Below are 56,654 nucleotides of genomic sequence, written 5' to 3' on the forward strand. Positions count from 1 at the left end.
TCCGGAACCCGTCGCGCGAGCCCGGCAGCACGTGCGGCGCCGCGCTCATGTTCTCCTGGCCGCCCGCGACCACGATGTCCGCGTCGCCCGCGACGATCGCGTTCGCCGCCAGCATCACGGCCTTCAGCCCCGAGCCGCACACCTTGTTGATCGTCATCCCCGGCACGGCGCTCGGCAGCCCCGCCTTGATCAGCGACTGCCGCGCCGGGTTCTGCCCGGAGCCGGCCGTCAGCACCTGGCCCATGATCACTTCGCTGACCTGCTCGGGCTTCACGCCCGCACGCTCCAGCACTGCGCGGATCACCGTCGCGCCCAGTTCCGGCGCCGCAATCTTCGCCAGCGAGCCGCCGAATTTGCCGACCGCGGTCCGCGCGGCCGATACGATCACTACATCCGTCATTTCCCTTTCCTCCAGGCCCGCACGACACGGCGCATCGTTACCGGCCCCGTTAAAAAAACTGTGGTGCGCCGGACAGCGTGCGCCGCTGTCCGGTTTTCGTCAATCGCGCTGCAACACGTAGCGCCCGGGCGCCGGCTCGATCGCCGGGAATTGCGCGGAACCCGGCTGGGCCGGCGGCGCGACCTTGCGCCCGCCGTACGCGTCGAGCCACTCGACCCATGTCGTCCACCAGCTTCCGGGCTGCTCGGTCGCCGCGGCGAACCAGTCGTCCGCGGATTCGGGCAGGTCGTCGTTGACCCAGTAGCTGCGCTTCTTCTTCGCCGGCGGGTTGATCACGCCCGCGATGTGCCCCGACGCGCCGAGCACGAACTTCAGCGGGCCCGACAGGATCGACGTCGATGCGTAGGCCGTCTGCCACGGCACGATGTGATCCTCGCGCGAACCGTAGATGAAGGTCGGCACGTCGATCAGCGACAGGTCGACCGGTTCGCCGCATACGGTCAGCGCACCCGGCTCGCGCAGCTTGTTTTCGAGATAGGTATGGCGCAGGTACCACGCGTACATCGGCCCCGGCAGGCTCGTCGAATCGCTGTTCCAGTACAGCAGGTCGAACGGCGCGGGCGTGCGGCCCTTCAGATAGTTGTCGACGACGTAGTTCCACACGAGATCGTTCGGCCGCAGGAACGAGAACGTATTTGCGAACTCGACGCCGCGCATCAGCCCCGGTTGCGTACCGTTCTTGCCGCCGATGGTCTGCTCGCGCATCTGCACGTGCGCCTCGTCGACGAACACGTCGAGGATGCCCGTATCGGTGAAGTCGAGCATCGCGGTGAGCAGCGTCATCGACGCGGTCGGATGTTCGCCGCGCGCGGCAAGCACCGCGAGCGCGGTCGCGAGCATCGTGCCGCCGACGCAGAAGCCGAGCGTGTTGATCTGCTCGCGGCCGCTGATCTGCTGCACGGCGTCGATCGCCGCGAGCAGCCCTTCGTTCATGTAGTCGTCCCACGTCTTGTGCGCGACCGATGCATCCGCATTGCGCCACGACACGAGGAATACCTGATGACCGTTCGACAGCGCGTGCGCGACGAGCGAATTCTCGGGTTGCAGGTCGAGGATGTAGAACTTGTTGATGCACGGCGGGACGATCAGCAGCGGCCGCTCGAACACCTTGTCCGTCTTCGGCGTGTACTGGATCAGCTGGATCAGGTCGTTCTCGTACACGACCGCGCCCTCGGTACACCCGAGGTTCTTGCCGACCACGAACTGCGATTCGTCCGTCTGCGAAATCTTGCCGCGCTGCAGGTCGCCGAGCAGGTTCATCATCCCCTGCCGCAGGCTTTCGCCATGCGTTTCGAGGATCGATTTCTGAGCGTCGGGATTGAGTGCGAGGAAGTTGCTCGGCGCGGCGGCGGCCGTCCATTGCTGGACCGTGAAACGGATGCGCTCGCGCGTCTTCGGATCGGTCTGAAGCGCGTCGGCCAGCTCCTGCAGATAGCGCGCGTTGAGCAGATACCACGCGGCCGCGAACGCATGCGCGGGCGATGCCTTCCACGCGTCGCCGCTGAAGCGGCGGTCTTTCAACTCCGGCGACTCGAGCTTCGCGGCGGCCGCCTGCTGCATCAACGTCATGCAGTCGCGCGCGTAGTCGGCCTGCAAGGCCTGGAGCCGTTCGGGCGGAATCGCGGCAACCGGCAGTTTCAGGCCCGCGAACGGCGACGCCATCGCGCCGAGATCGGGCATCGACGGCATCTGGAACGGAAACGACGTCGGGAACTGGAATGTCGCGAACGGGTTGACGGAGGCCGATGCCGTCGCGGCGCGCGCCGGATCGGCAAAACTACGCCACGCGTTCAACCACGACTCGAACATCTGCTGCATCGGCTGAGCGGCCGGATCGAACCCGGTACTGCCCGCGGAAGTGCCCGCGTGAGCGGACGTCGACGAATTTTTCGATGCTGTCATTACCTGCCTTACCGGTGATTCGTGAGCGTCAATCGTGAAATCCTGCTCGCGCGCGGCGTGCCGGCTGCGAGCCGGGCCGTCATGCTCTGGAGAGGCGTCTCCAGATTCTGCCGCAGTGCGGTATTTTTATCATTATCGTTTTCCCCATGTGAAGCGTCCGGTCAAACCACTGAACATTTCGATACGGAGATAATCCGCGCACGACAGGCGGGACAAGGGTTCCGGCGAAACATAAAATATTTTGCTTGACTTGACGTCGGGATTTTTCATTCAGTCGCGCATGCCACGCAGCATTGCCGCCTCAATATCGAGATAACCCGATTTCGCGGCGCAACAAAAACCGGCGCACATGCGCATGCACTCAATCGGCCAGCCAGATTGCCGCGGCCATGCGGCCCGTCACGCGGTCGCGCCGATACGAATAGAAGCGCGCGCGCTCGGCGACCGTGCAAGCCGTCCCGCCGCTCACGTGCACCACGCCCGCACGCGCGAGCCGCAGGCGCGCGAGCGCGTAGAGATCGGCAAGAAACTTGCCGGGCGCGCCGTCCACCGCGACGAACGCACGACGGGTTTCATCATGCTCCGACTGCGGAGCCGTGTCGAGAAACGCGTCGCGCACGTCGGCGCCGACCTCGAACGCCTGCGGACCGATCGCCGGCCCGAGATAGGCATGCAGCGTGTCCGCCGCGCCGCCCGCGAGCGCCGCGACGCGCGCAGCCGTCTGCTCGACGATGCCGGCCGCGAGCCCGCGCCAGCCCGCATGCGCGGCGCCGACCGCGCGGCCCTGCGCGTCGCACAGCAGCACGGGCAGGCAATCGGCCACCATCACCACGCAGACGGCGCCGGCCCGATCCGTGACGCTCGCGTCGGCCTGCACCGGCGCCGTGGCGGCGGCCGCCGCGGCGATCACCTCGTCCGCCCGCACGATCTGCGCGCCGTGAACCTGCTCGAGCCATGCGGCGCCCGACTGGCCCGCGAGGGCGAGCACGCGCGCGCGATTGATGGCGACATGATCGGGATCGTCACCCGTATGCAGGCCGAGATTCATCCCGCCCGCCAATGCCGCCCCATCCTGCCAGCGCCCGTACGGGCCTTCGCTCACGCCGCCGTCGCGCGTCGTGATCAGCGCGCGCACGCGCGGCGACACGCGCCAGTCGGGCTGCACGCAGTCCTGCCACGTCAACGGCGCCAGATTCGTCATCGGCACTCACTCCTCCTCATCGTCCAGGTACGGCTCGTCGTCGTGATACTCGCCGCCGAAATCGTCATCGTCGTAGAGATTGTCGTCGTCGTCGAATTCCTCGTCGCCCTGCCCGAAGCCGAGCGCCGCGACCAGTGCGTTCATGTCGTCCGGCAGCGGGCAGCGCCACTGCATCGCCTTGCCCGTGACCGGATGCACGAGACCGAGCCGCCACGCATGCAGCGCCTGTCGTGCGAACCCGTCCGGCAGCGGCGCGACCGAACGCTTGCCGCGCGCCCGCCCGTAGACCGGATCGCCGAGCAGCGGATGCCCGGCGTGCGCGCAGTGCACACGGATCTGATGCGTGCGGCCGGTTTCGAGATCGCATTGAATCGCCGACACCGGCTGACGTTGCCACAGGCATGTGTCAACCGTGCGGAAATGCGTGCGCGCGGGCTTGCCCGACGCGCCGGTGACCACGGCCATGCGCGTGCGCTCGCGCGGGTCGCGGCCGATCGGCGCGTCGATCGTGCCTTCCTCCGGCATCGTGCCCCACACCAGCGCGAAATAGCGGCGCTTCACCGTGCGGGCCTGCAGCTGGCGCACGAGGTCCGTCTGCGCGGCCAGCGTGCGGGCGACCACCATCAGGCCGGACGTTTCCTTGTCCAGCCGGTGGACGATCCCCGCGCGCGGCAGGCCGGCCGCCGCGTCGCCGTAGCGATGCAGCAGACCGTTGAGGATCGTGCCGCTCCAGTTGCCGGCGGCCGGATGGACGACGAGACCGGCCGGCTTGTTGATGACGACGAGCGCGTCGTCCTCGTAGATCACGTCGAGCGGCACGGGCTCCGGCGTGAACGCGAGCTGCTCGGGCAGCAGATCGGGCACGAGCTCGATCTTCGCGCCCAGCGGCACCGGCTGGCGGATCTTCGCCGGCGCGCCGTCGACGAGCACGCGCTGCGCCTCGATCCAGCTCTGCAGGCGGCTGCGCGAGAATTCGGGGAACAGTTGGGCGAGCGCCTTGTCGAGACGTTCGCCCGCGAGCGACAGCGGCACTTCGACGATGCGCGGCGCGTCGTCGCGCGCCGCGGACGGCACCACGGGCGCCTGCATCGCGTCGCCGGCCAGATCGTCATCGAGGGAATCCCCCGACGCGGCGTCGGCGGGCCGATCGCTTGGGCTATAATCTTCGCGATTTGGTGTGCCCGGCTGGGCATTCTGCGAACTTGAACGGGTCATTTAGACTGGGTCACCGAGACTTGAAGCTAGGACATGCGAGCATGATGAATTCGACCAAACGCACGGCCAGAACCGTCGCCGCCCGGGCTGCGGCGGTAGCGGCCGCGGCCCTCATCGCCGGCTGCCACGGCTTGCCGCAGAAGCAGGACGAGACGGCTACCTGGTCGAACAACAAATTATACTCAGAGGCCCAGGACGCACTGTCCGGCGGCGACTGGGGCAAGTGCGCGAAATATTTCGAATCGCTGCAAGGCCGCGATCCGTTCGGCCATTTCGCGCAACAGGCGCAGATCAACGTTGCATACTGCAACTGGAAGGACAACGAAGCAGCGGCCGCCGACCAGGCCGTCGATCGCTTCATCCAGCTCCACCCCGATCATCCGGATATCCCGTACGCGTACTACCTGAAGGGGATGATCCACTTCAACGACGATCTCGGCCTGTTCGGGCGCTTCTCCGGCCAGGACATGAGCGAACGCGATCCGCAGGCGCTGCGCGAATCGTACGATGCGTTCAAGGTCGTCGTCGACCGCTTCCCGAAGAGCAAGTACGCACCCGATGCGGCCGCGCGGATGCGCTACATCGTCAACGCGCTCGCATCGCACGAAGTGCACGCGGCCGACTACTACTATCGCCGCGGCGCGTATGTCGCGGCGATCAACCGCGCCCAGCTCGCGATCAAGGACTACAAGGGCGCACCGGCGATCGAAGACGCGCTGCACATCATGATCCTGTCGTACGGCAAGCTGAACCAGCCGGAACTCGCCGAGGACACCAAGCGCGTGCTCGCGGGCACGTTCCCCGACAGCCCGTACGTGACGGGCCATGCGCGCCCCGGTGCGAAGAAGTCGTGGTGGCAGTTCTGACGCACGGCGCGCTGCAACACCCGTTGCGCATACGAAAAACCCGGCCATCGAGCCGGGTTTTTTATTGGCGCCGCATTCGGTCGACGCCAGGGCGTTCGCGCGGCAAGCGCCGCGCGTGCGCTCACGCGCGCTTGTCCGCGCGGTGCTCGTCGAAGAAATCCTGCACGACCGCGATCTCGCGCGTGCGCTTGAACGGCGGCAAGCTTTGCCAGATCCGGCGCCCGTAAGGCTTGTCGACGAGCCGCGTATCGCAGATCATCAGCACGCCGCGATCCGTCTCCGCGCGAATCAACCGGCCCGCGCCCTGCTTCAGCGTGATCACGGCCTGCGGCAGTTGATGCACGGCGAACGGGCTCAGCCCCTTCTTCGTCAACGCGTCGAGCCGCGCTGCCAGCACCGGATCGTCCGGCGGCGCGAACGGCAGCTTGTCGATCACGACCAGCGACAACGCATCGCCGCGCACGTCCACGCCTTCCCAGAAACTCTGGCTGCCGACCAGGATCGCATTGCCGTACGCGCGGAAACGGTCGAGCAGCTCGGTGCGGCTTGCGTCGCCCTGCACGAGCAGCGGCATGTTCCAGCCGCGCGATTCGATCGCGTCGCGCAGCTTCGACGCGATCCGGTCGACCGCGCGCAGCGTCGTGCACAGCATGAACACGCCGCCGCCGGACGCCTCGATCGCCGGCAGCGCGGCATCGAAGACGGCGTCGGTAAATGCCGGCGACGACGGCTGCGGCAGATTGCGCGGCACGTACAGCAGCCCCTGCGACTGGTAATCGAACGGGCTGGCGAGCGTCATCGAACGACGCGAGCTGAGGCCCATCTGCGCCGCGTAGTGCGTGAAATCGCCGCGCACCGACAACGTCGCCGACGTGAACACCCATGCACGCGGTACGCCCGCACGCTGTTTCGCGAAAATCGGCGCGACCGACAGCGGCGTTTCATGGAGCTGGACGGTATGCGCGAACACCTCGACCCAGCGCACCTTCTCGTTCGGATCGCCGTCGGCGGCCGCGTTGTCGCCGGCCGCCGCATCGGCCTTCGCTGCCGCTTGCGCCGCGCCGGGCGCGACCCAGCCCGCCAGCAGGTCCTGCAGCTCGCGGGCGCGCCGCAGGCATGCGCCGAGCGATTCCGCGCGCTCGGCCTGGCTCGCGAGCGCCGTTGCGAGCGCATCGAGCGCAACGTCGAGCGCGTCGAGCGCACCGAACATCGGGTGATCGTCGCCGAGCTGTGCGAGCGACATGCGCACGATCTGGTCGTTCGCGAACGCGAGACGCAAGTCGCGCGCCGCGCGCTCGAGATCGCCGCCGAGCTTCACCCACTCCACCGCATCGCGCGCATGGCTCAGGCCCTCGGCGACCGTGTCGCGCGCGAGCTCGAGGATCTGCGTCGTCGACAGCGTCTCGCCGAAGAACAGCGTCGCCGTTTCCGGCAACTGGTGCGCTTCGTCGAAGATGATCGTGTTCGCGTTCGGCAGCAGTTCGGCCATCCCCGTGTCGCGCAGCATGATGTCCGCGAAGAACAGGTGATGGTTGACGACGACGACGTCGGCCTGCTGGGCCTCGCGCCGCGCCTGCATCACGAAGCATTCCTTGTAGTGCGGGCACTCCTGGCCGAGGCAGTTGTCGCGCGTGGACGTGACCATCGACCACACGGGCGCCGTTTCCGGCACGCTCGCGAGTTCGGCCTTGTCGCCGCTCTTCGTGATCTTCGCGAAGCGGACGATTTCCTGCAGATACGCGGTGTCCTGCCGCGACGGCAGCCGGCCGTTGTCGGCCGTGCGTTGCAGGTAGTAATGGCAGAGGTAGTTCGAGCGTCCCTTGAGCATCGCGACCGTCACCGGCACCGCGAGCGCGTTGCGCACGGTCGGGATGTCGCGCTGGAACAACTGGTCCTGCAGGTGCTTCGTGCCGGTCGACACGATCACCTTGCCGCCCCACAACATGGCGGGCACGAGATACGCGTAGGTCTTGCCGGTACCCGTGCCGGCCTCGACGATCAGCGTGTTGTCGCCTGCGTCGTTGTCGGATTCGGCTGCCGCGGCGGCGTCCCCGGCCGGCTCGGCCGCCTGGCCGCCGTCGCCGAGGCGGCGCGCCGGCCGCTTGCGGGTTTCGAAGATCTCGGGCTCGGGCATCCGGCGTGCGGACGCTTCCATCGCGGACGCGACCGCGCGCGCCATCTCGATCTGCGACGTACGCGGTCGATAGCCGTCGAGCGCGCGCGCCAGCAACCCGCCTTCGCCGAAGATCGTGTCGAGTTCGTCGACGCGCTTGCGGCTCAGCTCGAAAGTGCCTTCGGGCGCACGAACGCGCCCGGCGGACGTCGTGTCACGCCGGGCATCGGGGGTGGCTTCAAGCGGTGAATTCAAGGCAAGCGTTCCTGTGTCCAGCGCCCGAGCGGCGCCGGCGCTTGCCAGGCCGCGCTCAGGCGCGCTTATCCGGTTCGAGCTGCGATTGCAGCAAAATGATTTTGTCCTTGGCGGCCAGCTTTTCCTTCTTCAGCCGGTGCAGCGTGATGTCGTCGATGTCGGAGTGTCCTTCCTTCAGCTCGATCTCCCGAGCGAGCTGCTGGTGCTGCTCCTGCAATGCAGCCAAACGGTTGTGCAATTCCTGCTGCTGTTCCGTGTGACGGTTTTGCATACCTGCCTCCTCATCGAAGCAGCGCGACGGCTGGCGTGCCGACGCGCCCGAGACTGAGCCCGATCAATTCAACACGTTACTGCCCCTGCTGTTGCTGCTTGGCCTTCTCGGCCGCTTCCTGCTGACGCCGCTCGACATCGGCCTTGTGCTGCGCGGCTGCCTTCTGCTTCTGCTCGTAGCGCGTGGCGTTGTCCGCCCGCTCCTGCGCCTTCTGCGCCGCCTGCTGGTGCGCCTGGTCGAGCTTGCGCTGGAAATCCGCCTGCTTCTGGTCGTATGCCTGCTTGTTCGCCGCGCGTTGCGGGGCTTCCGCGCCGCGCTGCGCCTGCTTCAGTGCATTCTGCTCCTGCTTGTCACGGAATGCAGCCGCGTTCGCCGCGTCGTTCGCCGCCCGCTGCGGCGCTTCCGCCGCGTCCCGGGCCTGCTTCAGCGCCTGCTGCTGGTCGCGCTGCTGCGCCCGCACCGCGCGCTGCTCGTCGTTGAGCGCGAGTTGCTCCTGGCGAATGCTCGCCCGCTCCTCGCGCATCCGATCGCGCGCCTTGCCGAGACAATGGTTGACGAAGAACTTGCTGTAACAATCGTGCTCCGCCACCGCATAACGATAATCGTTTTCCGCGGAACGTTGATTGAGCACTTTTTGACGGGCGTCGAAATCCGGCGCGGCGGAGGCTGCGACGGGCGCGGAAGCGGCGGCGTCCGGCGCGCTGGCGCCCGAGGCCTGCGCGAATGCGCCGGAAGGCCCGGCAGACAAAGCGGCGGCGAGCGCTGCGCCGAGCGCGACGAGAGAAATACGGGAAGTTGGCAACGTCGTAGGAAAGCTGCGGGACATGTGTCAAATTCTATCACCCCCGGCTGGACGCTCCGCCATTTATGGCAAAATGCCCCGCTTCATTCACCCGCGGCCTCTGGCCCGGCGGGCCGGCCGGGCAGCCCGCCGCTCCGGGCCTGCCGGCCCGCGCCGCGATTTCAGCAGGCAGACAGACCATCCACGACATGACGGAAACCGTAGCACTCAAGATCGTACAGCGCATCGCCACCGAACTGTCCGTCCAGCCGCGCCAGGTCGCGGCGGCCGTGCAACTCCTCGACGAAGGCTCGACCGTTCCGTTCATTGCCCGGTACCGCAAGGAAGTGACCGGCAACCTGGACGACACGCAGTTGCGCCAGCTCGAGGAACGCCTCCTGTACCTGCGCGAACTCGAGGATCGCCGCGCCGCGATCCTGTCGAGCATCGACGAACAGGGCAAGCTGACCGACGAACTGCGTGCCGCGATCGACGCGGCCGACAGCAAGCAGGTGCTCGAGGACCTTTATCTGCCGTACAAGCCGAAGCGCCGCACGCGTGCGCAGATCGCCCGCGAGGCCGGCCTCGAGCCGCTCGCACAGGCGCTGCTCGCGAATCCGCTGCTCGACCCGCAGACCGAGGCGGCCGCGTATGTCGACGCCGACAAGGGCGTCGCCGACGTGAAGGCCGCGCTCGACGGCGCGCGCGACATCCTGTCCGAACAGTTCGGCGAGACGGCGGAGCTGCTCGGCAAGCTGCGCGACTACCTGCACAACCAGGGCGTCGTGTCGTCGGCGGTCGTGGAGGGCAAGGAAAACGAGGAAGGCGAGAAATTCCGCGACTATTACGACTACGCGGAAACGATCAAGACGGTGCCGTCGCACCGTGCGCTCGCGCTGTTCCGCGGCCGCAACGCGGGCGTGCTGACGATCAAGCTCGGCCTCGGCGAAGAGCTCGACGCGCAGGTGCCGCATCCCGGCGAGGCGATGATCGCGCGCCATTTCGGCATCGCGAACCAGAATCGCCCGGCCGACAAATGGCTGTCCGACGTCTGCCGCTGGTGCTGGCGCGTGAAGGTGCAGCCGCATATCGAAAACGAACTGCTCACGCAACTGCGCGAAACGGCCGAAACCGAAGCGATCCGCGTGTTCGCGCGCAACCTGAACGACCTGCTGCTGGCCGCCCCGGCCGGCCCGAAGGCCGTAATCGGCCTCGACCCCGGCCTGCGCACCGGCGTGAAGGTCGCGGTCGTCGATCGCACCGGCAAGGTGCTCGCGACCGACACGATCTACCCGCACGAACCGCGCCGCGACTGGGACGGCTCGATCGCGAAACTCGCGCGCCTCGCCGCGCAGACGCAGGCCGAACTGATCAGCATCGGCAACGGCACCGCGTCGCGCGAAACCGACAAGCTCGCGAGCGAACTGATCGCGAAACACCCGGAGCTGCGGCTGCAGAAGATCGTCGTGTCGGAAGCCGGCGCGTCGGTCTACTCGGCGTCCGAGCTCGCCGCGAAGGAATTCCCGGAGCTCGACGTGTCGCTGCGCGGCGCCGTGTCGATCGCCCGCCGCCTGCAGGACCCGCTCGCCGAGCTCGTGAAGATCGAGCCGAAGGCGATCGGCGTCGGCCAGTACCAGCACGACGTGAACCAGCGCGAACTCGCCCGCTCGCTCGACGCGGTCGTCGAGGATTGCGTGAACGCGGTCGGCGTCGACGCGAACACGGCGTCGGCCCCGCTGCTCGCCCGCGTGTCGGGCCTGAACGCGACGCTCGCGCGCAACATCGTCGACTATCGCGACGCGAACGGCCCGTTCCCGTCGCGCGAGCACCTGCGCAAGGTGCCGCGCCTCGGCGACAAGACCTTCGAACAGGCCGCCGGCTTCCTGCGCATCAACGGCGGCGAGAATCCGCTCGATCGCTCGTCGGTGCACCCGGAAGCGTATCCGGTCGTCGAACGGATGCTCGCGAAGATCAACAAGCGCATCGACGACGTGCTCGGCAACCGCGAGGCGCTAGCGGGCCTGTCGCCGATGGAATTCGTCGACGAACGTTTCGGGCTGCCGACCGTGCGCGACATCCTGGCCGAACTGGAAAAGCCGGGCCGCGATCCACGCCCGGAATTCAAGACGGCCACGTTCCGCGAAGGCGTCGAGAAGGTCTCGGATCTCGTGCCGGGCATGACGCTCGAAGGCGTCGTGACGAACGTCGCCGCATTCGGCGCGTTCGTGGATATCGGCGTGCACCAGGACGGCCTCGTCCACGTGTCCGCGATGTCGACGAAGTTCATCAAGGATCCGCACGAAGTCGTGAAGGCCGGCCAGGTCGTCAAGGTGAAGGTGATCGACGTCGACGTGAAGCGCCAGCGCATTGCGCTGACGATGCGCCTCGACGACGACGCGGCAGCCCCCGGCACGTCGTCGCGCGGCGGCCAGGATCGCGGCAACGCGGGGCGCGGCGCCGCCCGCCCGCAGCGGACGCGCGAGCCGGAACCGGCCGGCGCGATGGCCGCGGCATTCGCGAAGCTGAAACGCTGAGTCGAAGGCGTCGACGCACAAAAAAACCCGCCGAAAGGCGGGTTTTTTATTGCTTCGGCGGCGCGCAGCCCGATTCGGCATGGGCCGCATACGCAGCCCGCTCGCGCCCGTCAGATCTCGATCTTCGTCCCGAGCTCGACGACGCGATTCGCCGGAATCGAGAAGAAATCGGTCGGCTTCGCCGCGTTCTGATGCATCCACGCGAACACGCGCTCGCGCCAGATCGACATGCCGGGCAGATGCGTCGGCACGACCGTTTCGCGCGCGAGGAAGAACGACGTGTCCATCAGCTCGAACGTCATGTCGTGCGTGCGGCCGAATTCCTCGAGCACAGCCTTCACGTCCGGCGTCTCGTTGAAGCCGTACTCGGCCTTGACGATGTACAGTCCGCCGCCCGCATCACGCGAGCTCAGGCGCCTGTCGTCGCGCACGTACGGAATGTCGCGCGTGACGAACGTCAGGAAAATGGTCCGCTCGTGCAGCACCTTGTTGTGCTTCAGGTTGTGCAGCAGGCTCACAGGCACGAGCTTGTCGTTGCCGGTCAGGTAGATCGCGGTGCCCGACACGCGATGCGGCGGATGCGCGAGCAGCCCCTGCAGGAACGGCTCGAGCGGAATACCGTCGGCCGCCGTGCGCTCCTTGACGATGTGACGCCCCTTGTACCAGGTCATCAGCAGGAAGAACAGCAGCGCGCCGATGCCGAGCGGCAACCAGCCGCCCTGCGCGACCTTCAGCAGGTTCGCGCCGAAAAAGCCGAGGTCGATCGCGAGGAACACCGCGATGATCGCGCCGACCAGCAGCCGGTTCCAGTTCCACACCTTCACCATCACGACGCACGCGAGCACGGTCGTGATCACCATCGTCGCCGTCACCGCGATACCGTACGCGGCCGCGAGGTTGTCCGAACTCTTGAAACCGACGACGATACAGAGGATCACGAACAGCAGCAGCCAGTTCACGACCGGCACGTAGATCTGGCCGATCGCGAGCTCGGACGTATGCAGCACCTTCATGCGCGGCACGTAGCCGAGCTGGATCGCCTGCGACGTCAGCGAATACGCACCGGAGATCACGGCCTGCGACGCGATCACGGTCGCGACCGTCGACAGCACGACGAGCGGCAGCAGCCCCCATTCGGGCGCGAGCAGGAAGAACGGGTTTTCGATCGCTTTCGGATTCTGGATCAGCAGCGCGCCCTGACCGAAGTAGTTCAGCACGAGCGACGGCATCACGAGCCCGTACGCGGCCAACCGGATCGGCTTTGCACCGAAATGGCCCATGTCCGCGTAGAGCGCTTCCGCACCGGTCAGCACCAGCACGACCGAGCCGAGCACGACGTACGCCTGCAGCAGGTGGTCGGCCATGAACGACGCCGCGTAATACGGATTGATTGCCGCGATGATGCCCGGCACGCGAACGATGTGGTATACGCCGAGCGCCGCGATCACGACGAACCACAGCACCATGATCGGGCCGAACAGCTTGCCGACCAGCGCGGTGCCGTGCCGCTGGATCCAGAACAGCGCGATCAGGATCACGATCGTGATCGGCAGCACGAGATGGGACAGGTGCGGCGTCGCGATCTCGAGGCCTTCGACGGCCGACATCACCGAGATCGCCGGCGTGATCACCGCGTCCCCGTAGAACATGCACGCGCCGAATATCCCGAGCGCCATCAGCGCGCCCGCGACCCGCGTTTTCGAGTCGAGCGGCCGCAGCGACAGCGCCATCAGCGCGAGCACGCCGCCTTCGCCGTTGTTGTCCGCCCGCATCACGAACAGCAGGTACTTGACGCCGACCACCAGCACGATGGCCCAGAACAGCAGCGAGATCACGCCGAGAATCGACCCTTCGGTCAGCGGAATGCCGTGCGCGGGGCTGAACGCCTCCTTGAGCGAATACAGCGGGCTGGTGCCGATGTCGCCGAACACGACGCCGATGGCTGCTATCGCTAGCGCCCGCATCGAGTGTTGTTGCGTCGAATGCGGCGCGTGTGCGGCGTCGGTCGCGTGAGTCGTGTCGTTCATATGAAACGTAATAATCGGGTCCGGGTCGGACAAAACGAGCGCTATTCTACTCGCGCCCCCGTGAAACACCGCCCTGCCGTGTTGCCGTGGAGCCACGTGATCCACGCTGCGCATGCAATCCGGCGCGACCTGTGGCAGGGCTGCCATCATAGCCGGCGCCGCGCCGCCTGCCTATCGGGTGCACAGCGCGGCCCGCGCTGCGCCCCGGCGCGCCAATGAAAAACGGCGCCGCAAGCGGCGCCGTACAAGGCTTTCCTTCGATCCGGCCGGCCGCTTACGCGCCCGAACCGTCGCGCTGTGCGCGACCGCGCTTGATCCATGCCTCGAGGTTGTGCGGCCGGACCGTATCCCACTCCTCGAACGGCTGATGAATCCACGGATTCGTCGGCAGGAACTGCGTGTGATAGTCGGGCTTGACCTTCGAGCAGCCCTTGTACCAGAGCACGGCCGAACGCACGGCCGTCACGGACGGATAGCGCTCCTTCAGGTGCTCCTGCACGCGCGCGAGCGTGACGCCCGAATCGACGAGATCGTCGACCAGCAGCACGTTGCCCGCCAGGTTGCCGCGCGTCATCGTGATGTACTGCGCGATGTCGAGCTCGCCCTGCTCGGTGCCGGCCGCTTCCCGGTACGAACTCGTCGCGAGAATCGCGAGCGGCACGTCGTAGATGCGCGACAGTTGGTCGCCGACGCGCAGGCCGCCGCGCGCGAGGCACAGGATCTGGTCGAACTTCCAGCCCGAGGCATGCACCTGGAGCGCGAGCAGCTCGATCAGCCGGTGATACTCGTCCCAGCCTACCCACAGGTTCTTGTCGTCGTTGCGCGGATCGGTCATCAAGTCTGCCGCCGTCATCGTGATTTGCTGCGTCATCTGGGAATTACACCTTGAACGGATGGCGGAGCAGGATCGTTTCGTCGCGATCCGGGCCCGTCGACACCATGTCGACCGGCACGCCGGCCACTTCCTGGACGCGGGCGAGGTATGCCCGCGCGTTCGCCGGCAGCGCGTCCCACGTATTGATCCCGACGGTGCTTTCCTTCCAGCCGGCGAACGTCTCGTACACCGGTTCGCAACGCGCGACATCGACCGCGCCGCGCGGCAGGATGTCCGCGTCCTTGCCGTCGACCTGGTAGCCGACGCACAGCTTGACTTCGTCGAGGCCGTCGAGCACGTCGAGCTTCGTCATGCACAGGCCCGACACGCCGTTGATCTGGATCGAGCGGCGCAGCGCGGCCGCATCGAGCCAGCCGGTGCGGCGCGGACGGCCGGTGACCGAACCGAATTCCTTGCCGACGTTCGCGAGCGTGACGCCGATCTGGTCCTGACGCTGCGGGTTGTCCGCATCGTACAGTTCGCTCGGGAACGGGCCCGAACCGACGCGCGTGCAATACGCCTTCGTGATGCCGAGGATGTAGTTGAGCTTCTGCGGACCGACGCCCGCGCCGGCCGACGCCGCACCTGCGACGCAGTTGCTCGACGTGACGAACGGATAGGTGCCGTGGTCGATGTCGAGCAGCGTGCCTTGCGCGCCTTCGAACAGCAGGTTCTGGCCCGCATTGTTCGCGTCGTACAGGCGGCGCGACACGTCGGCCACCATCGGCTTCAGGCGGTCGGCATAGCCGAGCATCGTGTCGAGCGTGGCCTGGAAATCGACGGCCGCGCCGCCCAGATACTGGGTCAGCACGAAATTGTGGAAATCGAGATTTTCGCGCAGGCGATCGGCGAAGGTCTTCGCATCGAACAGGTCCTGCACGCGCAGCGCGCGGCGGCCGACCTTGTCTTCGTACGCGGGGCCGATGCCGCGGCCGGTCGTACCGATCTTGCCTGCGCCCTTGCGCGCTTCGCGCGCCTGGTCGATCGCGATGTGGTACGGCAGGATCAGCGTCGTGGCTTCGGAGATGAACAGGCGGTCGCGCACGTTCACGCCGGCTTCTTCGAGCTCGCCGATTTCCTTGAACAGTGCTTCGGGGGACAGGACGACGCCGTTGCCGATGTAGCAGGCGACGCCTTCACGCATGATGCCCGACGGAATGAGGCGCAAGATCGTTTTCTTGCCGCCGATGATGAGGGTGTGGCCGGCGTTGTGACCGCCCTGGAAACGCACGACGCCTTGAGCGTGGTCCGTCAGCCAGTCGACGATCTTGCCCTTGCCTTCATCACCCCATTGCGTTCCCACGACGACGACATTGCGCCCGGGAGTCACGTTCACTGCGCTGGCAGACATGTTGATTCGTTAGCTGGTTAAAAACGTATTCTACCTATGTTCGCGGGCGATTCCGAATTTTTCCGTTTCGCTTCAACGATATGCACGCCGAAGCACGGCCCGCGAGCACCTCTTTATCGGGGTTCGACCACCCACGCGCCGTTGCGCTCGACGAGCGAACGATCGCACGCGAATTCGTCGAGCACGTGATCGTGGCCCGGCAGCGCCTGGATCACGACCTCGCCCGCATCGCGCAGCGCCGCGACGGCCGCGCCCAGCGCATCGTCCTGCGCCCACGGCGCGAGGATCGCGGTGCCGCGCGCCTCGACCGGCGAAATTCGTGCGAGCTCGCGCAGGTCGAGCGAGAAGCCGGTCGCCGGCCGCGCCCGGCCATAGGCCTGCCCGACGTGGTCGTAACGGCCACCGCGCGCGATCGCGTTCGGCACGCCGTCGATGTAGGCGCTGAACATCGCGCCGCTGTGATACGCGTAGCCGCGCAGGTCGGCGAGATCGATCGCGACTTCGACGCCCTTCGCCTGCGACGCGAGCTGCGCGAGATCGTCGAGCGCCTGCGTGATTTCGGGCAGCACCGGCAGGCGCGTGCGCGCCTCGGCGAGCACGCTCGCGTCGCCGTAGAGGTTCGGCAGCGCGCGCAGCGCGGCGCGCGTATCGGCACCGAGATCGTCGGTGAGTTCGTTCAGCAGCGGCACGTCCTTGCCCGACAGCGCGTCGTACAGCGACTCGCCACGCTCGGCGGCCTGCGCGTCGCGCGCCAGCAGCGCCGCGAGCACGCCCGCGTGGCCGAGGTCGAGACGGATGCGCGACAGGCCCGCGAGATGCAGCGCGTCGAGCATCAGTTGCTGGATCTCGAGATCGGCTTCGAGCCCGGCGTGGCCGTAGATTTCGGCGCCGATCTGGATCTGCTCGCGCGTCGCGTGCAGGCCGCGCGGACGCGTATGCATCACGTGGCCCGCGTAGCAGAGGCGCGTCACGCCCTGACGGTTCAACAGGTGCGCGTCGATCCGCGCGACTTGCGGCGTGATGTCCGCGCGCAGGCCGAGCGTGCGGCCCGACAGCTGGTCGACCAGCTTGAAGGTGCGCAGGCGCAGATCGGCGCCGCCGCTCGTCAGCAGCGACTCGAGATACTCGAGCAACGGCGGCATCACCATTTCGTAGCCGTACGAACGGAAGCGGTCGAGCAGCCTGCGGCGCAGCTCCTCGATCTTGCGCGCTTCCGACGGCAGTACGTCGGCGATATTCTCGGGAAGTAACCAGGTCGACATCGGTACGGTCCTACGACGGGAAACGGCGCGACACGCGCGCCGCGAGTTGAATCGAAACTTCGAAATCGGGCGGAACGAACGGCGGATGCGCCTTCCGGATCGGGGCGCCGGTCAGGTCGCGAGCAGCAGCAGCGCGAGCCCGAGCACCATCACGATCAGCCCGCCGATCCGGATATGATGCGGCGGCCGCTCGGCTATTCTACGAAACGTGTCGCGCCAGGCGACGGGAAACACGAAGGGGAACGCCCCCTCGATGATCAGCATCAGCGCTACTGCGAGCAACAACGAGCCAGCCAGGTCCATGCGAGCGACGGCGCCGCTCGACGCGGCGCCCCAAGGTCAATGTTTGCGGGGAGCAGGTGCCGCCGGTGCGGCGCCGCCCGTCGGGCTGCGCATGAAGCGGAAGAACTCGCTGTCGGGATCGACGACGATGATGTCGTTGCGCTTGAACGTATTCCGGTAGGCTTGCAGGCTCGCGTAGAACTGATAGAACTGCGGATCGCGGCCGAACGCATCGGCGGCGATCGTCGCGGCCTTCGCATCGCCCTCGCCCTTGATCGTCTGCGCGGACTTGTACGCGTTCGCGAGCACGGCCTGCTGCTCGCGTTCGGCATCGGCCTTGATCTGCTCGACGTCGGCCGCGCCTTGCGCACGCACCTGCGCCGCCTGATCGCGCAACGCGCCGATCATCCGTTGATAGACAGCGTCCGTCTGCGCGGCCGGCAGATCGACACGCGTGAGCTGGACGTCGACCACGTCGACGCCGAAACCGGCCGCGCTCGCCTTCGCCGCATCGCGGGCCGCATCCGCGATCGCGCGCTGGCCGCCGAGGGCATCGTCGAGCGCGCGCTTGCCGAATGCATCGCCGAGCGCACTCTTCAGCGTGCCGGACAGCCGTTCGCTCGCCGCCGCCGGGTCGCCGCCCGTCGCGGTGAAATATTTCATCGGATCGCTGATCCGGTACTTCACCGCATACGCGACGAGCAGGTCGTGCTTGTCTTCGGTTGCCAGTTGCAGCGGATCGGACGACTCGAGCGATTGCAGGCGCGTGTCGATCAGCGTCGCCGTCTGCAGCGGCGGCGGCAGCTTGAAATGGACGCCGGGGCCCGCGAGTTCCGGCTGCGTGCCGTCGCGGCCCGACAGCACGGCCGTATGGCGCGGATCGACGGTGAGGACCGTCGACGACGCCGCGAAGGCAATGATCACGATTGCGACGACGAGCGCAATGATTCGGTTCATGTTCTGCGCTCCCCGTTACTTCGTATCGTCTTCACGCGACCGGCTGCGAAACGCGTCGCGCGATCGCAACACGTCGACACCTGACGCGGCGGCGGCCGATACGGCGCTCGCCGGCGCGGCTGCAGCCGCCGACGGCGCCGTGGCCGCCGGTGCCGACGCCGCCTCGGCGGCGGACGCGCCGGCCGACGTCGCGGCGTTTTGCCGGCCCTGCTCGACGAGCTTGTCGAGCGGCAGGTACACGACGCTGTTACCGCCCTTGTTGCCGACGAACACCTTTGTCGCGTTCGAATAGATTTCCTGCATCGTCTCGAGGTACATGCGCTCGCGAATGACCGCGGGCGCCTTCGAGTACTGCGCGTAGACCTGCTTGAAGCGGTCCGCGTCGCCCTCTGCTTCCGTGACCACGCGATCGGCATACGCCTTCGCTTCGTCGACGAGCTTCGCCGCATCGCCCTGCGCCTTCGGCAGCAGGTCGCTCGCATACGCCTGCGCGGCGCGCTTCGCGGCCTCGCGCTCGTCGCGCGCCTTCGCGACTTCGGCGTAGGCGGCCTGGGTCTGCTCAGGCGCCGCGACGCTCTGCATCGTGACGGCCGTCACCTCGAGCCCGGACTGGTAGCGGTCGAGATCGCGCTGGATCGCGCTCGAAAGCTGTTCGCGCAGCGCATCGCGGTCCTGGTTCAGCATGTCGGCCGCGCTGCGCGTGCCGACGATCGCGCGCACCGCGGCCTGCGCGGCCTGCGACACGCTGCGCTCGGGATCGACGCTGCGGAACAGGTAATCGGTGGCGGAACGGATCCGGTACTGGACGATGAAGCGCACGTCGACGATGTCGGCATCGCGCGTCAGCATCGCGGCTTCCTTGACGTTCGCGAGGCGCACGACGTTATTGCGGCCGATCTCGATCGAGCGGACCTGCGACGTGTCGACGATCTCGTGCGACGCGAACGGATACGGCGCGCGCCAGTGCACGCCCTGGCCGACCGTGCCCGACACCTTGCCGAGTTGCAGCACGACGCCCGTCTGGCCTTCCTGTACGACGAACAGCCCGCTGCCCGCATAAATCGCGACCAGCACGCCGATCACGATGCCGACGCCGACTCGTGCGGCCCGGCCGTTGTCGGGCCGGAAGCCGTTGCCGCCCTTGCCTCCGAACAGGCCGCTCAGGCGCCGGTTGAAATTGCGCCACATCTCGTCGAGATCGGGCGGCCCGTCGCCGTCGCCGCCTGGCGGACGCTTCGATTCGTTCGCGCGGGGGCGGGATCCGTCCTTGCCATTGCCTTCGCCGCGTCCCCAGCGGGGATCGTTGATCGACAGCAAGGCGCGCATCCGCCGCCAGGTACTCCGCTCGTTGTATTCGTTCACCAGAGTTTGTTCACCAGATTGGACGCCGGCGAACCGGCCGGGACCGGTTAGCGCCCGTGTTCGGAAATCGTATGGTCTTCGTGCGATTCAGCGGACGTGCCATCGAGCGCGTCGGGCAACGTCGCGCTGGAAAGGTGTTCCGCGGAGGCGATTTCGGCGATGGCGGCACGCAACGTATCGAGACCCTGACCGGTGCGCGCGCTCAAAAAGACGCGCGAAATATTACCATACTCGTCCCGCTCGACCGCGTCGCCGCGGGCCGCCAGCTCGGGCACGGCGTCGATCTTGTTGAACACCAGCACCTGCCGGATCGTGTCCGCGCCGATCTCGTGCAGCACGCCGTTGACCTGCTCGATCTGCTCGAGCCTGACCGCGCTCGACGCATCGACCACATGCAGCAGCAGATCCGCATGGATGGTTTCCTCGAGGGTCGCGCGAAACGCCGCGACGAGCTGGTGAGGCAGCTCGCGGATGAACCCGACCGTATCGGACACGACGATCTGCCCGACCTCGTCGCCGAGGTACACGCGCCGCGACGTCGTATCGAGCGTCGCGAACAGCTGGTCGGCCGCGTACGCCTGCGCTTTCGTCAGCGCATTGAACAGCGTCGACTTGCCCGCGTTCGTATAGCCGACGAGCGACACCGACATCGTGCCGCTGCGCGCGCGCTGCCGGCGCTGCGTGCTGTGCTGGCGGCGCAGCCGGTCGAGCCGCGACTTCAGCATCTTGATGCGTTCGCCGATCAGCCGGCGGTCGGTTTCGAGCTGGGTTTCGCCGGGGCCGCGCAGGCCGATACCGCCCTTTTGCCGCTCGAGGTGGGTCCATGCGCGAATGAGGCGGGTCGACAGGTATTGAAGCTGCGCGAGCTCGACCTGCAGCTTGCCTTCATGGCTGCGGGCACGCTGCGCGAAGATGTCGAGGATGAGGCTCGTGCGATCGACCACGCGCCTGTTAAGCGCCTGCTCCAGATTGCGTTGCTGGGCGGGTGCCAGCGCATGGTTGAAGATGACGATCTCGACGTTGTGCGCGTCGCAGGCAAGCCGCAGCTCTTCGGCTTTGCCGCTGCCGATGAACATCTTGGCATCGGGACTTGAGCGACGACCCGTGAGGGTGACGGCGGGACGGGCCCCCGCACTGGAGGCGAGAAGACTGAGTTCTTCGAGACTGGCTTCGAAATCGGTCTTGCCGAAATCGATGCCGACGAGCGCTGCGTTGATCAAATTATCGGGTGTCAAGATAAGGCGGCTGGCATCGGTCGCTCGCGGCGACCGGATGCCGGCCGCTGCGATAGGTTAGGACGAGGCTTCCGCGTCCGGGTGGAAATTCACCGGGCGCGCCGGCACGACCGTCGAGATGGCGTGCTTGTAAACCATCTGGGTCACCGTATTACGGAGCAACACGACGTACTGGTCGAACGATTCAATGTTCCCTTGAAGCTTGATGCCGTTGACGAGGTAGATCGAAACGGGAACGTGCTCTTTGCGCAGTGCGTTCAAAAACGGGTCTTGTAACAATTGCCCTTTGTTGCTCATGGCGTACTCCATCTTTTTTTGCAGGTTGATCTGGATTGGCGGCGAAGAAAAAGAGATCCGGCGCCAATCGCTACACTATAGCCGATTTTGCCTGCCCCGCCCGGGCATAGGCCATGCGGCCTGGCCGTTGCGGGACATGCTTCAGCCCTTGTCCGCGTACGGGTTGTTCGACGAACGGAACTCTATGCGCAATGGAGTCCCGGTCAGCGAGAAAGTTTCGCGGAATCGGTTTTCGAGGTAGCGCTTGTAGGTTTCCGTCACCGCATCGAGCGCGTTGCCGTGAATCACGATGATCGGCGGATTCTGGCCGCCCTGGTGCGCGTAGCGCAGCTTCGGACGCACCGGGCCGCGACGGCGCGGCTGCTGGAATTCGACGGCCTCGATCAGCGCGCGCGTGAGCTTCGGCGTCGGCAGCTTCGACATCGCCGCCGCGTAGGCGTCGTCGACCGAGCGCATCAGCGCGCCGATACCCGTCTTCTTCGCGGCGGAAATGAAGTGCGATTTCGCGAAGTCGAGGAATTTCAGCTTGCGGGTCAAATCCGCTTTCGCGCGGTCGCGCGCGTGGTCGTCGAGGCCATCCCACTTGTTGACGCCGATCACGAGCGCGCGGCCCTGCTCGACGACGAAGCCGGCGATGTGCGCGTCCTGGTCGGAAATGTCCTGCTGCGCATCCAGCAGAAGAATGACGACGTTCGCGTCGGAAATCGATTGCAGCGTCTTCACGACCGAGAACTTCTCGATCGCCTCGAACACCTTGCCGCGGCGCCGCAGGCCCGCCGTGTCGATCAGCGTGTATTTCTTGCCGTTACGCTCGAAGTCGACGTAGATCGAATCGCGCGTCGTGCCCGGCATGTCGAACGCGATCACGCGGTCTTCGCCGATCAATGCGTTGACGAGCGTCGACTTCCCGACGTTCGGACGACCGACGATCGCGATCTTGATGCCGCGCGACGGATCGTCCTCGTCCGCCTCCTCGGGCTGGCCCGCGTACGCGACTTCGAGCGCCTCGTTGATCATGTCGGTCACGCCGTCGCCGTGCGCGGCCGAGATCGCGCGCGGATCGCCGAGCCCGAGCTCGTAGAAATCCGTCGCGACCGCCGTGTACTTCATCCCCTCGGCCTTGTTGACGACCAGGAAGATCGGCCGGCCGGTCTTGCGCAGGTAGTCGGCGATCGACTTGTCCTGCGGCGCGAGCCCGTTGCGGCCGTCGACGATGAACACGACGACGTCGGCTTCCTCGACGGCCTGCCGCGTCTGGCGCGCCATTTCGTGCAGGATGCCGTCCTTCGCGACGGGCTCGAAGCCGCCGGTATCGACGACCAGGTACGGCCGCGCGCCGACGCGCCCTTCGCCGTAATGGCGATCGCGCGTGAGGCCCGGCAAGTCGGCGACCAGCGCATCGCGCGAGCGCGTGAGCCGGTTGAACAGCGTGGATTTCCCCACATTGGGGCGCCCAACGAGGGCAATGACCGGTTTCATCTGTGTTTTCTACGGTGAAGCGCAGCAGCGGGAGGCCCGCTGCTGCGGGCGGCTGCGCTGAATGAAAATATCACGAATTCGCGCCGCGCCGGATGCGCGCGCCCGGCGCGCGTTGCGCGCCGTCGTCTTTCGTCTCGAACTGCCTTTCAAATACCGAGCGGCCGGGAACACCGGCCGCCGTCAAGTCGCGCGGCCGCGACGCGCGGGCCCTGCCCGCCACGCCACGGCCACGCCGGTTTCCTGCGTGTCAGCGCGGACGGAACCCGTACAGGCCGCCGTCCTTCGTCTGCACGACGAGCGTATTGCCCGCGAGGACCGGCGCCGCCGTAATCGCGCTGCCGTCGGTCTTCATCCGCGCGATGAAGCTGCCGTCCTCGCGCGACAGGAAGTGCACGAAGCCCTTGTAATCACCCATCACGACCGCATGCCCGAGCAGATACGGCACGCCGACGTCGCGGCTCTTCAGCTTGTCGTTGCGCCAGAGCTGGTTGCCCGTGGCCGCGTCGTATGCGGTGACGACCGACCAGTCGTCGCCGCCGGCGACCACCGAATCGTCCTGCGCGAGGCCGCTGCGGCTCGAAAACGGCTTTTCCCACAGCGGACGGCCCGAGTTCGCATCGAAGCAGCCGAGCTGACCCTGGAACGTCACCGCGCAGGCTTCCGCCCCCACGAGCGTCGGCGGGCCGCTGACGTCGTTGATGCGCTCGACCTCGGTCACGCCCTTCGGGAACGACACCGGGGTCTGCCAGAACGGCTCGCCCGTCTGCAGGTTGATCGCGACCAGCCCGCCGCCCGGGAAGCCCGCCAGCACGGCCGCGTCGCCCGCGAACGTCATGCCGGCCGACACGCGCAGGTTCAGCGGCACCGCACGGTTGCGGTAGGCCCACTTCTGCTCGCCCGTCTGCGCGTTGAACGCGATCACCTGGCCGTCGATCGTGCGGACGATCACGAGACCGTTACCGACGAGCGGCGGCGAGAAGATCTCGCCCTGCACGCTGGTCTTCCACAGCTGCTTGCCGTCCGGGCCCAGCACGAACACGCCGCCCTTCAACGCGCCGACCGCGGTCAGGTTGCCATCGCTGCCGACACCGGCCGACAAGTCCGAACCGACCTTCGAGCGCCAGAGCGTCTGGCCCGTCTTCGCGTCGATCTTCTCGACCGAACCGTTTTCGCCCGCCGCATAAACGGCGTCGCCCACGGCCACCGGCGAGAACAGGTAGCGTCCGCCCTTGCCGACGCTCGCCTTCCAGACCTGTTGCACGTCCAGGACAGGCTTGAACTCGGTGAGCGGCGTCGGCACGCGGCGCGCGTCCTTCGACGACGAGCAAGCCGCCAGAGCGAGGACAGCCGCCGCGCAGGCAACGGGCACAGCGTAACGTTTCAGCAAATTCATCGGTTAGCGAAGCAGAGTTAAGAGGTTGAGGGGACCGGGATTCAGCCGCCGAGCGCGTCCAGCTTGAACTGCACGAGCTGGCGCGCGGACTGGTCGTCCTTCGACAGGCCGTCGAGCGCGAGCTTGTAAGCCGCGCGCGCATCGTCGGTCTTGCCTTGCGCGGCCAGCAGATCGCCGCGACGATCGGCCACGAGGCCCTTGAATGCATCGACCGGCGTACCCGAGAGCAGCGCGAGGCCTGCATCGTACGCCTTCTCGTCGAGCAGCAGCGACGCGAGGCGCAGCTTCGCGATCTGCTTGTACTCGTCGTCCTTGGCATGATCGACGGCCCATTGCAGTTGCGCCTTCGCGCCTGCCGCGTCGCCGGCCGCATACAGCGTCTTCGCGGCCGCAAGCGCCGTCATCTGCGCATACGGCGTGCTGCCGAACTTGTCTTCCATGTCGGCAGCCGCGCGGGCCATCGTTGCCTTGTCGTTCGCGGCGGCAGCCTTCTGGACTTGCTCGTACAGCCCGGACGCCTCGGCAGCCTGACGGCGCTGCCAGTAGTTCCAGCCGTTGAAACCGGCCGCGACGACGAGCGCCGCGAGCACGATCCACGTGGTGAGGTTGCCCCAGCGGGCCCACCACGCCTTGAGATTTTCAATCGATTCTTGTTCGTCGTGATAACTCATCGGCGAGCGATTCCTTCCTGTTCAGGCTTTTCTTGTCGAGCGAATGCGAGCGCGATCAGTCGTCGCCGTCTTCGGCGGATGCAACCATCGCATTGATTAGGAATTCGGTCAAGCTTTCGACCGGTACGGTCTGCTGAACGTTCTTTTCCCCTTCCGCACCCGCGCCGCGCAACGCTTTCACGCCCACCGTGCCGTTCGCGACCTCTTCTTCGCCGAAGATCACCGCGAACGCGGCGCCGCTTGCATCGGCCCGCTTCATCTGCGACTTGAAACTCGCCGGCGCGCCGTCGGCGCTGCAGTGGAAGATCACGTCGAGGCCCGTGTCGCGCAGGCGCTCGGCCGCGATGAAAGCCTGTTCGCGCGCGGTTTCGCCCTGATGCACCACATACACGTCGACGCCTTCCTGCTCGGGCGCCAGATCCTCCTCCTTCAACAGCTCGAGGATGCGCTCGATACCCATCGCCCAGCCGCACGCGGCGGTCGGCTTGCCGCCGAGCTGCTCGATCAGCGGATCGTAGCGGCCGCCGGCCGCGACCGTGCCCTGCGCGCCGAGCTTGTCGGTCACCCATTCGAACACGGTCAGGTTGTAGTAATCGAGGCCGCGCACGAGACGCGGGTTGATCTTGAACGGAATGTTGTTCGCGAGCAGCAGGCGCTGCAGCCCTTCGAAGTGCGCACGCGATTCGTCGCCGAGGAAGTCGATCAGCTTCGGCGCGTTCTGCGCGATTTCCTGCAGCGCGGGATTCTTCGTGTCGAGCACGCGCAGCGGGTTCGTATACAGGCGGCGCTTTGCGTCCTCGTCGAGCACGTCCGCGAACTGCTCGAGGTACTTGATCAGCTCGACGCGGTGCGCGGCGCGCTCCTCGGCAAGGCCGAGCGAATTGATCTCGAGCTTGATGCCGGTCAAGCCGAGGTCGTCCCACAGGCGCTGGCACATCATGATGATCTCGGCATCCGCATCGGGACCCGCGAAGCCGAGCGCCTCGACGCCGACCTGGTGAAACTGGCGATAGCGGCCGCGCTGCGGACGCTCGTGACGGAACATCGGGCCGATGTACCACAGGCGCTTCGGGCCGTCGTACAGCATGTTGTGCTCGATCGATGCGCGCACGACCGCCGCGGTGTTTTCCGGGCGCATCGTCAGGTTCTCGCCGTTCAGCGCGTCGGTGAAGCTGTACATCTCCTTCTCGACGATGTCGGTGACTTCGCCGATGCCGCGCGTGAAGAGCTGCGTATGTTCGACGATCGGCGTGCGGATGTTCTGGTAGCCGTACGCGCGCAGCAGCGATTTCACGGTAGCTTCGAAGAATTCCCACAGGCCGGCATCCTGCGGAAGGATGTCGTTCATGCCTTTGACGCCGGTGAGCTTCTCGATCTTGCGTTTCTGTTCAGTCATCGTTCGTGTGTGTGGACGAATTAGTTCAGGGCCTCGGTGCGGCCGTAATTGCGTGCGACGTAGTCGCTGACGATCTGCTGGAATTCCTCGGCGATCCGCTCGCCGCGCAGCGTCTTGACCTTCTCGCCGTCGATGAAGACGGGCGCGGCCGGGTTCTCGCCCGACCCCGGCAGGCTGATGCCGATGTTCGCGTGCTTCGATTCGCCCGGGCCGTTGACGATGCAGCCCATCACCGCGACGTTCATCTTCTCGACGCCCGGATATTCCTTGCGCCAGACCGGCATCTGCTCGCGCAGGTAGGTCTGGATCTGCATCGCGAGTTCCTGGAACAGCGTGCTCGTCGTGCGGCCGCAGCCCGGGCACGCGATCACCATCGGCGCGAACGAGCGCAGGCCCATCGTCTGGAGGATTTCCTGGCCGACGATCACTTCGCCCGTACGCGGCGCGCCCGGCTCCGGCGTCAGCGAGATGCGGATCGTGTCGCCGATCCCTTCCTGCAGCAGCACGCCGAGCGCCGCCGTCGATGCGACGATCCCCTTCGAGCCCATGCCGGCCTCGGTCAGCCCGAGGTGCAGCGCGAAGCCGCAGCGGCGGCCGAGTTCGCGGTACACGGCGATCAGGTCCTGCACGCCGCTGACCTTGCACGACAGCACGATGCGGTCGCGGCCGAGGCCCAGCTCCACCGCGCGTTCGGCCGAGCCGATCGCCGACTGGATCAGCGCCTCGTACATCACGCTCTGCGCGTCCCACGGCTGCGCGCGCGCGCCGTTTTCGTCCATCATGCGCGCGAGCAGATCCTGGTCGAGGCTGCCCCAGTTCACGCCGATCCGCACCGGCTTGTCGTACTTCGCCGCGGCCTCGATCATCTGCGCGAACTGCGTGTCGCGCTTCGCGCCCTGACCGACGTTACCGGGGTTGATCCGGTACTTCGACAGCGACTCCGCGCAGCCCGGGTAGTCGCGCAGCAGCAGGTGGCCGTTGTAGTGGAAATCGCCGACGAGCGGCACGGTCACGCCCATCCGGTCGAGTTGCTCGCGAATCGCCGGCACGGCGGCCGCGGCTTCGGGTGTGTTGACCGTGATGCGCACCAGTTCGGAGCCCGCGTTCGCGAGTTCCTTGATCTGGATCGCCGTACCGATCGCATCGGCCGTGTCGGTATTCGTCATCGACTGCACGCGCACCGGCGCGTCGCCGCCGATCGTCACGAGTTGCCCGCCCCAGCGGACATCCACCGCATGCGATACACGGCGCGGCTGATGCCCGCCGAACACCGGTTCGGTTGAACAAATCTGACTGCTGCGTGGGGATTGAGCTTCGGATTGCATCGATAGATCCATTTACGCGGAATGCGCCGCGACACGGCGCATGAATTGAAAAAGCGCCGTGCCCTCACGGCCTGCCGATATCGACGGCAAGCCTTCGCCACGGCGCTTGACGTCAGGGCAACGTGAACCGCGCCACGTTACCCCGCGCTGCCGAATATTTTGCCGGATCGACCGGTTTTCCGTCGAACGCAACGGTGTCGAGACCGGCCTTGTTGCCGATCGTGACCTTGAACGGCCCGTCACCGGCAACCTGCTTCGTTTCGCCGGCGCGCACCAGCGCCGAGAACAGCTCCTTGCCGTTCTTGTCGCGCACGCTGAACCAGCAATCCTGCTTGACCTTCAGTTCGACCATCGACTGGCCTGCCGCCACCACGACGCTCGCCGGCTGGGCCGGCGCGGCCGTGCTGGCCGCCGCCGTTGCCGCCACGGGCTGCGATGCGGCAGCCGTCGCGACCGGGGCCGCGGGCGCCGGGACGGCCGACGCGATCGACTGCGCCGGGGCAGCCGATGCAGCAGCCGGGGCCGGAACCTCATTCGCAACCGCCGCCGATGCGCCATTCGCAGCCGCTTCTTCGGCAGACGACGATGCCGCCGCCGCGCTCGCGGCCGATGCATGTTCGGCGTCGCTGCCCTTCAAGCGTGCGAGCAGACTCGACGAATCGCCGCCAGTGTGCCACATCAGTACGGCGACCACCGCGACGATGACGATCCCCGTTCCCCACAGCCACGGATGGTGGCGCGACGAGCCGCCCAGCGGAATCGACACGCGGCCGCGCGGCAGATCCGTGCCCGACGACGCAGGCATCGACAGGTCGACTTCCGGCACCCCGCGCTCGCGGCGCAACGCCTGCGCGAACGGTTCCGGATCGACGCCGAGCATCTTCGCGTAGCTGCGCACGACCCCGAGCGCGAACGTCACGCCGGGCAAATGGCTGATGTCGCCAGCCTCGAGCGCCCGGAGCTTTTGCGGAGCGACCTTGAGTCGCGCCGACACGTCGTCGACCGACCAGCCCTTCGCCTCCCGAAGCTGCGCCAGCCGGCTGCCGACCGCCGCCAGCGATTCCAGTCCCGCCGGTGCCGGCTTCGCGGCATTCGTCTCTGCGCCGTTAGACGGCTGCGGCTCACTCATCCTTGTCCTCGCGTCGATTCTTCTTCACTGGCGGCTGCCGCCGGCTCCCGCCGGCCGGCATCCGCAACGGTTCATGCCATGCGCGGCGCCGAGGCGCCGCGACCGATCGCTATTCGCGTGTTGCACCGCCAAAGGGTTCGGGCACCCCGGCCAGGCGCCCCCGTCAAACTGCCCGAACTTCGATGATTTTTCCTGCTGCGCCCGTTCGTTCCGCAAGGCGCGTACGATCCTTCACCGCGCCGGCCAGTTGCCCGCACGCGGCGTCGATGTCGTCGCCGCGCGTCTTGCGCACGGTCGTGACGACACCCGCGTCGATGAGGACCTGCGCGAAGCGCTTGATCTGCTCCGACTTCGAGCGGATGAGGCCCGATTCCGGAAACGGATTGAACGGGATCAGGTTGAACTTGCACGGCACGTCGCGCGTGACGGCCAGCAGTTCGCGCGCATGCGCTTCGGTGTCGTTGACGCCGTCGAGCATGCAGTATTCGAACGTGATGAAGTCGCGCGGCGCGACTTGCAGATAGCGCTGGCACGCAGCCATCAGCTCGCGAAGCGGATACTTCTTGTTGAGCGGCACCAGCTCGTCGCGCAGCGCATCGTTCGGCGCATGCAGCGAAACGGCCAGCGCGACCGGCAACTCGGCGCCGAGGCGGTCCATCATCGGCACCACGCCGGACGTCGACAGCGTGACGCGACGGCGCGACAGGCCGTACGCGTTGTCGTCGAGCATCAACCGCATCGCGGGCACGACCGCGCTGTAATTCAGGAGCGGCTCGCCCATGCCCATCATCACCACGTTGGTCACGACCCGTTCGGCCTTGCCGTTCGGGCCGGGCGCGCGGCCCAGCGACGCTCGCAATGCAAATTCGGCCATCCGGAGCTGGCCGATGATTTCGGCTGTCGACAGGTTGCGGGAGAAGCCCTGCTTGCCCGTCGAGCAGAAGCGGCAGTTCACCGCGCACCCGGCCTGCGACGACACGCACAGCGTGCCGCGCGTCTCTTCCGGGATGAACACGGTTTCGACCGCATTGCCGTTTCCGACGTCGATCAGCCACTTGCGCGTGCCGTCGGTGGAAACGTGATCGCTGACGATGTCCGGCATCACGATCGATGCGCGGCCCTTGAGCTTCTCCCTCAGGGACTTCGCGAGATCGGTCATGCCGTCGAAATCGCCGGCGTTGTACTGGTGGATCCAGCGCTGCAACTGCTTGGCGCGGAACGGCTTCTCGCCCAGGCTGCCGCAGTACGCGACAAGACCCTCGGCGTCGAAGTCGAGAAGATTGACGGAAGTTTCGCTCGTCATGATGTGCTGCCTTGCCGCGTGCGCTGAATCCTGCCTACTTGCTGTCAGCCAGGGCTTAACGCGAGTAAACGTTCATTTCCGGGAAGAAGAACGCGATTTCGACCGCTGCCGTTTCCGCAGCGTCCGAGCCGTGCACGGCGTTCGCGTCGATGCTGTCGGCGAAGTCGGCGCGGATCGTGCCCTTTTCCGCCTTCTTCGGATCCGTTGCGCCCATCAGGTCGCGGTTCTTCAGGATCGCGCCTTCACCTTCCAGAACCTGGATCATCACCGGGCCCGAGATCATGAAATCGACGAGGTCCTTGAAAAACGGACGCGCTGCGTGAACTGCGTAGAACTTCTCTGCGTCGGCACGCGACAGGTGCGCCATGCGCGCTGCGACGATCTTCAGGCCGGCGCCTTCGAAACGGCTGTAGATCTGGCCGATCACGTTCTTTGCCACCGCATCCGGCTTGATGATCGACAGGGTGCGCTCGATTGCCATAAAAACTCCAAAAAATTAAGAAGTTACAGGTTCAAATGAATCCGCTATTGTAGCACGATCCCGTGTATCATTGCGATTGAACCCTTACACGAATGAAAGGTTCAGAATCCATATGTTTTGTGCCGTCGATCCATTGAAACCTCGCGGCACGGAACGTATCTTAGCCATAGCTGCCCCGGTTTGCTGCGCCGCACATCCCGCGCGCCGGACCGGCCCCGGACGCCCACGCGTTCAATGTTAGGAGAAACCATGAACGACTATCCGTACAATTTCGGCCGCGGCGGTTCCGTCAGCACCGCCGCGGTGCGCAACCGCGTGCTGCGGAACACGTACTGGCTGCTCGCGCTGTCGATGGTGCCGACCGTGCTGGGCGCCTGGGTCGGCGTCGCGACGGGCTTCTCGCTGTTCGCGGCCACGAGCCCGATGATGAGCCTGCTCGCGTTCTTCGCGATCGCGTTCGGCTTCATGTTCGCGATCGAGCGGACCAAGAACAGCGCGGCCGGCGTGTTCGTGCTGCTCGGCTTCACGTTCTTCATGGGCCTGATGCTGTCGCGGCTGCTGAGCTTCATCCTCGGCTTCTCGAACGGCCCGTCGCTGATCATGCTCGCGTTCGGCGGCACCGGCATCATCTTCGCCGCGATGGCGACGATCGCCACCGTCAGCAAGCGCGACTTCTCCGGGCTCGGCAAGTGGCTGTTCATGGGCGTGATCGTGATCCTGCTCGCGTCGGTCGCGAACATCTTCCTGCAACTGCCGGCGCTGATGCTCACCGTGTCGGTGCTCGCGATCGCGATCTTCTCGGCTTACATGCTGTTCGACGTCCAGCGCGTCGTGAACGGCGGCGAGACGAACTACATCTCGGCCACGCTCGCGATCTACCTCGACCTGTACAACGTGTTCACGAACCTGCTCGCGCTGCTCGGCATCTTCGGCGGCAACCGCAACTGACGTTCGCGGCGCACCATGAAAAAACCGGCCCTCGGGCCGGTTTTTTTACGTCCGGCGCCCGGCTCAGTCGCGCTCGAACAGCGCGATCGATTCGACGTGCGACGTATTCGGGAACATGTTCACGACGCCGGCGCCCTTCAGCCGGTAACCGGCCTCGTGCACGAGCAGGCCCGCATCGCGCGCGAGCGTCGACGGGTTGCACGACACGTAGACGATGCGCTTCGGCAGCGGGCCTGCGCCACTCTGCGCGATCTCGGCCAGCGCCTTCGATACCGCGAGCGCGCCTTCGCGCGGCGGGTCGATCAGGAACTTGTCGAAGGCGCCGAGTGCGCGGAGGTCGTCGCCCGTCACTTCGAACAGGTTCCGGCACGCGAACGTCGTGTGACCGTCGACACCGTTCTCGCGTGCGTTCGCCAGCGCGCGCGTGGTCAGCGTGTCGCTGCCCTCGATGCCCATCACTTCGCGCGACAGCCGCGCAAGCGGCAGCGTGAAGTTGCCGATCCCGCAGAAGAGGTCGAGCACGCGATCGTCGCGCGACGGCGCGAGCAGGCGCAGCGCCCGCCCCACCAGCACGCGATTGATCTGGTGGTTGACCTGCGTGAAGTCCGTCGGCTTGAATGGCATGCGGATGCCGAATTCCGGCAGCGTGTAATCGAGCGAGACGTCGAGCGGATAGAACGGCGTCACCGTGTCGGGACCCTTCGGCTGCAGCCAGAACTGCACGTTGTGCTCGTCCGCAAACGCGCGCAGCAGCGCTTCGTCGTCCGCGTTGATCGGCTCCAGCACGCGCAGCACGAGCGCGGTGACCGACGAGCCGACCGCGAGTTCGATCTGCGGCATCCGGTCGCGAATCGACAGCCCTTCGACGAGCCGGCGCAGCGGCACGAGCATTGCCGACACGTGCGGCGGCAGCACTTCGCAACTCGTCATGTCGGCGACGTAGCTGCTCTTCTTCTCGTGGAAGCCGACCAGCACGCCGCCCTTCTTCGCCACGTTGCGCACGGTCAGGCGCGCTCGGTAGCGATAGCCCCACGACGGACCGTGGATCGGCGCGAACATCGTTTCCGCACGCAGCTTCGCCAGATGCCACAAATTGTCTTCGAGCACGCGCTGCTTGACCGCCACCTGCGCGCGCATGTCGAGATGCTGCATCGAGCAGCCGCCGCAGGTGCCGAAGAACGCGCACTTCGGCTGCGTGCGCAGCACGCTCGGGCGCAGAATGTCGACTACCGTCGCCTGTTCGTAGCTCGGCTTGCGGCGATAGCTCGAATAGGTCACGCGCTCGCCCGGCAGTGCGCCTTCGACGAAGATCACCTTGCCCGGCTGACCGTCCTCGGTCATCGTGCGGCCGACACCGCGCGCTTCCATGTCGAGCGATTCGATCTCGAGAACCGGGGCGGGCCCGGGCGCGACGGGCGCGTTTTTCGATTTGCGCGCAGAAGTGGGGACGGCTTCGGACACCAGCTTTTCCTGACAAACGTTGAAGAAGGCGAGATTGTAGACGACGAAGGGGCCCGCCGCGCGCTTTGGATGAGGCAGGCGTCGAACTTGCGCACGGACAGCGCTGTGGTGCGTCCGATCCATGCAATCCGGCTTCGGGATGCACCTGCGGCGAGCCTGGCCGCAAATCGCGCCGGGGCAACGCCCACGCCCCGACAGTCCGCCCAACAGGAGATTCGACCATGCGATTGATCGACTGGAACATCCAATGGGGTCGGGACGCGGACGGCGTCGTCGATCTTTCCCGTACCGTCGCGGCCATCCGCCAGCTCGGCGATTTCGACGTGCTGTGCCTGCAGGAAGTCACGCGCGGCTTCGACGCACTGCCCGGCCGGCCACGCACCGACCAGTTCGCCGAACTCGCGACGCTGCTGCCCGGCTATACGATCGTCGACGCCATCGGCGCCGACCTGCCGGCCGTCCGGCCGGGCGCACCGCGCCGCCAGTTCGGCAATGCAATCGCGACGCGGCTGCCGGTCGGGCGCGTGCTGCGCCAATCGCTGCCGTGGCCGGCCGACGCCGGCGCGCCGTCGATGCCGCGCGTCGCGCTCGATGTCGAGTTGCAGGCGCCCTTCGGGGCATTGCGCGTGGTCACCACGCATCTGGAGTATTACTCGGCGCGCCAGCGACTTGCGCAGGTCGATGCGTTGCGCGACCGGCATCGCGAGGCTTGCGCGCACGCGAACCACCCCGCTCCCGCCGAAACCGCCGAGGGGCCTTTCAGCGCGACCGGGCAACCGCGCGACGCGATCGTCTGCGGCGATTTCAACAGCGCATTCGACGGCGACGCGTACCGGCGCTTCCTGGAGCCGATCGCCGACGCGCCGGGTTTCGTCGACGCGTGGGTCGCACGGCATCCCGGTCGTACGCCGCCGCCGACGGCCGGCGTCTACGATACGGCGCAATGGGCGGACGGGCCGCTCGCGTGCGATTTCGTGTTCGTGACCGACACGCTGTTGCCGCGCGTCATCGGCTGCGAAGTCGACGGCAACGTACGCGCGTCCGATCACCAGCCGGTGCTGCTCGAACTGGCCTGATCGCGCCGGTTGCGGGCACGAGCGGCCCGCGCTATGCGTCGAAGCCCGCCAGGTATTCGACCCAGTGCGCGGCCGGCTCCTGCGCAAGCGCGTTCTTCACGAGCAGGATCTCGTCCGCGTACTCGCTCGGCGTCAGGCCGCCGCGCATCAACTGGAACCGGCAATACAGCAGGTAGGTGTTGACGACGTCGGTTTCGCAATAGTTGCGGATTTCGTCGATCCGCCCGTCCTGGAACGCCGGCCACACCTGGCTGCCGTCCATCCCGAGCTTGCCCGGAAAGCCGCACAGCTTCGCGAGCGCATCGAGCGGCGCGTTGGCGCGCGCCTGATACATCGCGAGCACGTCCATCAGGTCGGTATGCCGCGAGTGATAGCGCGAGATGTAGTTGTTCCATTTGAATTCGCGGTCGTCCTCGCCGAGATCCCAGTAGCGGGTGGCGGGAATGCCGTGCACGAGCGCGCGGTAATGGAGGACCGGCAGATCGAAACCGCCGCCGTTCCACGACACGAGCTGCGGCGTGTATTTCTCGATCACGCGGTAGAACGATTGGATCAGCGTGGCTTCGCTGTCCTGCGGCGTCCCGAGGGAGCGCACGCGAAAACCGTTGTTGTCGCGGAACACGCACGAGATCGCCGCGATCCGCTGCAGATGGTGCGGCAGGAAATCGCTGCCGGTCTTCTCGCGGCGGGCGGCGAATGCGTGTTCGGCCACCGCGGCATCGTCGAGCGTCGCAGGCAGGTCTTCCAGACGGCGAATGCCGTCGACATCGGGAATCGTCTCGATGTCAAAAACAAGAATCGGAGTCATCGGTTACAGAACGGCGTCCTTGCGCACGCCGTTGGAGGCGAAGAACCGCTTGAGGCGCACCAGCGCTTCCTGCTGGATCTGCCGCACGCGCTCGCGCGTGAGCCCCATCTCGTCAGCCAGCTCCTCGAGCGTCGCCGGTTCGATGTGGTTCAGCCCGAAGCGGCGCTCGATCACGTGCCGGTGCTTGTCGGACAGCCGTGACAGCCATGCGCGCGTCAACGTTTCGAGCTCGCGGTGCTGCACCTCCGCGTCGGGCGACTGGCTCTGGTCGTCGGGCAGCAGGTCGAGCAGGCTGCTCGCGGGATCGAGGTCGAGCGGCGCGTCGAGCGACGCCGTGTGTTCGTTGAGTGCGAGGATATCGGTGACTTCCTCGGCGGTCTTGCCGGTGAGATAAGCGATGTCGTCGATGCTGGCTTCGCGGCGCTCGGCCGCCTCGCCCGTCGACATCGAATTCTTTTCGAGGTGGCGCTTCGCGCGCAGCACCTGATTCAGTTCGCGGATCACGTGCACGGGCAGGCGCACCGTGCGCGCCTGGTTCATGATCGCGCGCTCGATGCTCTGCCGGATCCACCACGTCGCGTAGGTCGAGAAACGGAAACCGCGCGTCGGGTCGAATTTCTCGATCGCGTGCATGAGGCCGAGGTTGCCTTCCTCGATCAGGTCGAGCAGCGGCACGCCGCGGTTCAGATACCCCTTCGCGATACTGACGACGAGACGCAGGTTGCGCTCGATCATCACCTGCCGCGCCTCGAATTCGCCGGCCTTCGCGAGGCGCGAATAGCGCTGCTCTTCCTCGACGGTCAGCAACGGCTTCACGCTGATGCGGTTCAGGTAATGCTGGATCGTATCGGCCGTGAGCTCGGCCTGCAGCAGCGTGCGGAAATCGTCGACGTCGGGCGCCGCTTCCGGGCGGCCTTCGCGCTCGTCGTCGCCACCGTCCGCTTCGCCGTCGCGTACCTCGAGCTCACGTTCGTTTTCCGCGACGTCGTCTTCGTCGTCCGTCGAAGCAGCTACTCGCCCCACCGATGCTTGCGTGGCACGACTGATCTTCTCAGACTCGGCTTGCGGCTCGTGGCGCTTCGATTTCGGCATGGTCGTCTCGGTTATTGAGGCGGCAAATACTTCAGCGGATCGACAGGCTTACCCTGCCGGCGAACCTCGAAATGCAGCATCACGCGGTCGGCATCGCTGTTACCCATCTCGGCGATCTTCTGCCCCTTCGTTACCGCGTCCCCCTCTTTTACCATCAAAGCGCGATTGTGTGCATACGCCGTGAGGTAAGTTGCATCGTGTTTGATGATAATGAGGTTGCCGTAGCCGCGCAGACCGTTGCCGGAGTAAACGACGCGGCCGTCTGCCGCCGCCTTCACGGCCTCGCCGGCCGTCCCGCCGATATTGACGCCCTTGTTCTTCGCATCGTCGAACCCGTTCAGCACGGGGCCGCGCGCGGGCCATGCGAACGTCACGGGGCCGCTCGGCGCGGCCGCCGTATCGCTCGAGCCAGTGGCCGCAGCCGGCGGCGTGGCGGCGAGCGCGGACGACGTGCCGGCCGGCGTGGCCGGACCGCTGCTCAGCGGTGCGGTCGCGACCGCACCGCCGACGATCGGCGCGGTGGCCGGCGCGCCCGCAGCCGGTACGCCCGCGACCGCAGCGCCGCCCGGCGGCGCCACGCGCAGCAACTGGTCGACTTCGATCTGGTTCGGGTTCGCCAGATTGTTCCACGACGCGATGTCGCGATAGTTCTGCCCGTTCTCGAGTGCAATCCGGTACAGCGTGTCACCCGGCTTCACGCGGTAGAAGCCCGGCGGCGGCGGGCCGAGCGGCACCGCGGGCTGTGCGGCGGCGGTCGTGCCGAGCGACCCGGAGCGGTCGACGACGGGCGCGTTGTCGAGCCGCGTCGCACAGGCGGCCAGTAACGTGGAGAACGCAGCCACACAGATCGCGCGCTGGGCGAGCGTGAGCGGTTCCCTGGATCGGTTGTTTTGCATCGCGCGCAACATACTCATCGGTTTCAAATCACTCCGGATTTTAAAGGGACAAAGAAAACGCGATCAAGCCGGGACTCTCGCCATTGCGCGTGCGCGACGCGCTCGACGAGCGTGAGCACCTGGTGCCGCCCGCTCTGTGCGCCGACCGGCGCGACGAGCCGCCCGCCGATCGCGAGCTGCTCGAGCAGCGCCTGCGGCACGTCGAGCCCCGCGGCCGCGATCACGATCGCGTCGAACGGGGCCGCGGACGGCAGGCCGACACGCCCGTCGCCGTAGTGCAGACGGATGTTCGGCACGCGCAGCGGCCGCAGGTTCAGCTTCGCGCGCTCGTAAAGCGGCTTGATGCGTTCAATCGAATACACGTCGCGTGCCACGTGACTCAGCACGGCGGCCTGATAGCCGCAACCGGTGCCGATCTCGAGCACGCGCTCGAGCGTGCGGCCGGCCATCGCGAGCTCGATCATGCGCGCGACGACCGACGGCTTTGAAATGGTCTGCTGGTGGCCGATCGGCAGTGCCGAATCCTCGTAGGCCTGTGTCGCGAGGCCGGGATCGACGAACATGTGGCGCGGCACCGCGGCCATCGCGTCCAGCACGCGCGCATCGGTCACGCCGTTCGCGCGCAGGCGTTCGACCATCCGCTCGCGCACACGTTCCGACGTGAGCGCGAATGCGCCGGCCGGCGCGACGCTCGGCGCAGCCGGCTTCGGCAGCGCCGGCTTCAGCACGGTCGGCTTCGGTGCGGTGGCCGGCTTCGCGGCGGCGACACCCGGCAGCGGCGCCCGCGCGGCGGCCGGCTTCACCGCAACCGGTTTCAGCACGGCTGCGGGTTTGTCGGCGGCCTTCGACATCGCGCCCGCCGCCTGACGTTCACCGGCCCGACCTTCCGACTTGCGTGGCGCTCGCTTGAGATCTTCGAGCGCGAGCGGGAACCGCTTCGCGCGCTCGCCGCTCATGAAGCCCGCCCTCCGGCGCGCGCCCATTCGCGCGTCGCGGGCAGCATCTGCGTATGCGTGAGATCGAGCTGCAGCGGCGTGATCGACACGAAACCGTTTGCGACGGCATGGAAATCAGTGCCCTCGCTGGCGTCCAGCGCCTCGCCCGCGGCACCGATCCAGTAAATCGGCTCGCCGCGCGGGTCGGTCTGGCGAATCACCGGCTGCGACGGATGACGCTTGCCGAGGCGCGTGACTTGCCAGCCCTTCAGTTGGTCGTACGGCAGGTTCGGAATATTGACGTTCAGCAGCGGCTGGCCGGGCAACGGGTGCGCGAGGTAGTGCGCGACGATTTCCGCGGCGACGCGCGCGGCGTCGGCCAGATGGGCCCAGCCCTTGTCGACCAGCGAGAACGCGATGGCCGGCACACCGAACATGATGCCTTCGGTCGCGGCTGCAACCGTCCCCGAATAGAGCGTGTCTTCGCCCATGTTCTGGCCGTTGTTGATGCCCGACACGACGATATCCGGCCTCGCATCGGCCATCCCGGTCAGCGCGACGTGCACCGAATCGGTCGGCGTGCCGTTCACGTAGAAGAAACCCGTACCCGCTGCGCGCTGCACCGACAGCGGCCGCGACAACGTGAGGGAATTCGACGCGCCGCTGCAGTTCTGCTCGGGCGCGATCACCGTAAGCTCGGCCAGCGGCTGCAACGCTTCGCTGAGCGCGGCGAGACCGGGGGCGAGATAGCCGTCGTCGTTGCTGAGTAGGATTCGCATCCGGCGATTGTAACCGAGGAAAGATGGCGCGAGAGCGACAGTCCGGCCACCGTGGACGGGCGGGTATACGCATGGGCGCGCGATGCGCCGCCGCACCGTGCGGCGGCGTTCTGCGCACCGGGGAAAACGCCGGGCCGCCGGCTTTTCCGCCCGGAGAAAATCGCCTCGGCGATGCCGTCGCCGAGCAGCCCGGCGCGAAGCGCGAGGCCGGGCGCGCTCAGATCGCGCCCGCCTCGCGCAGTGCGGCAATCGCCTCACCGTCATAGCCGAGGCCGCGCAGCACCTCGTCGGTGTGCTCGCCGAGCGCGGGCCCGAGCCAGCGCGTTTCGCCCGGCGTGTCCGACAACTTCGGCGTGATGTTCGGCAGCGGAATGTCGGTGCCGTCGGCCAGCTTGAAATGCTGGATCATCTGGCGCGCGACGAACTGCGGATCGGTGAACATGTCGGCGGCGCTGTAGATGCGCCCGGCCGGCACGTCGGCCGCGTTGAGCACGGCGAGCGCCTCGTCGATCGTGCGCGGCGCGAGCCACGCGGCGATCGCGTCGTCGATTTCCTGCGTGCGCGGCACGCGCCCGTCGTTTTGCGCGAGCGCGGGATCGTCGGCGAGGTCGTCGCGCTCGATCGCCTTCATCAGCCGCTTGAAGATCGGATCGCTGTTGCCGCCGATCACGATGCTGCCGTCGCGGCATGCATACGTATTCGACGGCACGATGCCCGGCAGCGACGCGCCGGTGCGCTCGCGCACCATCCCGTACACGCCGTACTCGGGCACCACGCTTTCCATCATGTTGAAGACGGCTTCATACAGTGCAACGTCGACCACCTGCCCCGCGCCGCCGTTGACCTTGCGGTGATGGAGCGCCATCAGCGCGCCGATCACGCCGTGCAGCGCGGCGATCGAATCGCCGATCGAGATGCCGATGCGCGGCGGCGGCAGATCCGGATAGCCGGTGATGTGGCGCAGCCCGCCCATCGATTCGGCGATCGCACCGAAGCCGGGCCGGTCGCGGTACGGGCCCGTCTGCCCGTAGCCGGACAGGCGCACCATCACGAGGCCCGGATTGTCGGCCGACAGCACGTCGTAGCCGAGCCCGAGCTTTTCGAGCAGACCCGGACGGAAGTTCTCGATCACGATGTCGGCCTCGCTCGCGAGCTGCCGCGCGATCGCCTTGCCGGCGTCGGCTTTCAGATTGAGCGTGACCGATTTCTTGTTGCGCGCCTGGACCGACCACCACAGCGACGTGCCGCCCTGCTCCGGGTGGAGTTTGCGCCACTTGCGCAGCGGGTCGCCGCCGTTCGGATCCTCGATCTTGATCACTTCCGCGCCGAATTCGGCGAACAGCCGCGACGCGAACGGCCCCGCGATCAGCGTTCCGAATTCGAGCACTTTGACGCCCGCGAGCGGGCCCTGGCTGACGCTCATGTGTCTCCCTGGCATGAGGAACGGCGCCGCCGGCAGGCGGCGCCCGGCTTACATCGTGCGGCGGTCGAGCATCGCGCGGGCGATGGTGCCCGCGTCGACGTACTCGAGCTCGCCGCCCACCGGCACGCCGCGCGCGAGGCGCGTGACCGCCAGCCCGCGCGCCTTGAGCGTCTGGCCGAGGTAGTGGGCGGTGGCTTCGCCTTCGTTCGTGAAGTTGGTCGCGAGCACGACCTCCTTGACGACGCCGTCGGACGCGCGCCGCACGAGGCGGTCGAAATGGATTTCCTTCGGGCCGATTCCGTCGAGCGGGCTCAGTCGCCCCATCAGCACGAAATACAGCCCGCGGTAGGTCATCGTCTGCTCGAGCATGATCTGGTCGGCCGGCGTCTCGACGACGCACAGCAGCGTCGGATCACGCTCTTCGTCGCTGCAGACCTCGCAGATCTGCGCTTCGGTGAACGTGTTGCACTTTTCGCAGTGCTGCAGATGCTCGGTCGCGAACAGCAGCGAGCGGCCGAGCCGCTCGGCGCCCTCACGGTCGTGCTGCATCAGGTGAACCGCCATGCGCTGCGCGGATTTCGGCCCGACGCCGGGCAGCACACGCAACGCTTCGACGAGCGCGGACAATGCGGACGGCTGTTTCATACGGCGGCAAACAGTGACAAGGACGCTGCGCTCAGAACGGCAGCTTGAAGCCCGGGGGCAGCGGCAGGCCCGACGTCATCCCGCTCATCTTTTCCTGCGACGTTGCTTCGGCCTTGCGCACCGCGTCGTTGAACGCAGCGGCGACGAGATCCTCGAGCATGTCCTTGTCGTCCGCGAGCAGGCTCGGGTCGATCGACACGCGGCGCACTTCGTTGCGGCACGTCATCGTCACCTTGACGAGGCCGGCGCCCGACTGCCCTTCGACTTCGATGAGCGCAAGCTGCTCCTGCATCTTCTTCATGTTTTCCTGCATTTGCTGCGCTTGCTTCATCAGTCCGGCGAGGTTGCCTTTCAACATGGGGATACTCCTTCTGGATCGTGTGAAAACCGGCACGCGGCGCGTGCCGGCCATTGTGTGCGGGGCGTGATTGTGCCAGTCGCGGGGCGCTCGGTTCAATGCAGCGTCGGCGGCGCGCCGTCCGGCGCCGAATCGGCGAGCGGGCGCACCGAGCCGTCGACGATGCGTGCACCGAACTCGCGCACGAGCTGCTGGACGAACGGATCGCCGTGAATCTCCTGTTCGGCTTCGCGCTGGCGCGCCGCGCGGGCGGCCGCATCGAGCGCCGCCGCGGTGCGCCGCGCAGGCCCGACCTCGACGCTCACCTCGACCGGCTTGCCGAGCGCATCAGCCAATGCCGCCTTCAATTTCGCCACCTGCGCGGCGTCCGCATACTGCGGCACCGGCACGGACAATTTCAATGCGGTCGCATCGACGGCCGTCAGTTCGCTGTTGAACGCGAGCTGGTACGCGACACCCTTCAGCGGCAGCCGCGCGGCCAGCGCCGGCCATTCGCCGTCGAAGCCGATCGGATCGAGCGCGATCGCAGGCGGCAACGGGCGCGAGTCGATCGGCGCGGCCGGACGCGCGTCCGCCGGCTTCGGCGTCACGCGCACATCGTCGGGACCGCTGTCGAATGCCGGCACGAAGCCGTCGTCGGAACCGCCGAACATCTCGTCGGCGCTGAGCGGTACGTAGTCGTCGGGCGGGATGTCTTCCCAAGGCGGCGACGGCTGACGCGAATCGGCTGCCTGCGGCGCACGGGCAACGGCACGCGGCGTCGTCGGTACCTGGACGGCCGGACGCGGCGCGGCCGGCTTGTCGACAGCCGGCTGGGCTGCCGCCGGCTGGGCTGCCGCCGGCTTGGCGGCAGCGCCTGCGCGGCCGCGGTCCGACGACACGCGCATCCCTGCATTGCGCAGCACGTCGAGCGCGGCGGCCGCACCGCCTGCGCGTGCCGTCGACCGCGCGGCGGCGGGCTCGGGCGATGCGGCGCGCGGCGCCGGTTCGGCCGCTGGAGCCGGTTCGTCGTTTCGCTGCACGGCGGCAACGGCAGGCGGCTCGGGTTCCTTGCGCGTGGGAGGCGGCATGTCGCCTGCGGGCGCCGCCTTCGCTTCCGGCTGCGGCGGCTCGATCGCTGGTGCGTCGGACGCTGCCGGTGCTGCCGACTCTGCCGATGACGGGACGGCAGCCGGCTTGGCGGCCGGCCGCTCGGCTTCGTCGCTTGATTGCGCCGACGCCGAACGTGCGACCGGCGCAGCCGGCGCCGCGGCGGGCGGCCGTGCTGCGGCAGCGGGCGCGGCCGATACCGGCTTCGCCGCAGCGGCGGCGGACGCCGCGGCCGCGCGCGGCGCCGGCGCCGGCACCGCACGCGGCGGCACGGACGGCTGGCCGCCCGGCGCACTGCCGGCGCCGACGGCCGGCTCGAACGCGAGCATCCGCAGCAGCGTCATCGTGAAACCGGCGTATTCGTCCGGCGCCAGGCCGAGTTCGGCGCGCCCGACGGTCGCGATCTGATAGAACAATTGAACCTGTTCGGGGCTCAGCGTCTGCGCAAAACGACGCAGGTCGGCCGCTTCCGGCCATTCGTCGAGCACCGAGCCCGGCGCGAACTGCGCCCATGCGATCCGGTGCAGCAGGCTCGCGAGATCCTGCAGCGCGGTCGAGAACGACAGGCTGCGCAGCGACATCTCGTCGGCGATCGCGAGGATTTCCGGGCCGCTGCCGGCCGCGAGCGCGTCGAGCAGGCGCACCATGTAAGTCTGGTCGAGCGCGCCGAGCATGCCCGACACCGCCGACTCGGTCACCTCGTTCGCCGAATAGGCGATCGCCTGGTCGGTCAGCGACAGCGCGTCGCGCATGCTGCCCTGCGCGGCGCGCGCGAGCAGGCGCAGCGCCTGCGGCTCGAACGCGATCCGCTCTTCGCCGAGGATCCGCTCGAGATGCGACACGATGTGCCCGGCCGGCATCTGCTTCAGGTTGAACTGCAGGCAGCGCGACAGCACGGTAACGGGGATTTTCTGCGGATCGGTCGTCGCGAGGATGAACTTGACGTGCGGCGGCGGCTCTTCGAGCGTCTTCAGCATCGCGTTGAACGCGTGGTTCGTCAGCATGTGCACTTCGTCGATCATGTAGACCTTGAAGCGCGCATCGACGGGCGCGTACACCGCGCGCTCGAGCAGCGCGGCCATCTCGTCGACGCCGCGGTTGCTCGCCGCGTCCATCTCGACGTAATCGACGAAACGGCCCTCGTCGATCTCGCGACAGGCGCGACACACGCCGCACGGTTGCGACGTGACGCCGGTTTCACAGTTGAGCGCCTTCGCGAAGATCCGCGACAGCGTCGTCTTGCCGACGCCGCGCGTTCCGGTAAACAGATAGGCGTGATGGAGACGCCCGCCGTCGAGCGCGTGCGTGAGCGCCCTGACGACGTGCTCCTGGCCGACGAGCGAAGCGAAATCCTTCGGACGCCACTTGCGTGCGAGAACTTGATAGGTCATCGGGAAATTGTATCAGTAACGCTGCGTCGCGCCGACACGCGAAACGGTGCGGACCGCGGGCAACGCGCAGGTCGAACGGAGTGTGACGCAGAAATAAAAAACGCCCGGCGAACGGGGCGAGAAGGAAGGTGACGAGCCCAACCCTCGGCACTGGCGGAAAACGATTGTGGCTGCTTCGTTCCCGACCTGACCAGGTTCACCGCCCCACCATGCGAGGAGGCCCGTCACGGCACATTCTATCACCGCTTCCGGACGAATGCGACCGTTTGTTCGCATCAATGCGAATCTCGCCGGGCAAACCGGCGCGTCGTTCAACCGGACACGTTGAATGCGGCGCGCCCCTTGTAATTCGCTGACCGGCCTCCACCTGCGTGGCACGACGGTCGAACGTCGCGTCGTACCCCTACTCGCGTAGCGGCTACTATCGCCGCCCGCAGCAGATAGCAATTTAGGCTAATATGACGCCCGAACGACCCGCGAGCCGCGGCATGCAGCGCTTACGCCCTCTTTCCGGAAGGCGGAGTGACCTGCCGCAGCGGCCGGCAGCCTACGGCGGCCGGTACGCCGCAACGCGCAAGCAGGCAGTCCCCGAACCGTAAGAGGTATTGACCCAATGAGCGAACAGATCAAACACATCAGCGACGCATCGTTCGAACAGGACGTCGTCAAGTCCGACAAGCCCGTTCTCGTCGATTTCTGGGCCGAATGGTGCGGCCCGTGCAAGATGATCGCCCCGATCCTCGACGAAGTCGCGAAGGACTACGGCGACAAGCTGCAGATCGCGAAGATCAACGTCGACGACAACCAGGCCACGCCGGCGAAATTCGGCGTGCGCGGCATCCCGACGCTGATCCTGTTCAAGAACGGCGCGGCCGCCGCGCAGAAGGTCGGCGCGCTGTCGAAGTCGCAGCTCACCGCATTCCTGGACAGCCACCTGTAATACCGGCCGTTCCGCGGACGTGTTGTCAGTCGGCAACACGTCCGTCGGCAAGCCGCCGATCGCTCGCTCAAGCGCGAATCGGCCTATGCTAGAATTAAAAAACGTCGGCAAGACGCATTTAAGTCTCTGAGCGCTTCCGCTCGCCCTCCTCCCTTATTTTCTTTCGTCGCATCTCCTCCCTGGCGGGTTCTCCGTATGCATTTATCCGAGCTCAAGTCTCTGCACGTGTCCGAACTGATCGAAATGGCCAATGGCCTGGAGATCGAAAACGCGAACCGCCTGCGCAAGCAGGAGTTGATGTTCGCCATTCTCAAAAAGCGCGCCAAGACGGGAGAGACGATCTTCGGCGACGGCACGCTCGAAGTGCTGCCGGACGGCTTCGGCTTCCTGCGCTCGCCGGAAATGTCGTACCTCGCGAGCACCGACGACATCTACATCAGCCCGTCGCAAATCCGTCGCTTCAACCTGCACACCGGCGATACCATCGAAGGTGAAGTCCGCACGCCGAAGGACGGCGAGCGCTACTTCGCGCTGGTGAAGGTCGACAAAGTCAACGGGCAGCCGCCCGAGGCCTCGAAACACAAGATCATGTTCGAGAACCTCACGCCGCTGCACCCGAACAAGCCGCTGTCGCTCGAGCGCGAAATGCGCGGCGAAGAGAACGTCACCGGCCGCATCATCGACATGATCGCGCCGATCGGCAAGGGCCAGCGCGGCCTGCTCGTCGCGTCGCCGAAGTCGGGCAAGACCGTGATGCTCCAGCACATCGCGCACGCGATCAAGCAGAACCATCCGGACGTGATCCTGTTCGTGCTGCTGATCGACGAGCGCCCGGAAGAAGTGACCGAAATGCAGCGCTCGGTCGCCGGCGAAGTGATTGCGTCGACGTTCGACGAACCGGCCACGCGTCACGTCCAGGTCGCCGAAATGGTGATCGAGAAGGCCAAGCGCCTCGTCGAAATGAAGCACGACGTCGTGATCCTGCTCGACTCGATCACGCGTCTCGCGCGCGCGTACAACACCGTGATTCCGGCATCGGGCAAGGTGCTGACGGGCGGTGTCGACGCGAACGCGCTGCAGCGTCCGAAGCGCTTCTTCGGCGCGGCGCGCAACATCGAGGAAGGCGGTTCGCTGACGATCATCGGCACCGCGCTGATCGAAACCGGCAGCCGCATGGACGACGTGATCTACGAAGAGTTCAAGGGCACCGGCAACATGGAAGTGCACCTCGAGCGCCGCCTCGCGGAAAAGCGCGTCTACCCGTCGATCAATCTGAACAAGTCGGGCACGCGTCGCGAGGAAATGCTGATCAAGCCCGAGATCCTTCAGAAGATCTGGGTGCTGCGCAAGTTCATTCACGACATGGACGAAGTCGAGGCCATGGAATTCCTGCTCGACAAGATCCGCCAGACGAAGAGCAATTCCGAGTTCTTCGACCTGATGCGCCGCGGCGGCTGATCGGCCCCGCTCCGCGACACGGCCGCCCGTGCATCCTGCCGGCGGCCGTTTTTCGATCCCAACCTGAACGTGAACGTACAGGTTGATCTATAATCGCGTCATTGCCCCCGTCGAACCTCCCCGACCGATGCCGAACGATGCCTCCACCACGCTATTGACCGTCAGCGACGCCGCGTCGCGGCTCGGCGTCACGCCGCGCACGCTCAAATATTACGAAGAGCGCGGGCTCGTTACGCCGTCGCGCAGCGAAGGCCGCTACCGCCTTTACGACGAAGCCGACCTCGAGCGCTTCGCGCGCATCCTGCGGTTGCGTGCGCTCGGCTTCTCGCTGCACGGCATCACCGAAATGCTGAAGCGCCCGCTGGAAGAAACAGGCGACGGCCGGCGCCGCTATTCGGAGGCGTCGCTGCGCGAGATCCGCGCCGGCCTCGCCGGGCAGATCGATACGCTGGACCGACGGATCGCGGCCGTTCAGCGCGAGCTGAAGGAGGCCGTCGCGCTGCGCAAGGAGTTGCAACACGACATCGACTACGTCGAACGGCGCCTCGCCGGCGAAAACGCCGACGCGCTGATCGCGCAGCGGCAGGCCGAAGCCGGTACGCGGGCCGCACGCAAGGATCGCGAATGAACGCGGTGCCTGGCCGGCCGCCGCTGTGGAGCCGCGCGAACCTGCGCGGGGATCTGTTCCCGTGGGCCCTCGCGCTCGTCACCGGCATCGACTACTTCGACAACGCCGTGTTCTCGTTCTTCGCGAGCTACATCGCGGGCGGCATCAACGCGTCGCCCGACGAACTCGTCTGGTCGTCGAGCGCCTACGCGGTCGCGGCCGTGCTCGGCATCCTGCAGCAGCAATGGTGGGTCGACCGGCTCGGCCATCGCCGCTACGTCGCGGGCTGCATGCTGATGTTCTCGTTCGGCGCGATCGCGGCGGCGCTGGCCGACACGTCGCTGGCGCTCGCGTTCGCGCGCGGCTTCCAGGGCTATTTCATCGGCCCGATGATGGGCGCGTGCCGGATCCTGATCCAGATCAGCTTCAAGCCGCAGGAACGGCCGCCCGCGACGCGCGCTTTCCTGATCATGATCCTGCTCGGCAGCGCGCTCGCACCGATCGTCGGCGGGCTGCTGGTCGCGCATTCGACATGGCGCGCCCTGTTCGCGTGCACCGCGCCGGCCGGCATCGCGTTCGCGATCCTCGCGTTGCTCACGCTGCCCGATTCGGGCCGCACGCCGGACGACGAACGCGGCTCCGGACACTTCTGGCCGTACGTCGTGTTCGCGCTCGCGCAAGGGGCGCTGCAGATCGTGCTGCAGCAGGTGCATTACCAGCTCTACAGCGGCTCGCCGATGCTGATCGTGCTGACGATCGCGGGGCTCGGCGCGCTCGCGTGGTTCGCGTATCACCAGTGGCATCACCCGACGCCGCTCGTGCGGCTGCACGCGTTTCGCGAGCGGACGTTCCAGATCGGGCTGCTGCTCTACATGTTCTATTACTACGAGACGACGGGCTTCAGTTACCTGACGTCGCGGTTCCTCGAGGGCGGGCTCGGCTATCCGGTCGAGAACGCCGGGCGCCTGGTGGGCACGATGTCGCTGATCTCGGCCACCGCGCTGTTCGCTTACCTGCGCTACGCGAAATTCGTCACGCACAAGAAGTGGTTCGTCGTGCCGGGGTTCGCGATCGCCGTCACGGCCGCGCTGTGGATGACGCGGATGACGCCGCAGGTCGGCGAAGCCGCGCTGATCGTCCCGCTGCTGCTGCGCGGGTTGCTGCTGCTGTTCATCGTGCTGCCGGTCGCGAACCTCACGTTCCGGATTTTCGCGATCGACGAATACACGCACGGCTACCGGCTGAAGAACATCGTGCGGCAACTGACGATCTCGTTCGCGACGTCGTCGGTGATCATCGTCGAGCAGCACCGGCTGGCCGTGCACCAGACACGGCTCGTCGAGCGCGCGAACGCGTTCGATCCGCTGTTCCAGCAGACCGTCGATGCGCTGACGCGCAGCTTTGCGGCCGCCGGCCACGCGCCGAACGATGCGCACGGCCTCGCGATCGCGTCGATCGCGCGGATGGTGGCGCAACAGGCGTCGTTCCTCACGTCGCTCGACGGCTTTTACTTCCTCGCGGGCGTGGCGCTCGTCGGCGGCCTCTTCGCGGCATGGCAAAAACAGATCGATTGAGTTAAAAGACAGGCTTTGGATTTTCGTCCGCCGCCTCCATGCTTTCGAAACTGACCCGCTGGTTCGACGACCGCCGCCGCGACCGCGCGCTGCGCAGCCACCCGATTTCCGATGCGTTGTGGCAGGACACCGTCGCGCGGCTGCCGTTTCTCGACGCGCTGCCGCCCGCCGATTTGGCCCGGCTGCGAGAGCTGACGAGCCTGTTCATCGCGAGGAAGTCGTTTTCGACCGCGCACGGGCTCGAGCTGACCGACGCGATGATCGTCGCGATCGCCGCGCAGGCCTGCCTGCCCGTGCTGAATCTCGACCTGTCGCTGTACGACGGCTGGGTCGGCGTCGTCGTGTATCCGGGCGAATTCGTGATCCGCAAGACCGTGCAGGACGAGGACGGCGTCGTCCACGAAGTCGAGCAGGATGCGAGCGGCGAGGCATGGGAAGGCGGCCCCGTGATCCTGTCGTGGGAAGACGCGCAGATGACGGACGGTCGGGACGCGTACAACGTCGTGATCCACGAGTTCGCGCACAAGATCGACATGGTCAACGGCGCGGCCGACGGCTATCCGCCCCTTTTTCGCCGCTGGCATGCGCCGCATCTCGACGCGCAGGCGTGGGCCGACGTGTTCGAACACGCGTACGACCAGTTCTGCGCGCGCGTCGACGCGGTACCGGACCGCGCGTGGGCGCGCTTCGAGCGGGACTCGCTGATCGATCCCTATGCGGCCGATCACCCGTCGGAATTCTTCGCGGTGTGCAGCGAGGCGCTGTTCGTGCGGCCGAAAGCGTTCGAGTCCGAATTTCCGGAGCTGTACCGGCTGCTCGCGCGCTACTACCGGCAGGATCCGGCCGGCACCGGCGCACTCGACGCGCCATGAAAATTATTCGTCAACCGTCTGATTTTCTGGCATAATCGCCGTTTTTCGACCTTAGGCAAGTGGCTCGCGCCGGGCTTGACGGCGGCCGAATCGCTCCCATCGGGGCGGCTCGACACGGCAAGCGGCGGGTTGGCTACCGCTATCACCAAGGAAAATCATGAAACCTGGCATTCACCCGGACTACCGCGAAGTCGTCTTCCAAGACATGTCGAACGGCTTCAAGTTCATCACGCGCTCGACGATCCAGACGCGTGAAACCATCGAACACGAAGGCAAGACCTACCCGCTCGCCAAGATCGAAGTGTCGTCGGAATCGCACTCGTTCTACACGGGTCAGCAAAAGATCATGGACACGGCAGGCCGTGTCGAGAAGTTCAAGAACAAGTTCGGCGCACGCGCGAACGGCAAGGCTGCAGCAAAGTAAGCTTTGCACCGATCCGGTGGTTGCAACGCACCGGTACCGCACGAAAGGGCAGCCCAGGCTGCCCTTTTTTGTCTCTGCTCGCCGGGAAGCGCCATCCCGCGCCCGGGCAACGACCTGACGCACAACAGCGGGCGCGACTACAATGCCGGATGCTCGAAACCGGCTCGACCGCGCGCCACCGCGCCGGCCGCCCGCCCATAACAAATCGCTCATCTGCATGAAGCCTGTCGTCCGTCTCACCGCCTCCGCCACGCGTGCGCTGCCGCGCTGGCTGCTGCTCACGCTCTGCTGCGTTTACGCGGCGTTCGGCCTGTTCGGTCGCGACCCGTGGAAAAACGAGGATGCGGCGGGCTTCGGCGTGATGTGGACGATGGCCAAGGGCGGCTGGCACGACTGGCTGCTGCCGAACCTGGTCGGCAAGTTCATCACGACCGACGGGCCGCTCGGCTACTGGCTCGGCGCGCTGTCGATCCGCGGCCTCGGCCCGTGGGTCGACGCGAGCAACGCGTCGCGCGTCGACACCGGTGTGCTGTTCTGCGTCGCGTGCGCGTTCGTCTGGTACGCGGCCTACCTCCTCGGCCGGCGCGCCGAGGTTCAACCGTTCAAATACGCATTCGGCGGCGAACCCGAACCGCGCGACTACGGCCGCACGCTCGCGGACGGCGCGCTGCTGGTGCTCGTCGCCTGCTTCGGCCTCGCGGAACGCGGGCACGAAACGACGCCGCAGCTTGCGCAGTTCGCGTGGATCGCGATGCTCGTCTACGGGATCGTGCGCGGCATCGACAAGCCGCTGCAAGGCGCACTGTGGTGGGGCCTCGCGATCGGCCTCGTCGCGCTGTCCGGCAACCCGGTGCTGGTCGTCGCGCTGCTCGCGGGCACGGCCGCGCTGTGGCTCGTGACGCCCGAGATGCGCAACCTGCGCCTGCCGCTGGTCGGCGTGCCGCTCGCGGCCGCGATCTTCGCGCTCTGGCCGCTCGCCGCCTTCGTCGCGGCGCCGGACGACGCCGCCTGGTTCTTCAACCAGTGGATTCACGGCAGCCTGATGCGCTTTTCGGGTCCGCCGACGGCCGTGCTCGGCTATGCGGCGAAGAACCTGCCGTTGTTCACGTGGCCCGCGTGGCCGCTCGCGATCTGGGCATGGTGGAGCTGGGCCGGCATGCGCCGCCGTGCGCACATCGCGATTCCGCTGTCGGTTGCCGTGCCGCTCGTCGCGCTCGTGATCCTGCAAAGCCAGCAGTCGAACCGCATGTACATGCTGCTGCTGCCGCCGCTCGCGGTGCTCGCGACGTTCGCGCTGCCGACCCTCAAGCGCGGCGCGATCAACGCGATCGACTGGTTCGCGGTGCTGAGCTTCACGATCCTCGGCACCTTCGTGTGGCTCGTGTGGCTCGCGTCGCTCACCGGCTTCCCGCATCCGCTCGCGCGCAACCTCGCGCGCCTCGTGCCCGGCTACGAGCCGCATTTCAAGATCCTGTCGTTCGTCTGCGCGGTGATCGTCACCGTGTGCTGGTGCTTCCTCGTGCGCTGGCGCGTCTCGCGACAGCCGAAGGTGCTGTGGCGCAGCGTCGTGCTGTCGAGCGCGGGCACCACGCTGATGTGGGTGCTGCTGATGACGCTGTGGCTGCCGATCGTCAACTACGGCCGCACCTATCGCGACGTCGCGCAACAGATCGCCGTACACCTGCCGTCCGACTACGAGTGCATTTCGCCGGTGCGGCTCGGCGACGCGCAGATCGCGACCTTCGCGTACTTCGGCAACATGCACTTCGATTTCTCCGGCGACTGCGACGTGATCCTGCGCCAGGACCGCGCCGACTTCGGCGAGCCGAGCGCGATGTCGCAATACGTGTGGCGTCTCGTCTGGGAAGGCCGCCGCGTCGCCGACCGCGACGAGCGCTTCCGCCTGTACGAGCGCATCGAACGGCCGAAGACGCCCGTCAAGCGGCGTCCGCCGCGCCGCCAGGCGGCCGATTGACGATGCTCGGCGACATCCGCCGGATCGTCGGTCTCGCGTGGCCGGTGCTGGTCGGCCAGCTCGCGATCATCGCGTTCGGCGTGATCGACACCGCGATGGTCGGCCGCTACTCGGCCGTCGATCTCGCCGCGCTGGGGCTCGGCTCGTCGATCTACGTCTCGATCTACATCGGCCTGACCGGCATCCTGTCCGCGCTGCAGCCGATCACCGGGCAGCTGTACGGCGCGCGGCGCTATGCCGAGATCGGCGAGGAAGTGCGCCAGGCGCTGTGGCTCGCGCTGCTGCTCTCGATTCCGGGCTTCCTGCTGCTGCATTTTCCCGAACCGCTGCTGCGCGTCGCGCACGCACCCGCCGCGCTGCACGACCGTACCGTCGACTACCTGCGCATCCTGTCGTACGGGCTGCCCGCCAGCCTCGTCTTCCGCATCTACAACGCGCTGACCAACGCGGCCGGCAAGCCGCGGCTCGCGATGATCCTGCAGATCGGCGCGCTGCTGCTCAAGTTTCCGCTGAACGTGTGGTTCATCTTCGGCGGCTTCGGCGTACCGGCGCTCGGCGGCCCCGGCTGCGGGCTCGCCAGCACGCTGATCAACTGGGCGCTCGCGCTGATCGGCTACGCGCTGCTCGCGAAGCTCGACGTGTTCGCGCCGCTCGCGATCTTCTCGCGCTTCTGCTGGCCCGTGTGGGCGCGCCAGAAGGCGATCCTGAAACTCGGCGTGCCGATGGGTCTGTCGTACCTGATCGAAGTCACGTCCTACACATGCATGGCGCTGTTCATCGCGCAGTTCGGCACGACGACGCTCGCCGGCCACCAGATCGCCGGCAACATCGGCGCGGTGCTGTACATGACGCCGCTGTCGATCGGCGTGGCGGCGTCGACGCTGGTCGCGCGCGCGCTCGGCGCCGGACGCGTCGAGGAAGCCCGGCTGCTCGGCCGGCACAGCGTGATGTTCGCGTGCGGCGTGGCGGCCGCCTACGGCGTGCTCGTGTTCGCGCTGCGCCCGCTGATCATCGGCGGCTATACGCCGAACCCGGCCGTCGCCGCGGCCGCGATGCCGCTCGTCGCGATCGTCGCGTGCTACCACGTGTTCGATGCGCTGCAGGTCACGTCGGCGTTCGTGCTGCGCGCATACAAGGTGGCGGTCGTGCCGACCGTGATCTATGCGGTCGCGCTGTGGGGCGTCGGACTCAGCGGCGGCTACGTGCTCGGCTTCGACGTCGGCGGCATCGCGCCCGCGTGGCTGACCGGCGCGCGCGGCTTCTGGTTCGCGAACACGGTCAGCCTGATGCTGGCGGGCGCGGGGCTCGTGCTGTACCTGCGCCACATCGGCCGCGCGCCCGCCACCGCCGCGGCCTGACGTGCGGCGCGCTACGCGTCCTCCAGCACGTCGGCCGCGTGATACGACGACCGCACGAGCGGGCCGGCGACGACTTCCCTGAAACCGAGCGCGAGCGCCTCGTCGCGCCAGGCGGCGAAGGCGTCCGGACTCACGTAGCGCCGCACCGGCAGATGGTGCGCCGACGGCGCGAGATACTGGCCGAGCGTCAGCACGTCGACCTCGTGCGCGCGCAGGTCGCGCAGCGTGTCGCGCACCTCGTCGTCGCGTTCGCCGAGCCCGAGCATCAGTCCCGATTTCGTCACGAGCGTCGGCCGCGCGGCCTTCGCCTGCGCGAGCAGCTCGAGCGAGCCGCGATAGTCGGCGCCCGGCCGCGCCGCCCGGTACAGCGACGGCACCGTCTCGATGTTGTGATTGAACACGTCGGGCCACGCCGACGACAACGCGTCGAGCGCACGGGCCGCGCGGCCGCGGAAGTCCGGCGTCAGCACCTCGACGCCGATGCCCGGCACGCTCGCGCGCACCGCCGCGATGCATGCGGCGAAATGCGCGGCGCCGCCGTCGCGCAGGTCGTCGCGGTCGACCGACGTGATCACGACGTAGCGCAACCCGAGCGCCGCCGCCGCGTCGGCCAGCCGCGCGGGCTCGCCGGGATCGAGCGGCTCGGGACGGCCGTGCGCGACATCGCAGAACGCGCACCGCCGCGTACACAGCCCGCCCATGATCATGAAGGTCGCGGTGCGCTGCGCGAAGCATTCGCCGATGTTCGGACACATCGCCTCCTCGCAGACGGAATGCAGCCGATGCTCGCGCAGCACGGCGGCCATGTCGGCCACCGCCGCGCTCATCATCGGCCGTGCGCGCAGCCACGACGGCTTCGGCAAGACCGCGCCGGCCGCGGGCTCGACGCGCACCGGAATGCGCGCGAGCTTGTCGCGACTTCGCGCGCCGGGCTGGCCGAGCGCCGTGAGGCTGGGTCGTTCGAGCGCGGCGGCCATCGTCAGTCTCCGAGGAACGCGACGATCAGGCGGTTCACGTCGGCGGCCGCCTCCATCTGCACCATGTGGCCGCTGCCGGCAATCACCTCGGCGCGCACGCCGTCCGGCAAACCCTGCGCATGCTGCGCGGGAATCACCTGGTCGCGCTCGCCCCAGATCACGAGCGTGCGCGGCGCAAGCGTCGCGAGCCGGTCGCGGAACACGCGCCGCTGCGCGGCGCCGTCGAACGCGGCATGCGCGATTTTCTCGAGCGCGGCCTGCACGCCTTCGAGCCGCTTGTACTTGACGAGATCCTCGACGAGCTGCCGCGTGACCAGCGCGTTGTCCGCGAACAGCGCACCGAGGTGCGGCTTCAGCGTGTTGCGGCTGTTGCCTGCGACGAAGCCGTCGATGTACGCGCGGTTGATGTCGGCGCCGAGCCCCGCGCTCGCGATCAGCGTGAGCGATGCGACGCGTTGCGGCGCACGCTCGGCCGCCGTCATCGCGACCGCGCCGCCCATCGAATGGCCGATCAGGTGCGCGCGCTCGATGTGCTGCGCATCGAGCAGCGCGAGCACCGCGTCGGCCAGTTCGTCGAGGCTGCCGGTCTCGACTGCCTTGCCCGACTCGCCGTGGCCGGGCAGATCGAGCGCCCACACCGGCCGGTGCGCGGCGAGATCCGCGTGATTGAACAGCCAGTTGTTCAGGTCGCCGCCGAAGCCGTGGATCAGCACGGCCGGCGTGCCCGCCCCGTCGCCCAGCTTCAGGAAGCGGATCGTGCGGCCGCCGATCTGCGCCTTCTCCGGCTGCGGGCCGGCCGCCTCGTCGGTAGCCGCGCTCGGCACGAAATCGCGCTGGAAGTCGGCGATCGCCGCATCGATGTCGGCGTCGCTCGCATCGGCGGCCGCGACGACGCCGAGCAGCGCGCCGACGGGCAGCGTCTCGCCCTCCTGCGCGACCTGCCGGCGCAGTGTGCCGTCGAACGCGCACTCGACGCCCGACGAGATCTTGTCGGTCTCGACGTCGAGCACCTCGTCGCCCTTCGTCACGCGTTCGCCGATCGCCTTCAGCCAGCCGTTGACCTGCCCTTGCTCCATCGACAGCCCCCACTTGGGCATCGTGATCATGTGAATCGACATCGTGTCAGCTCCTCGTCTTCAGGACCGCCTGCGCAATCGCATCGGCGGACGGGATATACAGGTCTTCCAGCACGCCGGCGAACGGCGCGGGCGTATGCGGCGCGGTGACGAGCGCGATCGGCGCCTTCAGCGAGCGGAACGCGCGCTGCGCGACGAGCGCGGCGATGTCGGTCGCGATCGAGCAGCGCGGGTTCGCTTCGTCGACGACCACCACGCGCCCGGTACGCCCGGCGCTCTCGAGAATCGTTTCCTCGTCGAGCGGCGACGTCGTGCGCAGGTCGATCACGTCGCACTGGATGCCGTCCTTCGCGAGCGTCGCGGCCGCGTCCATCGCGAGATGCACCATCCGGCCGTACGTGACGATCGTCGCGTCGTCGCCGTCGCGCATCACGTTCGCCTCGCCGAACGGAATCGCATAGGATTCCTCCGGGACGTCGCCCTCGCGCGTATAGAGCAGCTTGTGTTCGAGGAAGATCACGGGATCGTTGTCGCGGATCGCCTGGATCAGCAGCCCCTTCGCGTCGTACGGCGTCGACGGGCACACGACCTTCAGCCCCGGGATGTGCGTGAACAGCGACGTGAGCATCTGCGAGTGCTGCGCGGCCGCGCGCAGGCCGGCGCCGTACATCGCGCGGATCACGACCGGCGTCACGGCATTGCCGCCGAACATGTAGCGGAATTTCGCGGCCTGGTTGAAGATCTGGTCGAAGCACACGCCCATGAAATCGACGAACATCAGTTCCGCGACGGGCCGCATCCCGCACGCGGCCGCGCCGACCGCCGCGCCGATGTAGCCGCCCTCCGACAGCGGCGTATCGAGCACGCGGCCCGGAAACTTGTGGAACAGCCCCTTCGTCACGCCGAGCACGCCGCCCCACGCGTCGTCCTCGCCCGGCGCGCCCGCGCCGCCCGCGTTGTCCTCGCCCATCACGATCACGCTGTCGTCGCGCGCCATTTCCTGAGCGAGCGCCTCGTTGATCGCCTGCGAATAAGTGATCTTCCTTGCCATGTCTGTCTCCTGGAATGTTCGGTTCGCCGTGTCGGCAGCGTGGTCAGCCCGCGCTCACGGATACGACACGTAGACGTCGGCGAGCAGGTCGGCGGCATCCGGCAGCGGCGCGGCCTTCGCCTGCGCGACCGCGTCGTCGATCAGCGCCTTCACCTGGGCGTCGATCGCGCGCAGGTCGTCGGTCGTCAGCGCTTCGGCGCGCACGACGCGCGTTTCGAAATGCTTCAGGCAATCCTTCTCGTCGCGCAGCTTCTGCACTTCGCCCGGCGCGCGGTAGGTTTGCGCATCGCCCTCGAAGTGGCCGAAGTAGCGCGTGAACTTCACCTCGACGAGCGTCGGGCCGCCGCCGTTGCGCGCACGCTCGACGGCCTCGCCGAGCGCCTCGTGCACCGCGAAGAAGTCGAAGCCGTCGACGATCACGCCCGGCATCCCGAACCCGTTCGCCCGATCGGCGATGTTGTCGGTCGCAACCGACCAGCTCGACGACGTCGCTTCCGCATAGCCGTTGTTTTCGGCGACGAAGATCGCGGGCAGCCGCCACACCGACGCGAGGTTCATCGATTCGAAGATCACGCCCTGGTTCGATGCGCCGTCGCCGAAGAAGCACACGCCGACGCCGCCCGTCTTCTTGTGCTTGGCCGCGAGCGCCGCGCCGCACACGAGCGGGCCGCCCGCGCCGACGATCCCGTTCGCGCCGAGCATCCCCATCGACAGGTCGGCGATGTGCATCGAGCCGCCCTTGCCGTGGCAGACGCCCGTCTTCTTGCCGTAGATTTCGGCCATCATCCCGTGCACGTCGACGCCCTTCGCGATGCAATGGCCGTGGCCGCGGTGCGTGGTGGCCACGTAGTCGTCGAGGCCGAGGTGCAGCATCGTGCCGACGGCGGACGCCTCCTCGCCCGCGTACAGGTGAACGAAGCCGGGAATCTCGCCGGTCGCGAATTCGACGTGCAGGCGTTCCTCGAATTCGCGGATCGTGCGCATCAGCCGGTAGGCGTCCAGCAGCGTGTCCCTGCTGA

General features: G+C 67.1%; 50 protein-coding genes and 1 other RNA gene (1 of these 51 running past the window's edge). 12 read left to right on the top strand and 39 right to left on the bottom strand.

From position 1 onward, the window contains the following. The 4 genes from WS95_RS17125 to WS95_RS17140 all read right to left on the bottom strand — a co-directional run. Positions 1-400: beta-ketoacyl synthase N-terminal-like domain-containing protein (locus tag WS95_RS17125; RefSeq protein ID WP_306454118.1), on the bottom strand; the 400-nt coding region annotated here is incomplete at its 3' end. Positions 401-499: 99 nt separating this feature from the next. Beyond that, the gene (phaC, locus tag WS95_RS17130; RefSeq protein ID WP_059824781.1) at positions 500-2,362 is read right to left on the bottom strand and encodes a class I poly(R)-hydroxyalkanoic acid synthase; all 1,863 of its coding nucleotides are present in this window, start codon (positions 2,360-2,362) and stop codon (positions 500-502) included. A gap of 361 nt (positions 2,363-2,723) precedes the next feature. Beyond that, positions 2,724-3,563: a peptidoglycan editing factor PgeF gene (pgeF, locus tag WS95_RS17135; RefSeq protein WP_059824844.1), complete on the bottom strand. Its 840-nt coding sequence runs from the start codon at positions 3,561-3,563 to the stop codon at positions 2,724-2,726. A 6-nt stretch (positions 3,564-3,569) separates the two neighbouring features. After that, positions 3,570-4,778, bottom strand: coding sequence for an RluA family pseudouridine synthase (locus tag WS95_RS17140; protein WP_059824786.1), 1,209 nt, complete (start codon positions 4,776-4,778; stop codon positions 3,570-3,572). Positions 4,779-4,819: 41 nt separating this feature from the next. On the opposite strand from WS95_RS17140, the gene WS95_RS17145 reads away from it, so the two are divergent. Beyond that, complete coding sequence (locus WS95_RS17145) at positions 4,820-5,644, top strand: outer membrane protein assembly factor BamD (RefSeq protein ID WP_034207426.1); 825 nt, start codon at positions 4,820-4,822, stop codon at positions 5,642-5,644. Between the two features lie 121 nt (positions 5,645-5,765). On the opposite strand, the gene WS95_RS17150 is transcribed toward WS95_RS17145, so the two are convergent. From WS95_RS17150 to WS95_RS17160, 3 genes are all read right to left on the bottom strand, one after another. Continuing rightward, entirely contained in the window at positions 5,766-8,012 is a 2,247-nt protein-coding gene (locus WS95_RS17150) for an ATP-dependent DNA helicase (protein WP_059824788.1), read from the bottom strand. 55 nt (positions 8,013-8,067) lie between these two features. Further along, positions 8,068-8,283, bottom strand: a complete 216-nt coding sequence (locus WS95_RS17155) for a YdcH family protein (RefSeq protein WP_006478692.1) — start codon at positions 8,281-8,283, stop codon at positions 8,068-8,070. Positions 8,284-8,359: 76 nt separating this feature from the next. Then, positions 8,360-9,109 carry a hypothetical protein gene (locus WS95_RS17160; protein WP_034207428.1) on the bottom strand — a complete coding sequence of 250 codons (750 nt, stop codon included), beginning with the start codon at positions 9,107-9,109 and terminating at the stop codon, positions 8,360-8,362. A gap of 164 nt (positions 9,110-9,273) precedes the next feature. On the opposite strand from WS95_RS17160, the gene WS95_RS17165 reads away from it, so the two are divergent. Further along, positions 9,274-11,598, top strand: a complete 2,325-nt coding sequence (locus tag WS95_RS17165) for a Tex family protein (protein ID WP_059824790.1) — start codon at positions 9,274-9,276, stop codon at positions 11,596-11,598. A 110-nt stretch (positions 11,599-11,708) separates the two neighbouring features. Here WS95_RS17165 and WS95_RS17170 read toward each other — a convergent pair whose 3' ends face one another. The 17 genes from WS95_RS17170 to ndk all read right to left on the bottom strand — a co-directional run bounded on the left by WS95_RS17170 (position 11,709) and on the right by ndk (position 30,422). Continuing rightward, positions 11,709-13,625 (bottom strand): potassium transporter Kup, encoded by a 1,917-nt coding sequence (locus WS95_RS17170; RefSeq protein WP_034207430.1) that lies wholly within the window; start codon positions 13,623-13,625, stop codon positions 11,709-11,711. A gap of 274 nt (positions 13,626-13,899) precedes the next feature. Further along, positions 13,900-14,496: a phosphoribosyltransferase gene (locus WS95_RS17175; RefSeq protein ID WP_006485899.1), complete on the bottom strand. Its 597-nt coding sequence runs from the start codon at positions 14,494-14,496 to the stop codon at positions 13,900-13,902. 7 nt (positions 14,497-14,503) lie between these two features. Next, positions 14,504-15,850: an adenylosuccinate synthase gene (locus tag WS95_RS17180; RefSeq protein ID WP_059824792.1), complete on the bottom strand. Its 1,347-nt coding sequence runs from the start codon at positions 15,848-15,850 to the stop codon at positions 14,504-14,506. Between the two features lie 113 nt (positions 15,851-15,963). Next, positions 15,964-17,112, bottom strand: coding sequence for an ATP phosphoribosyltransferase regulatory subunit (locus WS95_RS17185; protein WP_034207432.1), 1,149 nt, complete (start codon positions 17,110-17,112; stop codon positions 15,964-15,966). A gap of 111 nt (positions 17,113-17,223) precedes the next feature. Next, positions 17,224-17,415 carry a DUF2065 domain-containing protein gene (locus WS95_RS17190; protein ID WP_034207433.1) on the bottom strand — a complete coding sequence of 64 codons (192 nt, stop codon included), beginning with the start codon at positions 17,413-17,415 and terminating at the stop codon, positions 17,224-17,226. 36 nt (positions 17,416-17,451) lie between these two features. Continuing rightward, positions 17,452-18,351 carry a protease modulator HflC gene (hflC, locus tag WS95_RS17195; RefSeq protein WP_059824794.1) on the bottom strand — a complete coding sequence of 300 codons (900 nt, stop codon included), beginning with the start codon at positions 18,349-18,351 and terminating at the stop codon, positions 17,452-17,454. Between the two features lie 15 nt (positions 18,352-18,366). Further along, a complete protein-coding gene (gene hflK, locus WS95_RS17200; protein WP_059824796.1) occupies positions 18,367-19,713 on the bottom strand; it encodes an FtsH protease activity modulator HflK in 1,347 nt (448 codons plus the stop codon). Positions 19,714-19,760: 47 nt separating this feature from the next. Then, positions 19,761-20,933, bottom strand: coding sequence for a GTPase HflX (gene hflX / locus WS95_RS17205; protein ID WP_179949341.1), 1,173 nt, complete (start codon positions 20,931-20,933; stop codon positions 19,761-19,763). A 72-nt stretch (positions 20,934-21,005) separates the two neighbouring features. After that, complete coding sequence (gene hfq, locus WS95_RS17210) at positions 21,006-21,245, bottom strand: RNA chaperone Hfq (RefSeq protein WP_006399927.1); 240 nt, start codon at positions 21,243-21,245, stop codon at positions 21,006-21,008. A 141-nt stretch (positions 21,246-21,386) separates the two neighbouring features. Beyond that, on the bottom strand, positions 21,387-22,724 hold the full coding sequence (gene der, locus WS95_RS17215; protein WP_052100298.1) for a ribosome biogenesis GTPase Der: 1,338 nt from the start codon (positions 22,722-22,724) through the stop codon (positions 21,387-21,389). Positions 22,725-22,971: 247 nt separating this feature from the next. Beyond that, positions 22,972-24,117, bottom strand: a complete 1,146-nt coding sequence (gene bamB / locus WS95_RS17220) for an outer membrane protein assembly factor BamB (protein WP_034207438.1) — start codon at positions 24,115-24,117, stop codon at positions 22,972-22,974. Positions 24,118-24,158: 41 nt separating this feature from the next. Continuing rightward, a complete protein-coding gene (locus WS95_RS17225) occupies positions 24,159-24,788 on the bottom strand; it encodes a tetratricopeptide repeat protein (RefSeq protein WP_059504921.1) in 630 nt (209 codons plus the stop codon). 55 nt (positions 24,789-24,843) lie between these two features. Continuing rightward, complete coding sequence (gene hisS, locus WS95_RS17230) at positions 24,844-26,184, bottom strand: histidine--tRNA ligase (protein ID WP_034207440.1); 1,341 nt, start codon at positions 26,182-26,184, stop codon at positions 24,844-24,846. A 20-nt stretch (positions 26,185-26,204) separates the two neighbouring features. Next, positions 26,205-27,509 (bottom strand): flavodoxin-dependent (E)-4-hydroxy-3-methylbut-2-enyl-diphosphate synthase, encoded by a 1,305-nt coding sequence (gene ispG, locus WS95_RS17235; RefSeq protein WP_034207441.1) that lies wholly within the window; start codon positions 27,507-27,509, stop codon positions 26,205-26,207. 112 nt (positions 27,510-27,621) lie between these two features. Further along, entirely contained in the window at positions 27,622-28,638 is a 1,017-nt protein-coding gene (locus tag WS95_RS17240) for a helix-turn-helix domain-containing protein (protein WP_059824798.1), read from the bottom strand. A gap of 163 nt (positions 28,639-28,801) precedes the next feature. Continuing rightward, positions 28,802-29,941: a 23S rRNA (adenine(2503)-C(2))-methyltransferase RlmN gene (gene rlmN, locus WS95_RS17245; protein WP_059824800.1), complete on the bottom strand. Its 1,140-nt coding sequence runs from the start codon at positions 29,939-29,941 to the stop codon at positions 28,802-28,804. 55 nt (positions 29,942-29,996) lie between these two features. After that, positions 29,997-30,422: a nucleoside-diphosphate kinase gene (gene ndk, locus WS95_RS17250; protein WP_040144283.1), complete on the bottom strand. Its 426-nt coding sequence runs from the start codon at positions 30,420-30,422 to the stop codon at positions 29,997-29,999. 249 nt (positions 30,423-30,671) lie between these two features. Here ndk and WS95_RS17255 point away from each other — a divergent pair, with 249 nt between their 5' ends. Then, positions 30,672-31,370, top strand: coding sequence for a Bax inhibitor-1/YccA family protein (locus WS95_RS17255; protein WP_034207445.1), 699 nt, complete (start codon positions 30,672-30,674; stop codon positions 31,368-31,370). Between the two features lie 63 nt (positions 31,371-31,433). On the opposite strand, the gene rlmD is transcribed toward WS95_RS17255, so the two are convergent. Continuing rightward, positions 31,434-32,831, bottom strand: coding sequence for a 23S rRNA (uracil(1939)-C(5))-methyltransferase RlmD (rlmD, locus tag WS95_RS17260; RefSeq protein WP_059824802.1), 1,398 nt, complete (start codon positions 32,829-32,831; stop codon positions 31,434-31,436). Between the two features lie 221 nt (positions 32,832-33,052). Between rlmD and WS95_RS17265 the strand changes: the two genes are divergently transcribed. Then, positions 33,053-33,907, top strand: coding sequence for an endonuclease/exonuclease/phosphatase family protein (locus WS95_RS17265; RefSeq protein WP_059824804.1), 855 nt, complete (start codon positions 33,053-33,055; stop codon positions 33,905-33,907). A 31-nt stretch (positions 33,908-33,938) separates the two neighbouring features. Here the strand turns inward: WS95_RS17265 and WS95_RS17270 are convergent, their stop codons facing one another. The 10 genes from WS95_RS17270 to ffs form a co-directional block, all read right to left on the bottom strand. Then, positions 33,939-34,715: a 3'-5' exonuclease gene (locus WS95_RS17270; RefSeq protein ID WP_059824805.1), complete on the bottom strand. Its 777-nt coding sequence runs from the start codon at positions 34,713-34,715 to the stop codon at positions 33,939-33,941. A 3-nt stretch (positions 34,716-34,718) separates the two neighbouring features. Further along, positions 34,719-35,807, bottom strand: coding sequence for an RNA polymerase sigma factor RpoS (gene rpoS, locus WS95_RS17275; RefSeq protein ID WP_034207448.1), 1,089 nt, complete (start codon positions 35,805-35,807; stop codon positions 34,719-34,721). Positions 35,808-35,818: 11 nt separating this feature from the next. Beyond that, on the bottom strand, positions 35,819-36,721 hold the full coding sequence (locus tag WS95_RS17280; protein WP_034207449.1) for a peptidoglycan DD-metalloendopeptidase family protein: 903 nt from the start codon (positions 36,719-36,721) through the stop codon (positions 35,819-35,821). Positions 36,722-36,726: 5 nt separating this feature from the next. Beyond that, on the bottom strand, positions 36,727-37,659 hold the full coding sequence (locus WS95_RS17285) for a protein-L-isoaspartate(D-aspartate) O-methyltransferase (protein WP_059781098.1): 933 nt from the start codon (positions 37,657-37,659) through the stop codon (positions 36,727-36,729). Continuing rightward, positions 37,656-38,417 carry a 5'/3'-nucleotidase SurE gene (gene surE, locus WS95_RS17290; RefSeq protein ID WP_034207450.1) on the bottom strand — a complete coding sequence of 254 codons (762 nt, stop codon included), beginning with the start codon at positions 38,415-38,417 and terminating at the stop codon, positions 37,656-37,658. The genes WS95_RS17285 and surE overlap by 4 nt, the downstream gene beginning before the upstream one ends. Positions 38,418-38,634: 217 nt before the next feature. Then, a complete protein-coding gene (locus tag WS95_RS17295; protein ID WP_059781050.1) occupies positions 38,635-39,840 on the bottom strand; it encodes a CaiB/BaiF CoA transferase family protein in 1,206 nt (401 codons plus the stop codon). A gap of 48 nt (positions 39,841-39,888) precedes the next feature. Further along, the gene (recR, locus tag WS95_RS17300) at positions 39,889-40,485 is read right to left on the bottom strand and encodes a recombination mediator RecR (RefSeq protein WP_006478665.1); all 597 of its coding nucleotides are present in this window, start codon (positions 40,483-40,485) and stop codon (positions 39,889-39,891) included. A 31-nt stretch (positions 40,486-40,516) separates the two neighbouring features. Then, a complete protein-coding gene (locus tag WS95_RS17305) occupies positions 40,517-40,843 on the bottom strand; it encodes a YbaB/EbfC family nucleoid-associated protein (RefSeq protein WP_006482124.1) in 327 nt (108 codons plus the stop codon). A 95-nt stretch (positions 40,844-40,938) separates the two neighbouring features. Beyond that, positions 40,939-43,323 (bottom strand): DNA polymerase III subunit gamma/tau, encoded by a 2,385-nt coding sequence (locus tag WS95_RS17310; protein ID WP_059824807.1) that lies wholly within the window; start codon positions 43,321-43,323, stop codon positions 40,939-40,941. Between the two features lie 127 nt (positions 43,324-43,450). After that, an RNA gene (ffs, locus tag WS95_RS17320) (signal recognition particle sRNA small type) lies at positions 43,451-43,549 on the bottom strand. Positions 43,550-43,936: 387 nt separating this feature from the next. Between ffs and trxA the strand changes: the two genes are divergently transcribed. From trxA to WS95_RS17360, 8 genes are all read left to right on the top strand, one after another. Then, positions 43,937-44,263: a thioredoxin TrxA gene (trxA, locus tag WS95_RS17325; protein WP_006402348.1), complete on the top strand. Its 327-nt coding sequence runs from the start codon at positions 43,937-43,939 to the stop codon at positions 44,261-44,263. Between the two features lie 195 nt (positions 44,264-44,458). Beyond that, a complete protein-coding gene (rho, locus tag WS95_RS17330; protein ID WP_006478662.1) occupies positions 44,459-45,721 on the top strand; it encodes a transcription termination factor Rho in 1,263 nt (420 codons plus the stop codon). Between the two features lie 127 nt (positions 45,722-45,848). Next, positions 45,849-46,349: a MerR family transcriptional regulator gene (locus WS95_RS17335; RefSeq protein ID WP_059824809.1), complete on the top strand. Its 501-nt coding sequence runs from the start codon at positions 45,849-45,851 to the stop codon at positions 46,347-46,349. Continuing rightward, positions 46,346-47,902: an MFS transporter gene (locus WS95_RS17340; RefSeq protein WP_059781043.1), complete on the top strand. Its 1,557-nt coding sequence runs from the start codon at positions 46,346-46,348 to the stop codon at positions 47,900-47,902. Before WS95_RS17335 ends, WS95_RS17340 begins: the two co-directional genes overlap by 4 nt. Positions 47,903-47,940: 38 nt before the next feature. Further along, positions 47,941-48,774, top strand: a complete 834-nt coding sequence (locus WS95_RS17345) for a zinc-dependent peptidase (RefSeq protein WP_059824810.1) — start codon at positions 47,941-47,943, stop codon at positions 48,772-48,774. Positions 48,775-48,931: 157 nt separating this feature from the next. Then, complete coding sequence (locus WS95_RS17350; RefSeq protein WP_011549676.1) at positions 48,932-49,198, top strand: type B 50S ribosomal protein L31; 267 nt, start codon at positions 48,932-48,934, stop codon at positions 49,196-49,198. Between the two features lie 142 nt (positions 49,199-49,340). Further along, positions 49,341-51,173 (top strand): ArnT family glycosyltransferase, encoded by a 1,833-nt coding sequence (locus tag WS95_RS17355; RefSeq protein WP_034207457.1) that lies wholly within the window; start codon positions 49,341-49,343, stop codon positions 51,171-51,173. A 2-nt stretch (positions 51,174-51,175) separates the two neighbouring features. Continuing rightward, positions 51,176-52,531, top strand: a complete 1,356-nt coding sequence (locus tag WS95_RS17360) for an MATE family efflux transporter (protein ID WP_034207458.1) — start codon at positions 51,176-51,178, stop codon at positions 52,529-52,531. 11 nt (positions 52,532-52,542) lie between these two features. Here WS95_RS17360 and lipA read toward each other — a convergent pair whose 3' ends face one another. The 4 genes in view from lipA to WS95_RS17380 are tightly spaced (at most 54 nt apart) and all read right to left on the bottom strand, a layout consistent with a single transcriptional unit that may run on beyond the window. After that, positions 52,543-53,508: a lipoyl synthase gene (gene lipA, locus WS95_RS17365; protein ID WP_059824812.1), complete on the bottom strand. Its 966-nt coding sequence runs from the start codon at positions 53,506-53,508 to the stop codon at positions 52,543-52,545. Between the two features lie 2 nt (positions 53,509-53,510). Then, complete coding sequence (locus tag WS95_RS17370) at positions 53,511-54,626, bottom strand: acetoin dehydrogenase dihydrolipoyllysine-residue acetyltransferase subunit (RefSeq protein WP_059824813.1); 1,116 nt, start codon at positions 54,624-54,626, stop codon at positions 53,511-53,513. A gap of 4 nt (positions 54,627-54,630) precedes the next feature. Beyond that, on the bottom strand, positions 54,631-55,635 hold the full coding sequence (locus WS95_RS17375; RefSeq protein WP_059824815.1) for an alpha-ketoacid dehydrogenase subunit beta: 1,005 nt from the start codon (positions 55,633-55,635) through the stop codon (positions 54,631-54,633). 54 nt (positions 55,636-55,689) lie between these two features. Continuing rightward, positions 55,690-56,654 carry the 3' portion of a thiamine pyrophosphate-dependent dehydrogenase E1 component subunit alpha gene (locus WS95_RS17380; RefSeq protein ID WP_059781033.1) on the bottom strand. 19 nt of this gene lie beyond the right edge of the window, so only the last 965 of its 984 coding nucleotides appear in the window; the start codon falls outside the window, past its right edge — the gene reads right to left on this strand; it ends in the stop codon at positions 55,690-55,692.

It is taken from the genome of Burkholderia sp. MSMB1826, from assembly GCF_001526325.1.
GTDB lineage: Bacteria > Pseudomonadota > Gammaproteobacteria > Burkholderiales > Burkholderiaceae > Burkholderia.

What these genes read in the sequence shown, in the direction of transcription:
- ispG (WP_034207441.1), bottom strand. Translation starts at nt 27,509, where the DNA reads ATGCAATCCGAAGCTCAATCCCCACGCAGCAGTCAGATTTGTTCAACC.
- WS95_RS17145 (WP_034207426.1), top strand. Translation starts at nt 4,820, where the DNA reads ATGATGAATTCGACCAAACGCACGGCCAGAACCGTCGCCGCCCGGGCT.
- WS95_RS17265 (WP_059824804.1), top strand. Translation starts at nt 33,053, where the DNA reads ATGCGATTGATCGACTGGAACATCCAATGGGGTCGGGACGCGGACGGC.
- WS95_RS17170 (WP_034207430.1), bottom strand. Translation starts at nt 13,625, where the DNA reads ATGAACGACACGACTCACGCGACCGACGCCGCACACGCGCCGCATTCG.
- rlmN (WP_059824800.1), bottom strand. Translation starts at nt 29,941, where the DNA reads ATGACGAGCGAAACTTCCGTCAATCTTCTCGACTTCGACGCCGAGGGT.
- WS95_RS17255 (WP_034207445.1), top strand. Translation starts at nt 30,672, where the DNA reads ATGAACGACTATCCGTACAATTTCGGCCGCGGCGGTTCCGTCAGCACC.
- phaC (WP_059824781.1), bottom strand. Translation starts at nt 2,362, where the DNA reads ATGACAGCATCGAAAAATTCGTCGACGTCCGCTCACGCGGGCACTTCC.
- WS95_RS17165 (WP_059824790.1), top strand. Translation starts at nt 9,274, where the DNA reads ATGACGGAAACCGTAGCACTCAAGATCGTACAGCGCATCGCCACCGAA.
- WS95_RS17360 (WP_034207458.1), top strand. Translation starts at nt 51,176, where the DNA reads ATGCTCGGCGACATCCGCCGGATCGTCGGTCTCGCGTGGCCGGTGCTG.
- surE (WP_034207450.1), bottom strand. Translation starts at nt 38,417, where the DNA reads ATGCGAATCCTACTCAGCAACGACGACGGCTATCTCGCCCCCGGTCTC.
- WS95_RS17175 (WP_006485899.1), bottom strand. Translation starts at nt 14,496, where the DNA reads ATGACGCAGCAAATCACGATGACGGCGGCAGACTTGATGACCGATCCG.
- WS95_RS17140 (WP_059824786.1), bottom strand. Translation starts at nt 4,778, where the DNA reads ATGACCCGTTCAAGTTCGCAGAATGCCCAGCCGGGCACACCAAATCGC.
- WS95_RS17180 (WP_059824792.1), bottom strand. Translation starts at nt 15,850, where the DNA reads ATGTCTGCCAGCGCAGTGAACGTGACTCCCGGGCGCAATGTCGTCGTC.
- rpoS (WP_034207448.1), bottom strand. Translation starts at nt 35,807, where the DNA reads ATGCCGAAATCGAAGCGCCACGAGCCGCAAGCCGAGTCTGAGAAGATC.
- WS95_RS17305 (WP_006482124.1), bottom strand. Translation starts at nt 40,843, where the DNA reads ATGTTGAAAGGCAACCTCGCCGGACTGATGAAGCAAGCGCAGCAAATG.
- recR (WP_006478665.1), bottom strand. Translation starts at nt 40,485, where the DNA reads ATGAAACAGCCGTCCGCATTGTCCGCGCTCGTCGAAGCGTTGCGTGTG.
- WS95_RS17295 (WP_059781050.1), bottom strand. Translation starts at nt 39,840, where the DNA reads ATGAGCGTCAGCCAGGGCCCGCTCGCGGGCGTCAAAGTGCTCGAATTC.
- hfq (WP_006399927.1), bottom strand. Translation starts at nt 21,245, where the DNA reads ATGAGCAACAAAGGGCAATTGTTACAAGACCCGTTTTTGAACGCACTG.
- WS95_RS17225 (WP_059504921.1), bottom strand. Translation starts at nt 24,788, where the DNA reads ATGAGTTATCACGACGAACAAGAATCGATTGAAAATCTCAAGGCGTGG.
- WS95_RS17310 (WP_059824807.1), bottom strand. Translation starts at nt 43,323, where the DNA reads ATGACCTATCAAGTTCTCGCACGCAAGTGGCGTCCGAAGGATTTCGCT.
- ndk (WP_040144283.1), bottom strand. Translation starts at nt 30,422, where the DNA reads ATGGCAATCGAGCGCACCCTGTCGATCATCAAGCCGGATGCGGTGGCA.
- WS95_RS17280 (WP_034207449.1), bottom strand. Translation starts at nt 36,721, where the DNA reads ATGAGTATGTTGCGCGCGATGCAAAACAACCGATCCAGGGAACCGCTC.
- bamB (WP_034207438.1), bottom strand. Translation starts at nt 24,117, where the DNA reads ATGAATTTGCTGAAACGTTACGCTGTGCCCGTTGCCTGCGCGGCGGCT.
- trxA (WP_006402348.1), top strand. Translation starts at nt 43,937, where the DNA reads ATGAGCGAACAGATCAAACACATCAGCGACGCATCGTTCGAACAGGAC.
- WS95_RS17335 (WP_059824809.1), top strand. Translation starts at nt 45,849, where the DNA reads ATGCCGAACGATGCCTCCACCACGCTATTGACCGTCAGCGACGCCGCG.
- WS95_RS17340 (WP_059781043.1), top strand. Translation starts at nt 46,346, where the DNA reads ATGAACGCGGTGCCTGGCCGGCCGCCGCTGTGGAGCCGCGCGAACCTG.
- hflC (WP_059824794.1), bottom strand. Translation starts at nt 18,351, where the DNA reads ATGAACCGAATCATTGCGCTCGTCGTCGCAATCGTGATCATTGCCTTC.
- WS95_RS17345 (WP_059824810.1), top strand. Translation starts at nt 47,941, where the DNA reads ATGCTTTCGAAACTGACCCGCTGGTTCGACGACCGCCGCCGCGACCGC.
- WS95_RS17240 (WP_059824798.1), bottom strand. Translation starts at nt 28,638, where the DNA reads ATGAGTGAGCCGCAGCCGTCTAACGGCGCAGAGACGAATGCCGCGAAG.
- WS95_RS17190 (WP_034207433.1), bottom strand. Translation starts at nt 17,415, where the DNA reads ATGGACCTGGCTGGCTCGTTGTTGCTCGCAGTAGCGCTGATGCTGATC.
- WS95_RS17355 (WP_034207457.1), top strand. Translation starts at nt 49,341, where the DNA reads ATGCCGGATGCTCGAAACCGGCTCGACCGCGCGCCACCGCGCCGGCCG.
- pgeF (WP_059824844.1), bottom strand. Translation starts at nt 3,563, where the DNA reads ATGACGAATCTGGCGCCGTTGACGTGGCAGGACTGCGTGCAGCCCGAC.
- WS95_RS17160 (WP_034207428.1), bottom strand. Translation starts at nt 9,109, where the DNA reads ATGTCCCGCAGCTTTCCTACGACGTTGCCAACTTCCCGTATTTCTCTC.
- WS95_RS17155 (WP_006478692.1), bottom strand. Translation starts at nt 8,283, where the DNA reads ATGCAAAACCGTCACACGGAACAGCAGCAGGAATTGCACAACCGTTTG.
- WS95_RS17375 (WP_059824815.1), bottom strand. Translation starts at nt 55,635, where the DNA reads ATGGCAAGGAAGATCACTTATTCGCAGGCGATCAACGAGGCGCTCGCT.
- der (WP_052100298.1), bottom strand. Translation starts at nt 22,724, where the DNA reads ATGAAACCGGTCATTGCCCTCGTTGGGCGCCCCAATGTGGGGAAATCC.
- rho (WP_006478662.1), top strand. Translation starts at nt 44,459, where the DNA reads ATGCATTTATCCGAGCTCAAGTCTCTGCACGTGTCCGAACTGATCGAA.
- lipA (WP_059824812.1), bottom strand. Translation starts at nt 53,508, where the DNA reads ATGGCCGCCGCGCTCGAACGACCCAGCCTCACGGCGCTCGGCCAGCCC.
- WS95_RS17285 (WP_059781098.1), bottom strand. Translation starts at nt 37,659, where the DNA reads ATGAGCGGCGAGCGCGCGAAGCGGTTCCCGCTCGCGCTCGAAGATCTC.
- WS95_RS17185 (WP_034207432.1), bottom strand. Translation starts at nt 17,112, where the DNA reads ATGTCGACCTGGTTACTTCCCGAGAATATCGCCGACGTACTGCCGTCG.
- WS95_RS17270 (WP_059824805.1), bottom strand. Translation starts at nt 34,715, where the DNA reads ATGACTCCGATTCTTGTTTTTGACATCGAGACGATTCCCGATGTCGAC.
- WS95_RS17370 (WP_059824813.1), bottom strand. Translation starts at nt 54,626, where the DNA reads ATGTCGATTCACATGATCACGATGCCCAAGTGGGGGCTGTCGATGGAG.
- hisS (WP_034207440.1), bottom strand. Translation starts at nt 26,184, where the DNA reads ATGACTGAACAGAAACGCAAGATCGAGAAGCTCACCGGCGTCAAAGGC.
- WS95_RS17350 (WP_011549676.1), top strand. Translation starts at nt 48,932, where the DNA reads ATGAAACCTGGCATTCACCCGGACTACCGCGAAGTCGTCTTCCAAGAC.